At 43.6% G+C, this 57,671-nt stretch carries 55 protein-coding genes (2 of these 55 running past the window's edge); 4 read left to right on the plus strand and 51 right to left on the minus strand.

The genetic code is table 11. From position 1 onward, the window contains the following. A protein-coding gene (locus QM968_RS09345; RefSeq protein WP_414383660.1) for a CynX/NimT family MFS transporter crosses the window boundary here: on the plus strand, positions 1-247 show its final stretch. Its footprint begins 923 nt before the window's first position; the window shows 247 of its 1,170 coding nt (coding positions 924-1,170); the start codon falls outside the window, past its left edge; it ends in the stop codon at positions 245-247. 90 nt (positions 248-337) lie between these two features. Here QM968_RS09345 and QM968_RS09350 read toward each other — a convergent pair whose 3' ends face one another. The 11 genes from QM968_RS09350 to QM968_RS09400 all read right to left on the minus strand — a co-directional run bounded on the left by QM968_RS09350 (position 338) and on the right by QM968_RS09400 (position 11,259). After that, positions 338-1,477 (minus strand): LysM peptidoglycan-binding domain-containing protein, encoded by a 1,140-nt coding sequence (locus QM968_RS09350; RefSeq protein ID WP_414383662.1) that lies wholly within the window; start codon positions 1,475-1,477, stop codon positions 338-340. Between the two features lie 482 nt (positions 1,478-1,959). Next, positions 1,960-2,583, minus strand: coding sequence for a V-type ATP synthase subunit D (locus QM968_RS09355; RefSeq protein ID WP_414327218.1), 624 nt, complete (start codon positions 2,581-2,583; stop codon positions 1,960-1,962). 3 nt (positions 2,584-2,586) lie between these two features. Next, the gene (locus QM968_RS09360) at positions 2,587-3,972 is read right to left on the minus strand and encodes a V-type ATP synthase subunit B (protein ID WP_003002370.1); all 1,386 of its coding nucleotides are present in this window, start codon (positions 3,970-3,972) and stop codon (positions 2,587-2,589) included. Continuing rightward, a complete protein-coding gene (locus tag QM968_RS09365) occupies positions 3,959-5,749 on the minus strand; it encodes a V-type ATP synthase subunit A (protein WP_414383664.1) in 1,791 nt (596 codons plus the stop codon). Before QM968_RS09365 ends, QM968_RS09360 begins: the two co-directional genes overlap by 14 nt. 33 nt (positions 5,750-5,782) lie before the next feature. Then, complete coding sequence (locus tag QM968_RS09370; protein WP_414327220.1) at positions 5,783-6,487, minus strand: GNAT family N-acetyltransferase; 705 nt, start codon at positions 6,485-6,487, stop codon at positions 5,783-5,785. Then, a complete protein-coding gene (locus tag QM968_RS09375; RefSeq protein WP_031572747.1) occupies positions 6,484-6,804 on the minus strand; it encodes a V-type ATP synthase subunit F in 321 nt (106 codons plus the stop codon). The genes QM968_RS09370 and QM968_RS09375 overlap by 4 nt, the downstream gene beginning before the upstream one ends. Then, on the minus strand, positions 6,785-7,804 hold the full coding sequence (locus tag QM968_RS09380; RefSeq protein WP_414383666.1) for a V-type ATPase subunit: 1,020 nt from the start codon (positions 7,802-7,804) through the stop codon (positions 6,785-6,787). The genes QM968_RS09375 and QM968_RS09380 overlap by 20 nt, the downstream gene beginning before the upstream one ends. A 9-nt stretch (positions 7,805-7,813) precedes the next feature. Beyond that, positions 7,814-8,404 (minus strand): hypothetical protein, encoded by a 591-nt coding sequence (locus QM968_RS09385; protein WP_414383668.1) that lies wholly within the window; start codon positions 8,402-8,404, stop codon positions 7,814-7,816. A gap of 70 nt (positions 8,405-8,474) precedes the next feature. Continuing rightward, positions 8,475-8,954 carry a V-type ATP synthase subunit K gene (locus QM968_RS09390; RefSeq protein WP_003009435.1) on the minus strand — a complete coding sequence of 160 codons (480 nt, stop codon included), beginning with the start codon at positions 8,952-8,954 and terminating at the stop codon, positions 8,475-8,477. A gap of 30 nt (positions 8,955-8,984) precedes the next feature. Beyond that, positions 8,985-10,946, minus strand: coding sequence for a V-type ATP synthase subunit I (locus tag QM968_RS09395; RefSeq protein ID WP_414383670.1), 1,962 nt, complete (start codon positions 10,944-10,946; stop codon positions 8,985-8,987). Then, complete coding sequence (locus QM968_RS09400) at positions 10,936-11,259, minus strand: hypothetical protein (RefSeq protein WP_414326777.1); 324 nt, start codon at positions 11,257-11,259, stop codon at positions 10,936-10,938. Before QM968_RS09400 ends, QM968_RS09395 begins: the two co-directional genes overlap by 11 nt. 292 nt (positions 11,260-11,551) lie before the next feature. On the opposite strand from QM968_RS09400, the gene QM968_RS09405 reads away from it, so the two are divergent. Next, positions 11,552-12,391 (plus strand): MurR/RpiR family transcriptional regulator, encoded by an 840-nt coding sequence (locus QM968_RS09405; RefSeq protein ID WP_414326778.1) that lies wholly within the window; start codon positions 11,552-11,554, stop codon positions 12,389-12,391. 98 nt (positions 12,392-12,489) lie between these two features. Here QM968_RS09405 and QM968_RS09410 read toward each other — a convergent pair whose 3' ends face one another. The 26 genes from QM968_RS09410 to QM968_RS09535 form a co-directional block, all read right to left on the minus strand. Then, complete coding sequence (locus QM968_RS09410) at positions 12,490-13,377, minus strand: ROK family protein (protein ID WP_414383672.1); 888 nt, start codon at positions 13,375-13,377, stop codon at positions 12,490-12,492. Between the two features lie 15 nt (positions 13,378-13,392). After that, positions 13,393-14,310, minus strand: coding sequence for a dihydrodipicolinate synthase family protein (locus QM968_RS09415; protein WP_414326781.1), 918 nt, complete (start codon positions 14,308-14,310; stop codon positions 13,393-13,395). A gap of 31 nt (positions 14,311-14,341) precedes the next feature. Next, complete coding sequence (locus tag QM968_RS09420) at positions 14,342-15,448, minus strand: Gfo/Idh/MocA family protein (RefSeq protein WP_201037265.1); 1,107 nt, start codon at positions 15,446-15,448, stop codon at positions 14,342-14,344. Positions 15,449-15,473: 25 nt separating this feature from the next. After that, positions 15,474-16,307 (minus strand): carbohydrate ABC transporter permease, encoded by an 834-nt coding sequence (locus QM968_RS09425; RefSeq protein WP_037599884.1) that lies wholly within the window; start codon positions 16,305-16,307, stop codon positions 15,474-15,476. Then, on the minus strand, positions 16,307-17,191 hold the full coding sequence (locus tag QM968_RS09430) for a carbohydrate ABC transporter permease (protein ID WP_006595263.1): 885 nt from the start codon (positions 17,189-17,191) through the stop codon (positions 16,307-16,309). Before QM968_RS09430 ends, QM968_RS09425 begins: the two co-directional genes overlap by 1 nt. Before the next feature lie 53 nt (positions 17,192-17,244). Further along, complete coding sequence (locus tag QM968_RS09435) at positions 17,245-18,594, minus strand: ABC transporter substrate-binding protein (protein WP_414383674.1); 1,350 nt, start codon at positions 18,592-18,594, stop codon at positions 17,245-17,247. 113 nt (positions 18,595-18,707) lie between these two features. Then, positions 18,708-19,160, minus strand: a complete 453-nt coding sequence (locus tag QM968_RS09440) for a YhcH/YjgK/YiaL family protein (RefSeq protein ID WP_414326784.1) — start codon at positions 19,158-19,160, stop codon at positions 18,708-18,710. A 159-nt stretch (positions 19,161-19,319) separates the two neighbouring features. Next, positions 19,320-20,018, minus strand: coding sequence for an N-acetylmannosamine-6-phosphate 2-epimerase (locus QM968_RS09445; protein ID WP_414326785.1), 699 nt, complete (start codon positions 20,016-20,018; stop codon positions 19,320-19,322). Between the two features lie 169 nt (positions 20,019-20,187). Continuing rightward, positions 20,188-20,574: an ABC transporter permease gene (locus QM968_RS09450; RefSeq protein WP_414326789.1), complete on the minus strand. Its 387-nt coding sequence runs from the start codon at positions 20,572-20,574 to the stop codon at positions 20,188-20,190. A 158-nt stretch (positions 20,575-20,732) separates the two neighbouring features. Further along, complete coding sequence (locus QM968_RS09455) at positions 20,733-21,785, minus strand: zinc-dependent alcohol dehydrogenase family protein (RefSeq protein ID WP_414326791.1); 1,053 nt, start codon at positions 21,783-21,785, stop codon at positions 20,733-20,735. Positions 21,786-21,948: 163 nt separating this feature from the next. After that, a complete protein-coding gene (locus QM968_RS09460; RefSeq protein ID WP_414383676.1) occupies positions 21,949-22,272 on the minus strand; it encodes a hypothetical protein in 324 nt (107 codons plus the stop codon). Continuing rightward, positions 22,272-22,577 (minus strand): hypothetical protein, encoded by a 306-nt coding sequence (locus QM968_RS09465; RefSeq protein WP_009731984.1) that lies wholly within the window; start codon positions 22,575-22,577, stop codon positions 22,272-22,274. The genes QM968_RS09460 and QM968_RS09465 overlap by 1 nt, the downstream gene beginning before the upstream one ends. Positions 22,578-22,590: 13 nt before the next feature. Then, a complete protein-coding gene (locus tag QM968_RS09470; RefSeq protein ID WP_154859231.1) occupies positions 22,591-23,139 on the minus strand; it encodes a hypothetical protein in 549 nt (182 codons plus the stop codon). 314 nt (positions 23,140-23,453) lie between these two features. Continuing rightward, positions 23,454-26,105 (minus strand): bifunctional acetaldehyde-CoA/alcohol dehydrogenase, encoded by a 2,652-nt coding sequence (gene adhE, locus QM968_RS09475; protein ID WP_414383678.1) that lies wholly within the window; start codon positions 26,103-26,105, stop codon positions 23,454-23,456. A gap of 401 nt (positions 26,106-26,506) precedes the next feature. Continuing rightward, positions 26,507-28,309 carry an acyltransferase family protein gene (locus tag QM968_RS09480; RefSeq protein ID WP_414383680.1) on the minus strand — a complete coding sequence of 601 codons (1,803 nt, stop codon included), beginning with the start codon at positions 28,307-28,309 and terminating at the stop codon, positions 26,507-26,509. Further along, complete coding sequence (locus QM968_RS09485) at positions 28,299-28,703, minus strand: hypothetical protein (RefSeq protein WP_414326798.1); 405 nt, start codon at positions 28,701-28,703, stop codon at positions 28,299-28,301. The genes QM968_RS09480 and QM968_RS09485 overlap by 11 nt, the downstream gene beginning before the upstream one ends. 28 nt (positions 28,704-28,731) lie before the next feature. Continuing rightward, a complete protein-coding gene (locus tag QM968_RS09490) occupies positions 28,732-29,157 on the minus strand; it encodes a low molecular weight protein-tyrosine-phosphatase (protein ID WP_414326800.1) in 426 nt (141 codons plus the stop codon). A gap of 173 nt (positions 29,158-29,330) precedes the next feature. Beyond that, entirely contained in the window at positions 29,331-29,897 is a 567-nt protein-coding gene (locus QM968_RS09495; protein ID WP_414383682.1) for a nucleotidyltransferase family protein, read from the minus strand. 6 nt (positions 29,898-29,903) lie between these two features. Continuing rightward, positions 29,904-30,902 carry a Holliday junction branch migration DNA helicase RuvB gene (gene ruvB / locus QM968_RS09500; protein WP_045760104.1) on the minus strand — a complete coding sequence of 333 codons (999 nt, stop codon included), beginning with the start codon at positions 30,900-30,902 and terminating at the stop codon, positions 29,904-29,906. Between the two features lie 409 nt (positions 30,903-31,311). Continuing rightward, positions 31,312-32,352, minus strand: a complete 1,041-nt coding sequence (locus tag QM968_RS09505) for an aldose epimerase family protein (protein ID WP_414383684.1) — start codon at positions 32,350-32,352, stop codon at positions 31,312-31,314. Between the two features lie 27 nt (positions 32,353-32,379). Then, positions 32,380-33,543: an SIS domain-containing protein gene (locus QM968_RS09510; RefSeq protein WP_414383686.1), complete on the minus strand. Its 1,164-nt coding sequence runs from the start codon at positions 33,541-33,543 to the stop codon at positions 32,380-32,382. A gap of 83 nt (positions 33,544-33,626) precedes the next feature. Beyond that, a complete protein-coding gene (locus QM968_RS09515) occupies positions 33,627-34,031 on the minus strand; it encodes a PTS sugar transporter subunit IIA (RefSeq protein ID WP_414326808.1) in 405 nt (134 codons plus the stop codon). Positions 34,032-34,042: 11 nt separating this feature from the next. Then, entirely contained in the window at positions 34,043-34,864 is an 822-nt protein-coding gene (locus QM968_RS09520; RefSeq protein WP_009731973.1) for a PTS system mannose/fructose/sorbose family transporter subunit IID, read from the minus strand. Next, positions 34,851-35,765 (minus strand): PTS mannose/fructose/sorbose/N-acetylgalactosamine transporter subunit IIC, encoded by a 915-nt coding sequence (locus QM968_RS09525; RefSeq protein WP_009731972.1) that lies wholly within the window; start codon positions 35,763-35,765, stop codon positions 34,851-34,853. The genes QM968_RS09520 and QM968_RS09525 overlap by 14 nt, the downstream gene beginning before the upstream one ends. Before the next feature lie 39 nt (positions 35,766-35,804). After that, positions 35,805-36,281 carry a PTS system mannose/fructose/N-acetylgalactosamine-transporter subunit IIB gene (locus tag QM968_RS09530; RefSeq protein ID WP_006595287.1) on the minus strand — a complete coding sequence of 159 codons (477 nt, stop codon included), beginning with the start codon at positions 36,279-36,281 and terminating at the stop codon, positions 35,805-35,807. Then, complete coding sequence (locus QM968_RS09535) at positions 36,278-38,065, minus strand: glycoside hydrolase family 35 protein (RefSeq protein WP_414383688.1); 1,788 nt, start codon at positions 38,063-38,065, stop codon at positions 36,278-36,280. The genes QM968_RS09530 and QM968_RS09535 overlap by 4 nt, the downstream gene beginning before the upstream one ends. A gap of 132 nt (positions 38,066-38,197) precedes the next feature. On the opposite strand from QM968_RS09535, the gene QM968_RS09540 reads away from it, so the two are divergent. Beyond that, positions 38,198-38,914, plus strand: coding sequence for a GntR family transcriptional regulator (locus QM968_RS09540; protein ID WP_009731970.1), 717 nt, complete (start codon positions 38,198-38,200; stop codon positions 38,912-38,914). Positions 38,915-39,254: 340 nt separating this feature from the next. Here QM968_RS09540 and purB read toward each other — a convergent pair whose 3' ends face one another. From purB to purD, 8 genes are all read right to left on the minus strand, one after another. Continuing rightward, positions 39,255-40,553 carry an adenylosuccinate lyase gene (gene purB, locus QM968_RS09545; protein ID WP_414383690.1) on the minus strand — a complete coding sequence of 433 codons (1,299 nt, stop codon included), beginning with the start codon at positions 40,551-40,553 and terminating at the stop codon, positions 39,255-39,257. A 25-nt stretch (positions 40,554-40,578) separates the two neighbouring features. Further along, a complete protein-coding gene (locus tag QM968_RS09550) occupies positions 40,579-41,346 on the minus strand; it encodes a restriction endonuclease (RefSeq protein WP_125444975.1) in 768 nt (255 codons plus the stop codon). 27 nt (positions 41,347-41,373) lie between these two features. Then, on the minus strand, positions 41,374-43,176 hold the full coding sequence (locus QM968_RS09555; RefSeq protein ID WP_154854650.1) for an AAA family ATPase: 1,803 nt from the start codon (positions 43,174-43,176) through the stop codon (positions 41,374-41,376). 7 nt (positions 43,177-43,183) lie between these two features. Further along, entirely contained in the window at positions 43,184-43,414 is a 231-nt protein-coding gene (locus QM968_RS09560) for a phosphoribosylaminoimidazole carboxylase (RefSeq protein WP_154854647.1), read from the minus strand. A gap of 65 nt (positions 43,415-43,479) precedes the next feature. Continuing rightward, a complete protein-coding gene (locus QM968_RS09565) occupies positions 43,480-44,379 on the minus strand; it encodes an NYN domain-containing protein (RefSeq protein ID WP_154854644.1) in 900 nt (299 codons plus the stop codon). A 31-nt stretch (positions 44,380-44,410) separates the two neighbouring features. Further along, positions 44,411-45,502, minus strand: coding sequence for a 5-(carboxyamino)imidazole ribonucleotide synthase (gene purK / locus QM968_RS09570; RefSeq protein WP_414383693.1), 1,092 nt, complete (start codon positions 45,500-45,502; stop codon positions 44,411-44,413). Continuing rightward, on the minus strand, positions 45,489-45,980 hold the full coding sequence (purE, locus tag QM968_RS09575) for a 5-(carboxyamino)imidazole ribonucleotide mutase (RefSeq protein ID WP_314837068.1): 492 nt from the start codon (positions 45,978-45,980) through the stop codon (positions 45,489-45,491). Before purE ends, purK begins: the two co-directional genes overlap by 14 nt. A gap of 184 nt (positions 45,981-46,164) precedes the next feature. Then, the gene (purD, locus tag QM968_RS09580; RefSeq protein ID WP_414383696.1) at positions 46,165-47,427 is read right to left on the minus strand and encodes a phosphoribosylamine--glycine ligase; all 1,263 of its coding nucleotides are present in this window, start codon (positions 47,425-47,427) and stop codon (positions 46,165-46,167) included. 181 nt (positions 47,428-47,608) lie between these two features. On the opposite strand from purD, the gene QM968_RS09585 reads away from it, so the two are divergent. Next, on the plus strand, positions 47,609-48,628 hold the full coding sequence (locus tag QM968_RS09585) for a GBS Bsp-like repeat-containing protein (RefSeq protein WP_414383698.1): 1,020 nt from the start codon (positions 47,609-47,611) through the stop codon (positions 48,626-48,628). Positions 48,629-48,682: 54 nt separating this feature from the next. Here QM968_RS09585 and purH read toward each other — a convergent pair whose 3' ends face one another. The 6 genes in view from purH to QM968_RS09615 are tightly spaced (at most 59 nt apart) and all read right to left on the minus strand, a layout consistent with a single transcriptional unit that may run on beyond the window. Beyond that, entirely contained in the window at positions 48,683-50,230 is a 1,548-nt protein-coding gene (gene purH / locus QM968_RS09590; RefSeq protein WP_414383700.1) for a bifunctional phosphoribosylaminoimidazolecarboxamide formyltransferase/IMP cyclohydrolase, read from the minus strand. Between the two features lie 41 nt (positions 50,231-50,271). Continuing rightward, on the minus strand, positions 50,272-50,979 hold the full coding sequence (locus QM968_RS09595; RefSeq protein WP_414383702.1) for a suppressor of fused domain protein: 708 nt from the start codon (positions 50,977-50,979) through the stop codon (positions 50,272-50,274). A 59-nt stretch (positions 50,980-51,038) separates the two neighbouring features. Further along, the gene (purN, locus tag QM968_RS09600; RefSeq protein WP_414383703.1) at positions 51,039-51,593 is read right to left on the minus strand and encodes a phosphoribosylglycinamide formyltransferase; all 555 of its coding nucleotides are present in this window, start codon (positions 51,591-51,593) and stop codon (positions 51,039-51,041) included. Continuing rightward, on the minus strand, positions 51,593-52,615 hold the full coding sequence (gene purM, locus QM968_RS09605) for a phosphoribosylformylglycinamidine cyclo-ligase (protein ID WP_414383705.1): 1,023 nt from the start codon (positions 52,613-52,615) through the stop codon (positions 51,593-51,595). The genes purN and purM overlap by 1 nt, the downstream gene beginning before the upstream one ends. 28 nt (positions 52,616-52,643) lie before the next feature. After that, positions 52,644-54,083: an amidophosphoribosyltransferase gene (purF, locus tag QM968_RS09610; protein WP_414281774.1), complete on the minus strand. Its 1,440-nt coding sequence runs from the start codon at positions 54,081-54,083 to the stop codon at positions 52,644-52,646. Positions 54,084-54,095: 12 nt separating this feature from the next. Beyond that, positions 54,096-57,671: the 3' portion of a phosphoribosylformylglycinamidine synthase gene (locus QM968_RS09615; protein WP_414383707.1), read on the minus strand. It continues 150 nt past the right edge of the window; 3,576 of the gene's 3,726 nt are visible here — the last part of the coding sequence; its start codon lies off the right edge, out of view; the stop codon is at positions 54,096-54,098.

A 57,671-nucleotide genomic window follows, 5' to 3' on the forward strand; every position in this document is an offset into this window, starting at 1 on the left:
TAGTTCGCTCTTTCCTTACCTCATGGTCGCTTTCTCCATGAAATCCAGTACACCTGAAAAGACAGCTCAACTTTCTGGTCTTGCCCAAACAGGAGGCTACGTCTTTGCTGCTTTTGGTCCCATCCTCTTCGGCTACAGCAAATCTCTCTTCCACTCTTGGACACCAGCTATCCTCATGCTACTGGTTTTAACCATCATCATGGCAATTGCCCTTTATGAGGTTGAAAAGGTCGATCACATTTTATAATTTCATTCTGGTTGGAGCATTCGTGTTCCAGCCTTTCTTTTTTAAAAAATACAAAAAAGAACTAGGCACTAGGCCTAGTTCAATGGTTTATTATCCGTTAAATGAGATATGCACGTGGTCGTTGTGGTTTGCTGTATCATCACCACGGTCTGGCATTTGATTCCAAGTGTTAGCTGGTCCGTAAATATTATTTACTGGCATATAGAATTGTTGTTTCCAGATAATATATGAGATACCTGCACGGTCCATGTTATCAATCGCATATTGCGCAACTTGATCTCCAAGTTCTGAATTTGTAGGAACCATAACGTCTACTGCAAGTCCTTTACCATGATCATCTGGATCTCCTGCACGGTAACCACCGATGTTGGTGATGCCGAATTTCGCTGCAACTTCTTGACGGAAAGCTTCAGCCTGTGGTTGAAGGTTTGGATCAGTTGGAATAGTATTTCCACTTGTTGGAGTTGATGCTAATGGTTGCACTTCAGGTGTGGCTGGAGTTTCTGCTGCTGGTTGTGCTGGCGCTTCTTCTACTGCAGGAGCTGCTGGCGCTTCTGCTGGAGTTTCTGCCACTGGGGCTGCTTGAGGAGCTGCTGGCGCTTCTTGATTTTGAATTTCAACATTCACAGCTGGAGCACCGTAGCTTGGTGTTTCTGGAACAACTGGTTGTGCTGGAGTTTCTGCTGCTGGAACTTCAACAACAGGAGCTTCAGCTGGTTGTGCTGGGGCTTCTTCTACTGCAGGAGCTGCTGCTGGCGCAACTGGTACAGCTTTGTTATCTTCATTCACTGGTTTTGACAGATCGTTTACAGCGACTGTTTGATCAGCAACTGTCACTTGGTTCGTTGTCAAGTCAGCACTTGCAACTGTTGCGTCTGTCGAACCTACTTGAGGAGTTTGGATTTCAACTGAAGTTACTTCTTTTTGATCGTTTACTGTTGTTTTCAAAACAGTACCTGGGTAGATCAAATCCATGTTACTGATATTGTTCAAGTTTGCCAACACATGAACATCGATTCCTAGCGCTTCTGCGATAGAGCTCAATGTATCACCGTATTTAACAGTATAAGTTTGTTGGTTTTCACCACTTTGTTGGATATCATGTTTGATTTCATCTACTGAACGAGCTACCCAATCTTCGAGTGTTTCTGCAGTGGCTTTTGTAAATGGAATCACTGCAAGAGCTACTGTTGAAGCGATCAAGGCTTTCGTATTAACTTTTAATTTCATCTTTTATCCTCTTTTTTCTTTGTTTTTTTGCTCAAGATTATCTTGGACAAATGAACTACTATACTATCTTATCACAATTTAAAAATAATAACAGGCCTTTTTGGCTATTTAACAAAACTGTATTTTTCTTGTAACATTTCGTCTTTCTTGTCATATTGTTACAAACTAGTAACATAATAAGGTGCTGGAAGAAGAGTTCCAGGGTACAAAAAAAGCCTCATCCAGGAGCGGTACCTAGATGAGGTTCTTGTATGTATAAAGCAACTGAACACGCCCTAAATGCCTGTGTGAAAAACGCAAACTGTAATAGTACTGACTTCAAAGGCACAGTAGCTGATTGGATTTTTCTCTCGCTTTAAGAGCTCGGAAAAATCCTAATCAGCCTTGTGGGGGCAGGACAACGAAGCATTCTATACAACAGTGCTTCTGTCCTGCTCCCTATTTTCACTTTGCATTTTACGGGCTTTGTATCTTGATGTATCTTATTTGACCTTCATGATTCTGACGAGGTTGGCGCGTTCGGCTTCCTCGAGTTTCATTTCGATATAGTAGATGGTCTCTTTGAGGTCTGGGATGGTCGCATACTCGAGTCCATTCACTCGACGGCGGGTTTTCTCGATTTCATCTGCCATGAGTTGGCAGCTTTTTTCGATTTCCGCTAACTTGAGCAAATCTGGAAGGAGGTTACCCATTTCTTGGATGGTGCTATCCATTTGACTGTTAGAGGCGAGATAGCTATAGACCACGTCCCCTTCATCATCTCCGTATGGATTATCGATACGGGCATGGAGCTTGGGCACGCGCACACTCATGACATTTTCTTCCTCAATATGCAGCATCACTTCTCGCGTAGGTACAGCAAAGATTTCTTCCACCATGAGGTCGCTCTCTAGTGACTTGGCCATCACGAAATCTTGCATATTGTCCACAAGCGCCGCCTCTACCTTTTGGCGCAGGCGATTATTCTCACGAACAGCTTCAATAAAGCGGCGCATGAGTTCATCCCGCTTGTCCTTGAGCAACTTATGCCCCCGGGTTGCTGTCTTGAGGCGCTCTTTGAGAATATTAAGCTCCATCCGAGTTGGTTTTACATTTAATCGTGCCATAGGCTAGTCCTCTTTGTTTGGCAGATACTTGTCAATCATCTCATCCTTGATCCGTTTGAGCTCTGTTCGTGGAAGGATGGATAAGAGTTCCCAACCGAGATCCAAACTTTCCTCAATCGTCCGATTGGTGGTAAAGCCTTGGTTGATGTATTCTTGCTCAAAGCGGTCGGTAAATTTGACATAAAGCTTGTCGGTATCGGACAAGGCAGACTCCCCAAGCACTACAGCCAGTTCTTTGGCTTGTTTTCCTTGGGCATAGGCCGCAAAGAGCTGGTTCATGGTCGCCGCATGGTCTTCCCGAGTCTTGCCTTCACCAGAACCCTTGTCCTTCAAACGAGAAAGGGATGGAAGAACATTGATCGGTGGGCGGTAACCACTATTGTAGAGATCGCGGGACAAGATAATTTGTCCTTCCGTGATGTAGCCTGTCAAGTCAGGGATGGGGTGGGTGATGTCATCCTCCGGCATGGAGAGGATTGGAATCTGAGTCACAGATCCTTTCTTTCCAACCAAGCGTCCTGCACGTTCGTAGAGGGTTGAGAGGTTGGTATAAAGGTACCCTGGATAGCCCCGACGTCCTGGAACTTCCCGGCGGGCAGCAGATACTTCCCGAAGGGCTTCACAGTAGTTGGTCATGTCGGTCATGATGACCAAGACGTGCATGTCTTTTTCATAGGCCAAATATTCTGCCGCGGTCAAGGCGATCCGAGGGGTCGCAATCCGCTCGATAGCTGGGTCATTGGCTAGGTTGATGAAGAGGACAGAGCGATCAATAGCCCCTGTCTCCCGCAGGTCGTTCATAAAGAACTCGGCTTCTTCAAAGGTAATTCCCATGGCCGCAAAGACCACGGCGAAGTTTTCCTCCGAATTAAGCACGGTTGCTTGACGGGCGATTTGAGCTGCCAACTCCTTGTGAGGGAGACCAGAACCTGAGAACACGGGGAGTTTTTGACCCCGAACCAAGGTATTCAAATGGTCAATGGCTGAGATCCCTGTCTGTATAAATTCATCCGGATAGTCCCGTGAAACAGGGTTGATGGCTTGACCATCAATGTCCAAGTACTTCTCTGGGATAATCTCTGGACCGCCATCGATCGGTTTGCCCATCCCGTTAAAGATCCGTCCCACCATGTCTTCAGATACAGGAAGTTCTAGGGGACGTCCGGTAAAGCGAACCTTGGCTTTTTCCAAGTTGATCCCGCTAGATCCTTCAAAGAGCTGGACCATGGCCTTGTCTTCTTGGACTTCGAGGACTTGTCCCTGACGGGTCGTTCCATCATGAAGCTTGATTTCTACCAGTTCATTGTAGTGAACCCCCTCGACCTGATCGACAATCATCAAGGGGCCAACAACTTCGCTGACAGTACGGTATTCTTTAATCACGCTCATTGTCTACTCCTCCTTTTGCGACGATTTGGTGTAGGGTTTCTACGATTTCTTCTTTCAGGGCTTGAATGGTTGCTAACTGGTCCTCATGGATGAACTTGCTCCGGGCAATACGGTCTCGAAGGGCCACGGTTCCTTCCATGATTTCTGTAAAGTAAGCTCCTAATTCTAGTGCTTTCTGACTTTCTTGGTCAAAGGTCAAAATGTTGGTCAATAAGGCCACCTGCTTGCTGAAAGAGGTATAGGTATCGACCTCATCAAAGGCATTTTGTTGCAGGTAGTCTTCGCGGATCATCTTGGCCGCATTCATGGTCAAGCGGTCTTTCTCAGACAAGGAATCTAGACCAACCAAGCGGACGATTTCTTGCAATTCACTCTCTTTTTGCAACAGGTTCATGGCGCGGGTCACTTTTTCTGCCCAGCTAATCTGCTCATGTTGATCGATATATTGGCCCACTTCATCTTGGTAAAGGGAATAAGAACTCAACCAATTGATGGCTGGGAAGTGGCGGCGTTGCGCCAACTGAGCATCTAGTCCCCAGAAGACCTTGACAATCCGCAGGGTATTTTGGGTCACCGGCTCTGAAATGTCTCCACCTGGAGGAGAAACGGCACCGATCGCCGTAATCGAGCCTTCACGCGCAGTGGTTCCGAGCGTCTTGACTCGACCGGCACGCTCGTAATATTCAGCAATCCGGCTACCAAGGTAGGCCGGGTAGCCTTCATCCCCTGGCATTTCTTCTAGACGACCAGACATTTCACGGAGAGCTTCAGCCCAGCGCGATGTCGAATCGGCCATGATGGCAACAGAATAGCCCATATCACGGAAATATTCCGCAATGGTGATCCCTGTGTAGATGGAAGCTTCCCGCGCTGCTACTGGCATGTTCGAAGTATTGGCGATTAAAACCGTTCGTTGCATGATGGATTGGCCAGTTGTTGGATCGATCAATTCTGGAAATTCATTCAGAACGTCCGTCATTTCATTTCCACGTTCCCCACAACCAACGTAGATCACGATGTCTACGTTGGCAAACTTGGCCACCTGGTGTTGCACGACGGTTTTTCCAGCTCCAAAAGGACCAGGGACAGCTGCAGCTCCACCTTTCGTAACAGGGAAGAAGGTATCAATAACCCGTTGACCTGTGACCAAAGGCTCTACCGGAATCAGTTTTTGTGCAAAGGGACGGCCTCGACGAACTGGCCATTTTTGCATCAAAGTACCAGTAAAGAGGCTACCATCTGCCTGCTCGATCTCATAAACTGGCTCTTCTACTGTGTAAGAACCTGCTGCGATCTTGGTCACACGTCCACTCACACCAAACGGTACCATGATGCGGTGTTCCACCATATTGGTCTCTTGAACGGTACCAACGATGTCTCCAGCAACCACCTCAGTTCCTTCTGCTACACTTGGTTCGAAGGCCCATTTGGTGTCCCGATCGAGATTGGGAACTTGCACCCCACGAACCAAAAAATCACTGGCGGTGACTTCTTGGAAACGTTCCAAGGGGCGTTGGATCCCGTCAAACATCTGGGAGATCAAGCCTGGTCCCAACTCGACAGAAAGGGGAGCTCCCGTTGTTACCACTGGTTCTCCTGGACCGACTCCAGACGTTTCTTCGTATACTTGGATAGAGGCTTCATCCCGCCGCATCTCAATAATTTCGCCAATCAAACCAAGATCGCCAACCCGGCAAATATCTTGAATATTGGCCTCCTGCATCCCTGATGCGACCACCAAGGGACCGGAAACTTTGATAATTTTTCCTTGAGTCATGTATTCCTCCTGGGAATCCTTTGTTTCTTTGTATTACTTTTGCGCTATCTCTCTTAGAGATTGCTTTTGTTGGCCATTGTCATCGAAGTTGCTTGGATCCAACCAAGCTTCGAAACGCTCCTTAATTGCTGGCCATTCTTGGTCAATGATAGATAGCCAGTCTGTATCTCGGGTTCGCCCCTTATAAACAACAACCTGACGGAAACAGCCTTCATAGGTGAACCCTAAGCGCTCAGCTGCTTTGCGAGAAGCTTGGTTTAAGGCATCACATTTCCACTCATAGCGTCGATAACCTAGATCCTCAAACACATAGCGCGCTAATAGATACTGGGCTTCTGTAGCCATGCGAGTCTTTTGGAGCGCTGGTGAGTAGGTCACTGCTCCGACTTCGATCACCCGGTTGGCTTGATCAATCCGCATGAGAGAGAATGTCCCCAAAGCCTTGCCTGAATCTTTGTCTACAATCGCATAGTAAAAGCGACCTTTGGCTGTCATGAGATCATCTAATAAGCGGTCCCACTCCTCTTCATTTCGGGCAGGGCCTTTGAACAGATAGGTCCACATAGCTGCTGGGGAGACCGGCCCGTAGACCTGATAAAGATCCGCCCCGTGTTTTTCTTTTGAGAGGCGCTCAATTACGGTATAGCGACCTTCGATCCGCTCAATAGCTGGCAGACGCCCCGGTGTAAACTCAGACAGTGCATCTCCAATCGCTTGACCAAATTCATTTGTTCTCATAAAATATCCTGTCCTACTGCTTTTTCGACATTATCACGAATCCGCTGTTGGCCCAGTCCTGTAGTCCCTCTATGGGTCGGGATAAGAATCAAGGCTGGTGTCAGCTGCTGGTCGTAAAAAGCCACTGTTTCTGGAATAGCTTGAGCAATATCCTCTGTCAGGTAGATAATCCCGAAGTTTTCCCGACTGAGTTTTCGCAAGGTATTGATCGCTTCTTGCGGCTCTGTGACCGGATAGGTTTGAAAGCCAATCAGACGAAAAGGAAGGATGGCGTCCCGATTGCCCACAACTGCGATCTTATAGGTCTGTTTGTCCATAAATCGGTCTCATCCTTTCTTTGATGTCTGCTAGCGGAAAACCATTATCCAAACCAGAGAGGACCAAACGAAGATTGGTCACTTCTAACTCTTTTCCGTAAAGATAACGAACAAGAGGGAGTGGTCCATCGACTTCAAAACGGCCAGCGTCTAGAAGACTGAATTTCACCAAGCTTTCTAGATACTCCAACTCTACAGTCTTTAGTTGACCGGTGCGCATCTTTTCTTCATAATTCTCTAAGGCGAGATCGTACTCCAGCGGATTGACTTGATAAAACCAGGTCAACCACTGACCCGATTCTAGCAGGTCGATCACCTGATGGGCAATGAGACTCCCTTCATCTGAGAGCAATTGGTGCATGAAACTATGCGGTTTTTGCTGATCCAAGGCCCGTTTGACCGTAATCGCATTGTAAAAGTCAATGGTCACGTCTACCAGCTGCTTCAAAATCGGATGATCTAGGCTGTCTCCTAAGTATCTCAGGTGTTTAAAATAAGCTAAGTCCATCCCTATTTCGAGGACACGCAAGTCCTGATAGTCTTGGAATTCTTGCCAAGTTGCAGCCACTTCTTCCGCCATAAAGGCTGGACAATGCTCCGCAGAAAAGGTCGCCACCAAATGCTCGAGCACATCAAGAGAATAAGGACCGATGGGGATCAATAAATGCCCCAACTTGCGCTCTGTCGCCTTGTGTTTCAGATATACCTTGAGATTGTGATAAGTGTATTTCAAGGTAAAAAGGCTAACCAGGTCTGACTGAGGGCTTACCTCAAAAGCCCATTGGTATTCTGCCAACAAGGCTGCCATCAGGCGGGCTTCAAGGGCTGATAAATCCTTGATCTCCTGGCTATCTAGAGCATAGGACGTTCCTTGCAGCAAGCCTTCTCGACTCTCACTGGAGGGACTTGCAAGCAACTGCTCGAACTGACTGGGACTGACAAAACTGGCCTCACGTACGCTGATTCCTGTATTAACTTGAGAATAGGTCCGTTCGCTCATTGCAACCTCCTAGTTCTCTTCGTCGGTGAAAATGCTGGCTGCCATCTGGTAGCTTTCTTGCTCCCAAATGGAATCCACCAAATCACGGTAGAGATAGTTGTCATCAATCTTCCCGACCGACAAGACAAAGCCTGCTTGAGCTGGAATCGTCGCATCCGCAACTGTCACATTCTGATGAGTCTGCTTCAATCTATCGAGAGCTACTGGATCAAATTTGCTAGCACTCACCGCCCCAAAGGTCAGAGTCACAACTTGCCCTTGATAGCGGTCTAAAATCGCATCTACAAACTGCATTTCCTTTTCAAGGGGCCAAGCCGCCATTGCTTCATAAGCATCTGAAAAGAGATCCTTTAAGACTCGTTGCTTGGTGACAAGGGTTGATTGGCGTTTTTTATTTTCGATTTGTTGGGTTTCACGTTGCAATTGACGTTGAATCCGCTTGAGCTGCTCGGAGCGTTGATTGAGTTTATCTTGGATCAAACGCTCTTCTTGCGCCGTCTCTTCTTTTAGGATGGTTTCCTTGGCCTCTTCTAAGAGTTTACGCCCTTTTTCGTGGGCTTGGGCCAAGATCGAATCCTTTAATTGGGTTTGTTCATCCATATCGTTTTTTCTCCTATTGCATGCGTCTTGTGTTTTTCGCCTCGCGAGGCAAATCCATCAAAGCTAGCTCTTAGCCGACGCGTAGGGTCAATAGGAAGGACACAACGAAGGCCAAGATGGCATAGGTTTCAACCATGGCCGCAAGGATAACCCCTTTCATCATGTCTTCAGGGCGTTTAGCCAAGATTTGCATCCCTGCTGTCGCAACATTTCCTTGGTGTTTGGCTGAGAAATAACCAACGATCGCAACTGGAAGAGCTGTAAAGAAGTAAGCGACCCCAGTTTCAAGTGGCATATCTGGCTTAATTTGCAACCAGATCAAGATCCCGATAACGAAACCGTACAAACCTTGTGTACCTGGCAACAATTGCAAAATCAAGGCTTGGGCAAATTTTTCAGGTTGTTCTTTCAAGAGCGCTGCTGCTGCTTGACCCGTTTTACCAACCCCAAGGGCAGATCCCATTCCACTAAGTGCAACGGCGATCGCCACACCAAATGCTGCAAAGAAGGCGCCCCCATGGGCTGAAAAATATGATGCTAAAGATTCCATGAATATACTCCTATTTATAAAAGATAATACTTATTTTTTTGTTTTAATATAGCGTTCAGAAGGTTTAAGAGGACGAAATGGCTTGCCTCCTCCTTCGTAGAACTTACCGAAGAACTCCACAAAGATCAAACGGGCTCCATGCACATATCCCGACAAGAAGGACAGGAACATGTTAATGGCATGTAGGACGATAAAGAGCACAAGCCCTACCGTAAACCGTCCAAGCGGTGGGAAGAGATTGACAATAAGGTTAAAGGCTGAACCGATACTAGCTCCAGACAAGCCCAGGGCCATCAAACGGGTGAAGCTGACCAAGTCTCCGACGTACCCACTGACATTGTAGAGGTTAAAGAGACCGGATGCTAGACCGGATAACTTCTTGGCACTGACAATGGAAACAATCAAGATCCCAATGGCATTTAAAATGGCTAGCCACTTGCCAATCGGAACTAGGACGCTCATCCCTGGCAAGATATTGCCTACTGCTAGAAGCATCAAGCCAAGTAGGATCAAAACCCAAGCAAAGCCCGCATTATAGGCTTCGGTGTAATCTTTGAGGCGGACATTTTTCATTCCTCCTAGGAACAAGCCCACTAAGACAGTGATGAACCCAAAGACAACCGATAGGATCAGGATGGTCATAGCGTTGCTGGTCGTACTGATCAGGGCAAAGGGCATTTCAAATCCGAAGAAAGAGCCATAGACCACTCCCCAAAGGGCCACTGAAATTCCGAGGAGACTGAAGAATCGAAGATTCTTCGCTGTCCCAGGCTTGAGCTTAAAGGCTTTAAGGGCAAAACCTGTTGCTACCGTTAGCAAGAGTCCATAACCGATATCTGCGACCATCATGCCAAAGAATACAAAGTAGAAGAGCGAAACGATCGGTGTCGGATCTTTCTCGTAATACTTAGGCAGGGCGTACATCTCTGTGACTAATTCAAAGGGCTCTACCAAGGCATTGTTTCGCAACTGAATCGGAACGTCATCCCAATCTTTTTCCGTCACATCGCGCGTCTCTAGTAAGACCCGAGAACCAAAACCTTGTTGCAAGAAGTCTCGTAACGAGGCAACTTGGGATGTTTCAATCCAACCCTCTAGGGCTACCAAACTTTGCGTGCTGGCTAGCAGCGACTTGGCCTCCTCACGAGCTCCCAAGCTCAACAAGTAATCCATCTGGTACTTGAGCTGGTCCAACTCCTTCTGGGAGTTTTGCAACTCTGCTAGGGTTGCTGCAACGACAGCTTCTTGCTCTTTGATTTCCCCTTCTAGGCGATCCAGGTAGACGGCCGGGACCTGCTCTTCTTCATAGTCCAATTCTTTGAACCCATGGTCTTCTAGAAGCTCCTGAACAGCTACACGATCTCCTGAACGATACAAGATGACATAACCGTGTTCAGTCTCAGATGTAAAGACTTCTTCCAACTCCAGCTCAGGATGAGCTTTTAAGGAAGAACGAACAGCGTCTGTATCGCTATTCGGGATGGTCCCAATCAAACCATGCACATAGTGAAAGGTAGCAAGAGCTGTTGGTGTCACCTCTAACGGTCGCCATTTTTCTAAGCGATCTATCTCTCCCTTTGCATCTGCAATCTTCTGCCGAGCCTTGTCTAACACGCGCAATTGGCGTTTCAACTTGGTCAATAGAAGTTCCTCGTCTCGAATCATCCCGTGAGCCTGCAAGTCATCAAAAGACAAACTTAAAGGTTCTTCCTTCAGAGCTTGCAGGGCCTTTTTCTCAGGCATGTAGGGCTCTAGAGTCTGAATCATTTTTTCGACTTGTTCTTGACGTTTTTGTAGCTCTACCAAGGCTTGACGATTGTCCTCTGTCAAGGGTTGAGACAAGGTATTTGCCTCAAAGGCAGCCTGCCATTCTTCATGCTCACTGAGGTCATAAATCTGGATTTTCGCCTCAGACTGTAGCGCTAGTAGGAGACTGTCCAAGTCATCTTTTGGCAAGATAAGGGACAGTTTTTTCATCTGACTAACGGACATAGCTTGCTACCACCTTTTCTACAATGGCTTCAACTAACCCAGCTCGCTTATCGGTCATCGCTTGCTGTACTTTAGCATCATTGCGCGCAACCGTTTCTTCCAGATCTTTCGTTAAACGGACGAGTTTTTCTTGGGCGTTTTTTTCTGCCTCTGTAACCAATTGCTTGGTTTCCTCATCGTAATGCTGTGCCACTGTTGCAAGGCGATCGCGTGAATCCGTTCGGATTTGGTCGACTTGAGCTTCATAGCCTACGATCACGCCTTGAGCAGCTTGCTCGATCTCTTGCATCATCTCGAGTGTTGCATTCGACATCGTCACACCTCCTTATTCAACTATTGTTCTTCCAACAACAGTACAATTATCTTAAATTATACCACAATTCATATCGTTTGTTCAGGCTAAATCTAGAATGTTCAGAAAATTATGGATACGCACTAAGGCCGTCTTTTCAACATTGGTAACGTTCTCTTTATTTGTATATCCTGTTCCTAGTTTCAGTATTTCTTGATTTCTTTTACTTGAATAAAGCGGTTAGCCATGTTATAATGTGTAATATATTATAGGAGAATCCTGTTATTTCATTTTGCGAGGAAGGAGGATTGCTGTGAAACAAGATCAAGATTTACGCTCGATTATTGCCAGTCATGAATCAGAGCTGACAGATATGGAACGTGACATTGCCCAATACTTTTTATCGTCAGAAGCGCGACAGCATTCCCTGTCTTCTTCTCGTGTCACTGAATTACTTCATGTTTCAAAGGCAGCTTTGACGCGTTTCTCTCAAAAATGTGGTTTTACTGGCTATCGGGAGTTTGTTTACCATTTTAATGAAGAAACTAAGAATCAAAAACAAGTGCAAGATCATGACGAACTTACTCTCAGTGTTTTGCAACGCTACCACCATATCAGTAACGTCACTGAAAGCCTAGTAAACGATTCACAATTGGACCGGGTGGCTGAACTGATCGACCAAGCGGACCGGGTCTACTTCTTTGGGATCGGTAGTTCTGGTTTAGTAGCTCGAGAAATGAAATTGCGCTTGATGCGACTGGGCGTCGTTTGTGAGGCTCTGACAGATCAAGATGGCTTTGCTTGGACGACGAGCATTCTCGATTCCTCTTGTCTGGTCATCGGTTTCTCACTATCAGGAAGTACGAGCTCTATTACAGACAGTCTTCTAAAAGCCAAGGAAAAAGGGGCCAAGACGATTCTTATAGCTTCTAACCCTGCGGCTATCCACCAAGGATATACAGAGGTATTGCCTGCTGCACCCCTTCCTAGTAGCACCTACATCGATCGAATCTCTGCCATTTTCCCTCTCCTCATCGTAGTGGATTTAGTCTATGCCCATTTCCTCAATAAAAACCGAGAACAAAAAGAAGTCGTCTTTAATAGCTACTGGGAAAACAAAAAACTCTCTAGTCAACGTTCTCGAAAATCTTAATATGGTCTCCCTATTTAAAAAACCATGAAGGTTGGGGCTTCTCTCATCCTTCATGGTTTTTATGATGAAGCAAAAACAAGTCGCCTGTGCGACTTGTTTTATGTTGCATGTTTTTGTCTAAAGTGATAGTAAGCTCCCAACATACCCGCAGCATTTTGATGATGGGCAAATTCCAAACGGATTTTATCTGCTAGGCTAGGTACAAGTTCGGCACACAGAGCTTGATAGATTTTTGGCTTGAGGATGGCTTCCTGGGCCATAATCCCCCCTCCAAGAACGATGACCTCTGGATTGACCACGTAGGCGATATTGGCTAATCCTTTTCCAAGGTAGGCCACCATCCGGTCAATCCCTGCCATACAGATCTTATCTCCTTCTGTCGCCTGCTTGAAAATACGGCGACCATTCCACTGGTCTGAAGGATCGCCATGGCACGCCGCCACATACTCGACCAAGGCAGTTGTAGAAGCTAAATCTTGAAAGGCGCCATCTGGCAAATGAAGATAGCCAACTTCACAAGCTGAATTGCTAAAGCCATGAAAGACTTGACCATCCAACAGGAGGCAACCGCCAATTCCTGTTCCAATTGTCAGGCAAACAGCATTGTTCGATCCTTTAGCATGCCCTGTGGTAACCTCTGCAAGACCAGCACAATTAACATCATTTTCAATCTCACAAGGGAGCTGAAAGGCCTCCTCAATTTCCTTTTTGAATTGAGTGCCAGCATAGTTGGGAATTTGTGGTCCAGCATAAAAGATTTCTCCCTTATCCGGATCGACCATCCCAGCTGAGGAAATCGCAACTCCTGCCAAGGCATGCTTCTTTAAATAACGGGCTACGATTTCTTTCGTTGTCTTAAGAATGTGAGGTCCTCCTTTTTGGGCCTCTGTTGGCATTTCATGGGTCTCTATGAGTTGCCCTTCTGCATCGGCTAGACCATATTTGATACTCGTTCCGCCGATATCAATTACAACATATGGATTCATCTAGACCTCCTTTGATCAAAGGAATCTGTCTTTTGTGTCCTTAATGAGTTGAGCAGCACGTTGGATCACTTCTTGATCCGCTTCTACTACTGCCGTCAAAGGGGAACGAACAGATCCTAATTCCAACCCTTCGTTGATCCGCAATACTTCCTTGATGACTCCATACATGTTTCCATGAGCAGACGTCAAGACTCCGATAATGTCATTGATGGCAAACTGCAAGTCACGCGCAGTCTCCAAGTCTTTCTCAGCAATCAGCTGATTGAGTTTCAAGAAGAGCTCCGGCATAGCACCATAGGTACCTCCAATACCAGCTCCTGCTCCCATCAGACGGCCACCTAAGAATTGCTCATCCGGACCATTAAAGACGATGTGGTCTTCACCACCTAAAGAAGCAAAGGTTTGAATATCCTGCACAGGCATCGAAGAGTTTTTCACCCCAATGACTCGTGGGTTTTTCAACATTTCTTTATACAGACTCGGTGTCAAAGCCACCCCTGCCAATTGCGGGATATTGTAGATAACAAAGTCTGTGCTTGGCGCTGCTGCGCTGATTTCATTCCAATAGTGGGCTACACTATACTCTGGCAAGCGGAAGTAAATCGGCGGAATGGCCGCAATGGCATCTACTCCTAGTTCTTCTGCATGTCGTGCCAATTCCACGCTATCCTTGGTGTTATTGCAGGCTACGTGAGCGATGATGGTCAATTTTCCTTTAGCCACTGCCATGACTTCTTCCAAGACTAGCTTGCGATCGGCCACGCTCTGGTAAATACATTCGCCGGAGGATCCGTTGATATACAAGCCCTGCACACCTTTCGCGATAAAATATTCTACCAGCGCTCGCACCCGCTCCGGGCTAATTTCTCCTTGGTCATCATAGCAGGCGTAAAAAGCGGGGATGACTCCTTCATATTTTTTTAAATCTGACATTTTTCCTCCTTTTGTCGTATCAGTAATGTTATTAACCCATGATCTCTGATAATTTAACTTTTCGATCCTCATTAATGGAACGAGTACAAGCATCAGCAGATGCAATTGCTTCTAGCGCCGCTTCTCCGGTTAATAGTTTTTCAAATTCTTTTGATACAGGAGCACCATTCATTATGTCATGAAGGTATTTCATTTCTTTATCAATAACAGATGAAAGCCACAATGGAGTTCGTTTCCCTGGTTTACCATAGGCAATGGCACCATCCATCTCCGTGCTATGATAAATTCTTGTACGGTCATCATCTTCTTCCTGAGATTCATGAATTAAGAAATATGATTCTTTTCCATCTACTTTCAGAGTACCTTTACAATTAAATAGGTCTAATTTTATAGCACCCTTCGTCCCCTGAATCAGAACGTAGTGTTCTCCCCAACGATAGGCAGAACCCCATTCAAGCAAGGCAAATCGCTTGCCAGGGAATTCCATATTAACAAAAATCATGTCATCTTCATCACCAAAGTTTTCTCCTTGGTGAGCTACATTTCCACCTGTCATCGTAACTGTTTCAGGAATACCTCCCATTAAAAATTGAACGCAATCCAACTCATGGATATGGTGGTAAAGATGTCCCCCTGATTTTTCACGAATTTTTTTCCATGAAATAGATGGTTGTTGTTCTTCCCAGCCATTTCTCGCTGTATGACAGTACAAAACATCTCCAATAACCCCTTGATTGATCAATTCTTTAGCATGATGAACACCATTAAAGAAATTCATAATGTGACCAGCCATGAAAATCACACCATTTTCTTTACATGTTTCTACCATCTCTTTACAATCTTCATATGATAAAGCAATCGGTTTTTCACAGAAAACATTTTTTCCATTCTGAGCAGCTTTAATAACGGGTTCTTTATGCAGATTATTAGGAGAAGCAACAATCACGCAGTCCACATCATCACTTTGAACCAATTCATCTAGTGACGAAGCCACTCGTGCTCCTAATTCTTCTGCTACAGCTTCTGCATTTTCTGGATCATAAACAACTGTAATTACTGCACCTTCATTTTTTTTCATATATCTTGCCAATTCAGCACCAAAGTATCCTGTGCCAACAACACCATAATTTACAACCATTGTTTTACTCCTGTTTCTATTTTTACTATTTTACGGATCCTTCAGAAAGACCACTTGCGATTTTGTTTTGGATAATTGAGAAGAAGATGATTGAAGGCAATACCACAATTACAGATGCCGCCATCATATCTCCCCAATCCAGTATTTCCGAACCGTTTAACGAACGCAAAGCTACTGCAACCGTCATCTTGCTTGTATCGTTGATCAAGATCAGTGCGTAAAGGAATTCATTCCATGCATTGATAAAGGTATAGATAGCTGTGGCAACAATACCTGGTGCAACAATTGGCAACACCACTTTATAGAAGGTAACAAATTTATTCGCACCATCTATTTTTGCTGCTTCCTCGATTCCAATTGGAACGGTTTGGAAGAATCCTACTAACAACCACACTGCATAAGGGACACTAAATGAAAGATAAACAATCATTAAACCAATTAAACTATTGGTTAATCCAACTTTTGCAATAGCAATAGAATAAGGAATTGCCAACAAGATCGGAGGGAAGATATAGGTAATGACTAGCAACCGAGACATGATCGCCCCTAATTTTGGAAAGAAGCGAACAATACCGTAAGCAGCCATTGCAGAAATAATAATAGCGATGACAGTTGTCGTTAATGCGATTAATAAGCTATTTTTTATATTATTTATAAAATGTAGGTCATTAATAACATGCGTAAAATAATCGAGAGTAAACTGTTTAGGCCAAAATCTTGTTGGAAACTGGGTTAATTCACCTTTTCCTTTTACAGAAGATAGAAGGATCCAAATTAAAGGAAAAATTGCGATAATAGTTGAAATAACTAAAACAACATGTGACCCAATATCAAGGAGTACATTTGTTCTTCTCTTCATCATTTTCTACCCTCCTTCTCCCATTTACTAATTACTCCAAAGTAAATGAAACATACTGCCAATAAGAAAATAAATAGCAAGACTGTTACCGCTGAGGCACGCCCAAGAAGTTTTGTTCCCCAACCGAGATTATATGCAAATATTGGCAATGTTGTTGTTGCGTTTGAAGGGCCACCACCAGTAATCAGATAAATAATATCAAAGTTATTAAAGATCCATACTGTTCTCAGTACAACAAGTAATCCGACTACTACTTTAATGTGAGGTAAAATAACAAATCTAAAAACTTGCCAACTGGAAGCTCCATCAATCCTAGCGGCTTCAAACTGTTCCTCCGGAACCGTTTGTAAGGCAGATAGAACATTGACCATGATCATAGGGGCACCAAACCAAATATTAATAAATACTAAACAGATAAAGGCCCAGGTACTTTCTGTCAAAAATCCAGGAACATGATTCATCAGTCCTAATTTCACAATCAAATTAGGTAGATAACCATATACTCCATTTAAGATCCATTGCCAAGAGAAGGCAATGACAATTGTTGGGAAGGCCCAAGGAACAATCAACAATGTTCTATATAACTTCTTAAAGCGTCTAACTCTGTGCAATGCAAGTGCTAACACAAAACCAACAAGCACTTGTCCCAAAAGAGAAAAGACTGTCCATTTAAGGGAGTTGAAGAAGGCATTGTAGAAATTAGGATCCGATAAAACTGCTTTATAATTTGCTAATCCTACAAATTTATACCGCGGCATGATCAAATGTTTGTTTGTAAAGCTAAAATAAATGCTGGAGAAAAATGGGTAAACAAATAATAGTCCAACAATGATAATAGCAGGTAACACAAACACCCATCGAGTCAAATTTCTATTTTTGACCATATGCTTTTTCCTCTCTAAAAACAGAGGCTACATTATTGTAGCCTCTGCTATTATTATTTAACATCAACTGCTACAGTTTCGAATAAATCGTTCAATTGTTTTTCTGCATCCTTAGCAGCCTCCATTGGATCTTTACCATTTGTAATAATATCTTGGAACATTTGTTCAATGATATGTTGGTTTGTTAACATTCCAGCTTGAACACTTGGACCATTTTCATATCCAATAGCTGTACCTTTTTCTGCTGCTTTTGTAATAACTTCTTCTGCATGTTGGAATTTCTTGCGAACGTCATTATCTTTATAGGCTGGATCATCACTAATTCCTTTGATGGCAGGCAACATTCCAACAGGAGTTGAATCTAAGAAGCTAATATAATCTTTCTTTTCATACAAAGATTCTAAGAATGCTTTCGCTACTTCTGGATGTTTGGAATTCTTCCAAACTACCAATGGAATATTAGAAGTTTCAATACCATAATCTTTATCTGATTCTTTTATTTTTGGAATAGGGTAGGCGTCAATCGCATCAATCAATTGAGGGCTATTTGCTTGAATACCACCTACATGGAAGCCTGAGTTAAAGTCAAATGCTGTCTTTCCTTGATAGAACAAAGTAGCTTGCTGCAAGACATTAAAGTTCAATGAGTCTTTCGGAGAAAATTCTTTGTACATCTTCACCCAGTATTTAATTCCATCTTGGGCCAGTTTGCTTGTCAAGTTAGCTTTCAAATCTTTAGTCAATAGGCTACCACCGCCACTTCGTACATAGAAATTCAAGAAGCGTGTCCCCATCATATCATTTGTCCCGAAAGGTACGGATAATCCATAAACTCCATTTTCTTTTAATTTTTTAGAAGCTTCATACAACTGATCCCATGTTTTTGGAACTTCAATATTATATTGTTTCAATAAATCAGTGCGAACCCACATAACTTGAGCATGTGAGTACAAAGGCACGGAATAAAAATTGCCATCAACCTTCGCTTCATCTAATGCTGTTTTATTAAATTTGTCTTCTCCAATCGTCTTAACAGTATCATTCAATGGAACCAAAGCATCTGAATTCACCATTTCCATAACTTGGTTTGGCAAAGCTGTACTAATATCTGGAACATTGCCATTTGCTAATCCAGTCGTCCATTTTGTATAGAAGTCATTCCATGAAAATGTCTCAATCTTGATTTTAACTTTTGGATGCTTCTTCATGAACTCATCAGCTGATTTTTGAATACTTTCTAACCGAGGCCCTTGAGTAAATGAGTGCCACATTACAATTTCACCAGATAATTCTCCAGTTTTATTACTTCCTTCTGCATCATTTTTTGAAGATGAACATGCAGTGACAAACAATGCGAATAACGCGAGAACCAAAGCGAAAAGAATTTTCTTACTATTTTTCATTATTTTCCTCTTTCTGTTTTAAATACAAAATATGTAATCAGCGCTTTGAAGACTTAACTTCTCCGAAAAAACTAACTATATTGCCTATCTCCTCCATTTTCTATTTAAGACATCTAATCAATCGCAATTTTGAATAAATATTTTCTGACTGTTTCTTCCTGACCTGAATAACCATTTGGTTGGTGAGGTTCCCCAGGGAAGAAGACTGCAAAATTATGATAACCCAAATGAAGTGGATAGAATTTCTCACAATGAACAAAGCCAATATCACTTGCTTCATCAAATGGAATAGCTTCATCTAGGATACGGGAACCGTAGCTAGAGAATTCATGCCCTTCAACTAATAAATGAAGGTCGGCATAACGGCGATGATGTTCAAAGCGACCATTTTCATCTTTGTTAAGGGTGTTTTCTTGAACAACGAGAAAGACCTTGTCACCGTCGATATCATATCTCCCTAGCTCAAAAGAATCTTTCCGGTGTTCATAGAGAAAATCAATCGCTTGATCCAGATTAGGATGAATCCCTTTGTACAATTTTATGTTTGTTAAATCATCAAATATCATCTATTTCTCCTTTTACACTAGATTTATGTTACAGAAAGTTAAGCAAATATGAGTTCCTTCTTGAAATCTTCATCGTTATCCCTTCACTGAAACATTCTCATTAAATGAATTCGACTACTCTCTATTGGGTCTCCTCCTTCAATCTTCTGTTTTGTTTTCTCAATTTAAAGCTGCGACAAAGCGCTCGGTGATCTCTTTTGGTCGGGTAATAGCGCCACCTACGACGATACCGCGCACCCCGAGATCATGTATTTTCTTGGCCTGATCAGGAGAGTGGATCTTGCCTTCTGCAATGACATCCACTCCTGCTTGGCAGAGGCTATGGATCAGTTCAAAATCTGGTCCATCGACCTTTGGACTGTAGTCTGTATAGCCAGATAAGGTCGTTCCGACAAAGTCTACTCCAGCTTCAACAGCCGTCAATCCTTCTTCCAAGGTCGAGATATCGGCCATGAGCAGCTGATCGGGATATTTTTCTTTGACTTGATGGATAAAGTCACTAATCGAAAGACCATCATGACGGGGACGTTTGGTACAATCCAGAGCAATGAGCGCGATATCCAATGCTGCTAATTCATCAACTTCTTTCATGGTAGCCGTGATAAAGGGTTCTTCCGGTGGGTAGTCACGCTTGATAATCCCAATGATCGGTAACTTGGTCACTTCCTTGATTTCCTTGATATCCCGGACACTATTGGCTCGGATCCCGACAGCTCCACCCTGCTCAGCCGCTTTAACCAAGAGAGGAATGACTCCTCCAGTTTCTGTATAGAGCGGTTCGTGAGGGAGAGCCTGACAAGAAACAATGATGCCATCTTTGATTTGCTGGATCAATTCATCTTTTGTAATCTTTGACATAACTCCTTCTCCTTTGATAATAAGGCAACTCGAGTACTTGTAAATTGATTATAATCCATTTTTAAAGCGCTTACAACATTATTCTTGCAATTGGATTATAGTTTCGCATTTTGGGAAAAATAAAAAGATCTCTGAAACTAGTTTCAGAGATCGACATGGTGACAATTCACTAAACCATCTTTTGAGCCGCTTTTTCCTTTACGACAAATACAAAGCCGATAGAGCCAACGACAGCTCCAAGCAAGATCCAATAGGCCATATCCGATGACGCAATTGGGCCTGCCAAGAGACCTGCTAATAAAAAGAGATCGATATAGAGTCTGATATCCCGATAGAAGGTCCAATTGAAATGGTAGCTACCTTCCGTGTACTTCCGTGTCGATACAGGCGGTTGAAAGACCTGCAACAAAATCAAAATCCCAACAAAAGCAAGATAAGCGAGGCTAACTACCGAAAGCGGAGCCCGCATCGTCAAAGCTACAGCCGCTAAAAGCAAGACCAAGATCCAGAAATGAAAGTCCAACCAGAATTCACGATGGTAACGAAAGCCCTTCATAAGTTCACACCTTTCTATCCATATAATCGTTTTCTACACTTATATTATAAGACAAAGAAATTTTTTTGCAAGGAGAAATCGGTTAGCTGGAACTGAAAATAGGACCAGAATATCTCTGGCCCTACTAAAAAAACTATGAACAAAAATTAGCTAACACTTCATTGACTAATGTCATTATCGATAATGACTTTCAAGGCATTGTTTTCTCCAGCATGTTTGAAGATTTCGTATGCCTTCTCCGCCTCTGAAAGTTTAAAGTGGTGAGTCACCAACTTCGTCGCATCAATCTTACCTGACTTCAATACATTAAGAAGCATCTCAGTTGTATTGGCATTAACCAAACCAGTGTTGAGCGTGATGTTCTTAATCCAAAGGTCATCAAGATTGAAGCTAACTGGCTTCCCATGCACTCCGACGTTGGCAATATGACCGCCGACAGAGATAATATTTTGGCAGACATCGAAGGTAGCTGGATAGCCCACACATTCCATCGAGATGTCAACACCACGACCATCGGTCACTTCATTGATAAAGGTCTTGATTTCATCAATATCACTTGAACAAATGGTATGGGTAGCCCCAAACTTCTTAGAAGCTTCCAGACGAGATTCAGACAAGTCCACCATGATAATCGTAGCTGGTGAGAAGAATTGTACGGTTAAGAGAGCTGCTAAACCGATTGGCCCTGCACCAACGATACAAACGTTGTCCCCAGGTTTCACATGAGATGGGAGAACCCCAATTTCATAGGAAGTTGGAAGAATGTCTGAGAGCATAACAAGGGCTTCATCATCAACAGAGGCAGGTGCATGATAGAGACTACCGTCTGCGTGAGGGATATGCACATACTCTGCTTGGGTACCATTGATCAAGTGACCGAGAATCCAACCACCGTCTTCACAGTGAGATGGTAAGCCACGTTTACAGTAGTAGCACGTGTTACAAGTTGTCACACAAGAGATGATAACCTTGTCCCCCACCTTAAAGTTCGTAACCGCATCACCGACTTCTTCGACTATCCCAATTCCTTCGTGACCAAGAATCGTTCCTTCTTTACAAGCTGGAACATCTCCTCCCAAAATATGGAGGTCTGTTCCACAAATGGTCGTTTTGACCAAACGTACAATCGCATCAGTCGGTTTCTTGATGACTGGTTTTGGTTGATCGATCAACTGTAGATTTCCTGCGGATACATAGGTTGCTGCTTTCATAAGCGACTCCTTTTTTGTTGGTTTTATCAAACCATTTTATTGTAGTTTTACTTTGTGAATATTATAACATATAAAGGAAGCGCTTGCAACACTTCGTGAGAACATTTTTAAAAGTTTTTTGAACAAAATAAAACATTCCCCTTATCTCTACCAGAGGAATGTTTTAATCACCTTGTTCTAATCGTTGGCGCTGTCTGTAATACTCTTGCTGCTCGCGTTCTCGCTCTTCCTCTAAGCGCTCTTCATAGCGCTTGAGTTCTGCCTCAAACTCTTCTTGCAAGGCGAACAAGCGCTCCAAGCCACTTTGGGCCTCCGCACTGGGGGCTTGAAAATGCAGAGCACTCAGCCAGTCTACTAAATTTTCTGTATGTTGCCGAACATCCATGCGCATATCCGCATAATCCCACTCCAGCTCACTGATCTTCTGGTTGAAGCGGTGATGTCGATCTTCTAGTTGTTCTAATTCACTATTTCCTGAATGGTACATCACATACCTCCTTTAATCGGACTCAATAGAATGGGCTTCTTCACTGATTTCAGTGCTGCTTCTGCCGCGTCCGCTGCTCCTCCTGTAAATCCATCTTTCAAATCACTAACTAGGGTTGTTGTAGCAAAAGAGCGCATCTTTTCTGATTGCCCGCTCAAAGTTACCTGCAAACTCATCCCTTCCAACATCATCAAGGCTTTTTGCGTAGCAATCAAACTCCGAATTGCAATTCGCTCTTGCTCCTTTTTAATCTCTCGATGGAGCTCCTCAATTCGTTCTCTATCCTCTCCCAGGATCTCTAACATCTTTTTCTCCTACTTATGAAAAATCAATAGCCACGGCTTGTCCCTTGTCCAAGTCGACTAATTGAGCGGATGCAGCCTCTAGCTGGCCTGCCAAATCTGACAAACGTGTCGAGTAGGCCTTTGCTTGGGCAAGGTTTTCCGCCTCTACCGCTTGGTCCCAACAAGCATCCATAGAGAACTCTCCTAATAGTTGCTCCACTTCTGCGTCTGTTAAAAATTGGGCCATCCCGTGGGCTATTTGAGACACCTCGGTGACCTTAGAGAAAACTGCTTCCTTGGCCTCTTCCAGCTTGCCCTTGAGCTCAGTCTCAAACACAGTTGCTTGCGCTAAAGCACTCTGTGCGACTGCCAGCACCAATTCCTCCCGCAATTGAATGGTCTGGGTCCCAGACGCGCCTGCTAGTTGCTGATGGAGACTCGGAATACTTGGCCTTTCCTGCCCATACATGGAGACCACCGAAGCAGATGATGGATGATTTTCTGAAGCGGACGTTGCCCGATCTCTTTGGGGCATTTCAATAATTTTCTGTGCCTGATCTTGCACTTCACCTTCTAACTCCATTTGAGATGGCCTCCTTTCCTGATTTCTTTCGTTTTATTTTTTTGCCTATAACTGAAAAGCTATCCTAGCCCTTCAGCACAAGCAGATTCACACACTATAGGGTAACATAAATTAGCTTGAAATGCTATAAAAATAACACAATTTCGGAAAAAAATCTAATTTTTCACGAAAAAGCGATTCTGAGACCTAAAAAGCAAAAAAGACGAGCAAGCCCTCTGCTCCCTTTCTTCTATTGAAACTTGAAAAGGCCATCAAAAATCCCCCGCTCTTTTGAGCGAGGGATAGCTGATAAACATCAGTTGTTCTCTAGCACCTTATTTACGACGTCCTGGACGTTCTTTGTAACCATAGTATGCATCTTCGATGATTTCTTGCATATGGTCTACCATTGGAAGACGTGGGTTAGCTGGTGAACATTGATCTTCGTAAGCAAGGAAGGCCAATTCGCGAGAATGTTTCTTCCATTCTTTTTCATCGATTCCTTGTGCTTTAAAGTTCATTTGGATTCCTACGTGCTCACCGAGTTCGTAAACAGCTTTTGCGTAAGCTTCAACTGCTTCTTCTGGTGTAGAGCATGGAAGGCCAAGCATACGAGCGATGTCTTGATATTTCTCATCTGCACGGTAGTAATTGTACTTAGGCCATGTCGCTGTCTTAGCCGGACGTGTACCGTTGTAACGGATAACGTATGGAAGCAAGATCGCATTGGTGCGTCCGTGAATGGTGTGGAATTGCGCACCAATCTTGTGGGCCATTGAGTGAGAAATACCGAGGAAGGCATTGGCGAAGGCCATACCTGCGATGGTTGACGCATTGTGCATCTTTTCGCGTGAATGAAAGTCCGCGTTCTTCACTGAGCTTTCCAAGTTTTCGAAGACAAGTTTGATGGCTTGAAGAGCAAGACCATCAGTGTAATCACTTGCCATTTGAGATACATAAGCTTCTGTTGCGTGCGTCAAAACGTCCATACCAGTGTCCGCTGCAACAGATCCTGGAACAGTCAATACCAAGGCAGGATCTACAATGGCAACGGTTGGCGTCAATGAGTAGTCTGCGATTGGGTATTTACGGTTGTTTGCTTTATCAGAGATAACGGCAAATGGTGTTACTTCAGATCCTGTACCAGATGTTGTTGGGATGGCAATGAATTTGGTCTTCTTACCAAGCAATGGGAACTTGAAGGCACGTTTACGGATATCCATGAATTTTTGAACCAAGTCACGGAAGTCCACTTCTGGTTGTTCGTAGAAGAGCCACATTACTTTGGCCGCATCCATTGGAGAGCCACCACCGAGAGCGACGATAGTATCTGGTTTGAAGGCACGCATGATCTCTGTACCACGTTCAACGGTTGTGATATCTGGATCTGGTTCTACGTCTGCAAAGATTTGGTAAACCACCTTGTTGCGACGAAGGTCAAGCTGTTCGATGATGCGATCAAGGAAACCAAGCTCTACCATAGCGTGGTCTGTAACGATCATGACACGTTCAACGTCACGACATTTTTGTAGGTATTCAATTGAATCACGTTCAAAGTATGTTTTTGAAGGTAGTTTCATCCATTGCATGTTATTTCTCCGGCGTCCGACTTTTTTGATATTCAAGAGGTTGATGGCACTAACGTTGTCCCCAACAGAGTTGCGTCCGTAAGAACCACATCCAAGTGTCAATGATGGCAAGAAGGCATTGTAAACATCCCCGATACCACCGAAAGTCGAAGGAGAGTTGCAGATCACACGAATGGCTTTAACTGCTTTACCAAATTCTTTGGTCAATTCTTCGTCAGCTGTATGGATGGCAGCTGAGTGACCAAGACCGTTGAATTCAACCATTTGGCGAGCTTTGTTAATTCCGTCTTCACGGCTTTCAGATTTTAAGACAGCGATGACTGGTGACAATTTTTCACGAGTCAAAGGCTCTTTTTCACCAACTTCTTTACATTCTGCCGCAAGGATATTGGTTCCTTCTGGAACTGAGAAGCCAGCTTGTTCTGCGATCCATGCTGCTGGTTTCCCAACGATGTCCGCATTCAATTTAGCACCCGCACAGTTCTTGCTGTTGGCTTTTACGCCGAAGCAGAACTCTTCAAGAAGGGCTTTTTCTTTTTTGTTAACAAAGTAAGTGTGGTAAGATTTGAATTCTTCAACAAACTCATCGTAGATTTCTTTATCGATGATGACCGCTTGTTCAGACGCACAGACCATACCATTGTCAAATGATTTAGACATGACGATATCGTGTGCAGCTTGGCGGATATTAGCTGATTTTTCAACATAGGCAGGAACGTTTCCGGCACCTACCCCAAGAGCTGGCTTCCCACATGAGTATGCCGCTTTAACCATGGCATTCCCACCTGTTGCAAGGATAGTCGCAATCCCTTCGTGGTTCATAAGGGCACTGGTTGCTTCCATAGATGGTTGCGTAATCCATTGCACACAATTCTCAGGTGCTCCAGCTGCAATTGCTGCATCGCGGACGATTTGTGCCGCATGAGCAGATGATTCTTGAGCAGATGGGTGGAAAGCAAAGACGATTGGGTTCCGTGTCTTCAAGGAAATCAAAGCTTTAAAGATTGCTGTTGAAGTAGGGTTGGTTGTAGGTGTGATCCCGCAGACAACACCGACTGGCTCAGCAATAAGGGTCAAACCAGTGACGTCATCTTCTTGAATGACACCAACTGTCTTGGTGTGACGCATGTTGTTTACAACGTGCTCACAAGCGAACAAGTTCTTAGTCGCCTTGTCTTCAAAGACTCCACGACCAGTTTCTTCATAGGCATGAAGAGCAAGCTCACCGTGTGCGTCAAGAGCCGCTACAGATGCTTTTGCAACGATGTAGTCTACTTGTTCCTGATCCAATTTGCGCATTTCTTCAAGCGCTACAAGCGCTTTTTGCACCAACTCGTCTACGTGTTTTTCAGCAGCGAGTTTCTTTTCTTCAGGTGAGAGAGTTTTTTTATCAGCCATTTGATGCTTTCCTCCAATGTTTGAAACCCTTATCCTTTTCCGGAACTTTTTCTTGTTTTCAGAAACTTTCAAGAATAGTGTAAGAAATTTCGATTTGTTAATTATTTCACAATATCATTGTACTCTATTTTAAGATTTTTGTAAACACTTCCAGGCAACTTTCACAAAGAATTTTTTGTTGTTTGTGAATTTTTTATCAAATTAAACGCAATTACAGGACTTTTCTGATCACATTGTGAAAAAAATATTAAAAAAATTTTTTCTTCACAAAGTAAAATTTTCAACCTGTTTTTGTAAGCGTTTTCTTAATCTTACTAAAAAAAGCAGCTCTTTACAAGTAAAAAGTTGCTTTTGTTCTCTTTTGTTAGCATTTGTTTTATTGCAATTTCAAAAAAGTCTTTCTATTTCTTAACTGGACCTTTTTCCGCTTTATCAAGGGCTTCCTTGACGGTTTGGGCATAGAGTTCGCCACCATTGGTTTCCATATTGAAGTGAACAGAGTCTGTTCCCACCCAAATGTTTGGATTTTCAACAGCTACTTGGTACCAATCTGCAATGGTAATAAAATCATACTTCTTGGCTAATTCCAACTCATAGAGACGAGTTTGGACCGATTCGCTAGACTCGTCGTTGGCATAACGACCATCATATGGTGTCACAAGAATCAAGCGACGACCTTTTGGAAGTTTTTCAACATACTGATCCAGCAACTCTTTGTAATTGCTAACAGTATTAGTTCCTAGGGCAATGACGACATTTTTCAATAAGACCTTATTGGAAATATCAGTCTCAAAGACCTTCATTCCATTTTCCAACTGACGGCTCACCACCGCATCGATCTGGATGCCTGGAATTGCTTTTAATAGGTAATCCTGCGCTCTCAAGTTAACTGAATCACCAATCATGGTCACCCCATTTGAGACGTTGTAATCTGTCGCCGTAGCATTTTCCACTTGTGTCCGTGTGACCTGCATTTTATTGTCTGCTTGATTGAGGCCACTGATAACTAAGCTTTCGTCAAAGGCTCCCACTGTTGGTGCAAAGGCAGAAATCCCAATCATCAACAGGGTCAAGGGAATCATCAGGTAAAAGATTGGCTTGGTTAAAAAACTGAGGTCCATCTTCATGCCAAAGACATGAGGCTCTTTACCTGCAATGGTTGGCTCCAAAATATAGAAAGAAAGAGCTGTTAGAATCAAGGAGACAATTGTCGTCGCAATAGCTCCTACCACATTTCCCAACTGTTGGGAGAAGATAATAAAGAAAGGCCAGTGGAAAAGATAGACACCATAACTGGTATCTGCCAAGAAATTGAGGATGGCGGGTTCTTTTTTATCTGGCGTCTTCTCATGGAGAATGCGGGCCGAAAGAATCATGGCGCAAGCCGCAATGGTCGCTACTAAAAAGCCAAATAGATAGGTCCATAAGCTATCAAATGGCAAGAAAAGACTGAGCAGGAACAAGAAGGCAAAACTGCCAATCAAGACCGCTAGCGTCTTTTTCGTACTCCAAGACTGTACGAGTTTTGTAAAGTTTGGACTGACATTAGAAATCCCTGTCACCGTTGCTAAACACGATCCCGCAAAGAAGGGGAAGATATGGGTAAAACTAGAGAAATAAATCGTGGAGAAATTGGCTGTCAAAAAGGCACGGATGAACATGGACAAGAAGGTGAAGAGAAAGAGCCCACTGGATGCTAAGAAGAGCATGCCTCGGTATTTCCCAACCGTCTTAGACCGCTTAGCCAAGAACCATGCTAGGAGCGCCCACAGCACATAGTAATGCACCTCTAGAGCCAAACTCCAAGTATGAAGGAAGAGGTGAGGAATAAAGTTACTTTCGTAACTACCACCGGTTGCCATCTCAAAGAAATTGGTCACAAAACCAAAGACCGCTGCAATCTGAGTCCCAATACCAGCAACGTAGTCCCGTTGAACCATAAAGGTAAAAGGCATCACAACCAAGACCATGAAAACAAGTGGCGGTACGATTCGATAAAAGCGCCGTTTTAAGAAAGCTAGGTAGTCGATCTCCTGCTTGCGCGCAAATTCATCGATCAAGAGAGCAGTAATTAAAAATCCTGAAAAGGTGAAGAAAATATCTACCCCAATAAAGCCTCCTGGGAAGGCTTTCTGGAAGAAATGGTAGAGCAATACCAATAAGAGTCCAGTGACACGGACGAGTGAAAACCATTTAATGCGCATTCTGATAAATCCCCTGCTTGAATGTTCCTTTGTATACGACGTTGGCTTCTGTGGTTAAGGTGCCTTTGCCCTCGGGCTGACCATTGACAAACTGTCCTTCATAGGTCCAGCCATCCTTAGACTTGAACTTGCCATAACCACTAAAAGAGCCGTTGACGAGGTTGCCCGTATAGGTATCCCCATTTTTGAAAGTGACCGTTCCCTTGCCATTCATCTTGCCACGAACTAAACTTCCCTTGTAGCGGATAGCCCCCTTGTCCAGAGTCAAAGTACCCTGACCTGGAATAGCTGAAAAGAAGACTAGCAAAGCGGATAAAACAATCACGACCAATGCTGCTATTTCTAAATTTTTTCTTGTTAGATAGACCTTGTAAGTCTCCAAAAATTCTTTCATATTCTGTATTCTCTCACATATCAAACTCTTAAGAAGTTGCTAGCCGATCTAACCAAGCCTCACAGCCGGCCAGAACCCTGCGATAGGTTTCCTCAAAATCACCGGTATACCATGGATCCGGCACACTTTCAGCAGCAAAAAGATGGATCTTATGCTCTGTCCCTGCAGGAGCCATTTGTTTTAGATCTGCCACATTGTTTTCGTCCATCCCTAGGATCACATCAAAGGCATAAAAATCCTCTTCCTTGATCTGTAAGGAAGTCTTAGCTGGATCATAAGGGACTTGGTATTGTTGAAAGATTTTCTGGGTCCCCCGATGGATGGGATTGCCATGTTCCCAACTAGAGGTGGCCCGACTTTCAATCTCATACTGATCGGTCAAGTCCTTCATGACGAACTCTGCCATGGGGCTCCGACAAATATTTCCTAAGCAGACAAAGACGATTTTTTTCATGACACCACCTAACTCCTTGTTCAGACTACCAAATCTACATGAGCCCTTCGCTTTCCACTATGGAAAACCAGCATACTATTACTATTATAACAAAAATGTGACAGAAAAATGACAAAGGGGCTCTATCATTTTAAAGAAAAATCAGATTCCTTTTTCAAATCTGATCTTTTTCTCTATTTTGGAAAACGAACCTCTAATTGAGGCCATTTCCTCTGCCAATTTTTCTTTTTCATGCGTTCCGTATAAACCGCCAAACGCTCTGAACTGGCTAAAAAATGTGGAGTCGGCTCAACGATGAAGTCTTCGATATCCCTTGTCCCATAGGGGAGAAAGAGCTCTAGCTGACCATCTTTCCTCAAGCGAACCGCAAGGGCCGTACACTGCTCGGGGTATTTAGAAACCGCGTCACAAGCACTGCGATAAGGAGCCGTCCCTGGACTATGCTGGTGCATGTAGACTTGATTCTTCACTTCCCAAGCGTACTGGGGATAGGTCTTCTTTAATCCCTGCTCGATCTGCAAAGTCTCCTCATAGCTGATCGCAGGGTCATAAAAAACCAGATCCAGATCTGTTGTCGCGTCAAACCCTAGTCTGCCAGAAAGCTGGTTCCAGATGAAATTGCGCACCGCACCTGCTGCTAACCAAGCGTCTGCCAGGTTGAGATCCCGAATAATAGCCAAGACTTTCATCATCTCCGGATCCGCTTGGATTTGTTCTACGATTGCTTCTTCTGTCAGCATCTTCTTCTAGTCTCCATTGTAGGGGTAACCCAGGTGTTCATAAGCCTTGCGGGTTGCCACGCGCCCTGTCCGGGTCCGCATGATAAAGCCTTTCTGAATTAGGTAAGGCTCATACATGTCCTCAACAGTTTCCCTCTCTTCAGCAATATTGACCGATAGGGTCCCAAGGCCAACCGGGCCACCGCCGTACATTTCAATCATGGTACGCAGGATCTTTTGATCGACATAGTCCAGACCTTCATGGTCTACATCCAGCATAGAGAGGGCCTTGTCTGTAATGGTATCGTCAATCAAGCCATCGCCCATAATCTGGGCAAAATCGCGCACTCGTTTGAGCAAACGGTTGGCAATCCGAGGAGTCCCCCGACTACGAAGAGAAAGCTCTTCGGCAGCCTCGTGGGTAATCTCCATCTCAAAGATCTCGGCGGTCCGCTCGACAATCTCTGTCAGATCATCTTGCTCATAGTATTCCATGTGTCCGGTAATCCCAAAGCGAGCACGTAAGGGATTGGACAGCATACCAGCTCGAGTCGTCGCCCCAATCAGAGTGAAGGGAGGAAGATCTAGATGAACACTCCGGCTGGTCTCGCCAGCACCAATCATGATATCGATGTAAAAATCTTCCATGGCACTGTAAAGCACTTCTTCGACGGACATAGGCAAACGGTGGATCTCATCGATAAAGAGGACATCGCCCGGCTCTAGATCATTGAGGATAGCTACCAAATCACCAGCCTTTTCAATGACAGGACCGGAAGTCTGCTTGAGATTAACACCCAGTTCATTGGCAATGACAAAAGCCATGGTGGTTTTCCCCAGTCCTGGAGGGCCAAAAAGAAGGACATGGTCCAGCGCTTCATCCCGAAGCTTAGCCGCCTCAATAAAGATTTTCAGCTGGTCCTTGACCTTATCTTGGCCGATATATTCATGTAAATATTGCGGGCGCAGCGTCCGTTCAACGGCCTCTTCATCGCCCATGATTTCATTGTCTAAAATTCTACTCATACAGTCTATTATAGCAAAAAATGATGTCTTCGGTACCACAAATAGAATGCGTTTTTAAAGATCCTCTGCGTCCCTACTAGACTGCCTTGACCAAAATAGTAAGGAACGTAGTTTTCGCTCCGTTCGAACTGCGTCAACCTACCTAAGTTCGTCTGCGTCCCGATTGGACTTGACTCACTAAGGTACGTAGAAAAAGCCACCGGTTTTGGTGGCTCTTATAGGGAGATTATTATGAAAAAGTTTTAGGAGTTTTATCATTCAAAGTTAGGAGGTCTTTGATGATGGTATTAGTATACGACGGGAAGCTTAAAGTTTCCTTATAGTAAAAATTTTTAAAAAATTTTTTTAAAAAAGAGGAGAGTCCCAAGCAAAGATTTCACATCTTTGTCTGGCCACTCCCCTTTCCTCATTATTTTTTAGCGATGGCATGGTAGCTGGTCTTGCTGGTGAAGACTTGCCCTGCTCTCAGGATGACCTTCTCAGCTTGGTTACTGTGAATAGCATCTGGCACTGTTTGGAATTCTAGCGCCAATCCATTGTGCTGAACCATTGGTTGGCCTTGCAGACGAACGGTTTCATCTACGAAATTGGCTGAATAAACCACCAAGGCGGGAGCCTCTGACTTGAAGGTCAAGAAACGTCCAGACGGCTGATGGTAGAAGAAGCCTGCATTTTCATGCCCTTCTGGTAGAGCAAAAGGATGGTCCAAGCCTTCTACCAGGCGAATTTGCGGATCTGAATCCTTAAAAAGATCCTCTAACAGCATGGCTTGGTAGAGATGCTGAACGATTGGACTTTCTCTATCCACAGTGTGAAGAGGGACGCCGTCGGGATGGATAGGGTAAAGCCCTTGATGGTTGATCTGAAAGACATGGTCATTAATCGGCTGAGTGAAGTTGCCTGATAGATTGAAATAGCTGTGGTTTGTAGGGTTGACCAAGGTGTCTTGATCCGTTTCTACCCGATAAGCAATCTCGAGTTCACCATCTTCCGTTAAACCATAGGTCACCCAGATCTTGAGATTTCCAGGGAAACCGCCTGTCCCATCCGCCCGTTCTGTATAGAGAGTGATTTCTTGGTCCGTTACCGACTCCACGCTAAACAAGGCGCTGTCCCAACCAGTCGACCCACTGTGGTTGCAGTTGGCACCATTATTAGCTTCCAAATTGTAGCTTTGACCATTGAGCTCAAAACTTGCACCTGCAATCCGGCCAGCGACTGGGCCAATACTGGCACCGTATTTAGGGCTATTGCCCACATAGTCCTCAAAGCGATCAAAGCCTAGGATAATATTAGCAAACCGATCTTCTTTATCAGATGTCACATATTCTAAAATCGTCGCACCATAGGTCATGACAGACAATTGGTAGCCCAGGTCATTTTCGAGGCGATAAGCTTCTATGTCTTGGCCATCCAATTGACCAAATAAATATTTTTGATAGTGTTTCACAAGTTGTCTCCTCCAAGATCTTTCATTCTAGTGAAAAGGGTGAATCACCACTCCTTGTACAACACGGTTGACCGTTCCTGTTGGTGATGGCGTGTCAGGGCGATTTTGAACCTTGAGCGATGTCAAGAGAGAAATCAATTGACCATAGATAATGTATGGGAAGGCACGGTAGATATCTAGTGAGTCTGCAGAAGATGCTACGAACACTTCTCGTACATGCTCAATCCCAACAACTTGGTCGGTCAAAAGGACGACCTGACGGGCAATCTGATCTCCGGCTACTTCTCCAACCAAATCTAGATCGTACTGGCGTGTGTAAGGGTCAATTGATCCAAAGACCAAGACCAGAGTCTGGTCATTGATGAGGGATTTTGGACCGTGACGGAAGCCGACAGGACTCTCGTACATAGTCGCGATTTTACCTGCAGTCAATTCTAAAATCTTGAGCTGGGCTTCATGAGCTAGCCCAAAGAAAGGTCCCGCTCCTAGATAGATGACACGTTCGAAATCTAGATCGACAACTTCCTTGACCTCGCGGTCTTTCTCCAAGACCTGCTCTGACAGATTAATCAATTCTTCAACCCGTTTTTCTTTGGTTTTTTCCTCACTTGGATCAAAGACCAAGAGGGCTGTCAGGAGCATAGAGGTAAAGCTAGAAGTCATGGCAAAGCCGGCATCGTTGGTTTCTTTCGGCTGTAAGAGCAAGAGATTGCGCTTATCTCCGTGGGCTTGCTGGGCCAGTTTTCCTTCGGCTGCACAGGTAATGGTAATTTGATAAAGATCCTCCACCAATTGTTGAGCTAACTCAACTGTCGCAACACTTTCAGGCGAGTTGCCACTTCGTGCAAAGGAAACCAAGACCGTCGGCACTTCTTTTTTGAGATAGGTTTGTGGATGCGCCACGATATCAGTCGTCGCAATAGATTGGAAATTCCAATGGCGTTCATCGTGCACTTCCTGCAAATACGGAACCAAGGTGTCCCCCACATAGGCTGAGGTCCCTGCCCCTGTCAGGATGACCTTGATATAGGCATGCTCTTGGCCTATCTTATCTAAGAAAGCTTTTATTTCCGCTTTTCTTTCTTGGTACAAGCAAGCCGTTTCTTTCCAAACACTTGGTTGTTGGTAGATCTCACGTGTGGTGATCTCTGCTCCTAGCTCCTGCAAGTCTTCTTTTGTATAGTCTAACATAGAAAATAGTGTTCCTTTCTACTATCTAGCATTGATAAATGGGAAAGGAGCCTGAGATGATTCTCCCAGACTCCCATACCAACCTACTCATCTTCATCATCATCAAGGTTTGACAAGAGGTCATTGACCTTGACAATACTTTCTTTTGCACGTTCAGGGTAGTCCCCTTCATTGCCAGTCAGACTGCTATTGATGAATTCGATAACCATCGGAAGATTCATCCCTGCGTATAAGTCAATCGCACGTCCTTCAAGGATCAAGCGGCTCACAGTGTTGCAAGGAGTCCCTCCCAATAGATCTGCAAATACAATATAGTCTTCTAGACCTTGAACTGTTGCTTCAAACTTGGCTGTAAACTCCTCAGGACCTTCCTCTGGCAAGAGGGCCACGGTATGAATGTTGTCTTGTGGTCCCATAATCATTTCTGTACTGGCTTTGAGCTCTTCACAGAAGCGACCATGACTGACCAATACTAACTGTGTTACCATACCTTACTCCATTATTCCATTCCAAAGAAGAAATGTCCAAAGGCAGAGAAGGAAATAGCTGCGACGATAATCAACAAGATAGCCTTGGTTGAGTTCATACCTTTACGTCCAAGCAACCAGTAGATCACACCTGTAATGATAGCTGGTACCAAACGTGGGAAGATCAAATTAAGCATGTCTTGGATATCGATGGCCTTATCCCCGATGTGTGGCATCCATGAGACATCTACATTGATCATAGACGCGATCAAGGCACCGACCATGAAGATACCAAGAACAGAAGCTGCTTCGATCAAAGCTGTCAAGGTGCTTTGCATGTTGTTGATTAAGTTGGTACCTTCTTTATAAGCAAACTCCAACTGTTTCCAACGGAAGATATCATAGGCTACTGCCACTGCGATCCAAAGGAAAATACCCCATGGTTGACCTTGTGACGCGATTGTTGCTGCAATAGATCCCATAATGGCTGGAACCAAAGATCCAAAGATAGAGTCTCCAAGAGGAGCAAATGGTCCCATGAGACCTGTCTTGATCCCGTTAACCGCATCTTTCGATTTCACACCATCTTTTTCTTCCAAAGCAAGGTCAAAACCAGTGATAATGGTGTGGAAGAATGGTGAAGTATTGAAGAATTGCGTATGCAATTTCATCATTTCTTTCAATTCAGGTGTGCCGTCTCCATACATTTTCCGCAATTGTGGAAGAAGCATGTAAAGGTAACCAGAAGCCTGCATCCGTTCGTAGTTCCAACCCAATTGGAAGGTGAAGAGGCTACGTTTGTTGATTTGTTTGAAATCCTCTTTAGTGAGTTTGTAGTTCTTAGAATTCGTCATCTTCAATTTCCCCGCTTTCTACATTGCTTGCTGGAGCAGCTACAACCGTACGTTGGCTGTTTTTAAAGTGTTGCACTGCAAGGAAGATACCAATGATGGCAACCCCGATCATAGATACAGATTTGAAGTTGTTTGTGAAGGCAACCATTTGTTCTTTTGGAAGTTTTGCAAAAGCATCTGTTCCAAGCATTGCTGAAACGGCATTACCAACACTTTGGACATTTCCATAAAGTACTGTCAACATTGCTGTCAAGCCAAAACCAAGAGCAAGATAGTGAAGGTGACGTTTCACAGGTAAGTAGTGAAGCAAGATCGCAAATCCAAGACCTGGAAGCATACGTCCTGCAAGTGTCAAACCATTCGCAATCCATTTATATTGTTCAACAAAGTCTACAATAGATTGAACATAAGCCCCACCGAACCTAAGAGCTAAGAAGACTGGAAGGGCACGAGAAAGAGCCCAAGGAAGAGCACCGAGAAGGTAGTTGCGTTCAATTCCTTTGTAGTCAAAGCGTTCAATCGCCGCATCAATACGGTGTGCAAAGGCAGTTGTACTCATCCGACCAAGGATATCTGCATAAGTCAAGAGACCTGCTACCGGAACGGCAATCGTTGCAATCGCAATTTCTGGTTTGATTCCTCCTGCTACTGAGAAGGCAGTTGCAAGAACGGCACCAGAAGTCGCGTCGATACGAGAAGCTCCACCAAAAGTACCAACACCGAGTACTGTCAATTGAAGAGCTGCTCCAATATAAAGACCTGTTCCTAAATCTCCCATGACAAGTCCTGTAATGAAACCAGCAAAGACTGGTGATCCTGCTGATGAAACAATCGTCAACTCATCACAGATTTGATAAGCTGAGTACAAAGTAAGTAGTAAAATTTGCCACCATTGTATCATGACAATTTCCTCCTAAAATTTTTCTTTTTTATTTATAAACTATTTGAGCAACTTCAAGAAGTCTTCAACTGGATCATTGGGAACCATTTGAGCAGTTAGCTTAACTCCTTTTTCAGCTAGCTTGTGGAAAGCTTCCACATCGGCATCCACTACGTTTATCGAACGAGTAACGGGGCGAGTCTCGTCTGACTGAGACATGTTCCCTACGTTTAAGGTTTCAAGTGGCACACCTGCTTCTACCAAGCCTAGGAAGCGGTCTGGTTTGCGAGCTACGATGAAGAGACGTTGGCTGTCATATTTTCCAGCTAAGATATTTTCTGCAGCCTTTGCTACTGGCAAGATACTGAGCTTGACACCAGGTGGTGTCGCTAGTTTCAAGCCGCTTTTTTCGATATCATTTTGAGCGACTTCATCATCGATCACCATGATACGTGAAATATTTAGTTTGGTAGTCCAAAGGTTGGCTACCTGCCCGTGGATCAAACGTCCATCGATACGGCATCCTACAATTGTCATAAGTTTTCCCCCTTTACTTCTTTGAATGTAGGTTGTTGAACAAGTTGAAGTGTCTCTTGGTAACGCCCTTCTGTCTCAAAGACGATCAGGCTATTGGCTCCTTCTTTGAGGAAACCATGAGGCACATAAAGTGAAGTGGTGGGTCCGACCTCCCAGAAGCGACCAAGGTTGTGGCCGTTGACAAAGACGACCCCTTTCCCAAATCCTGTCATATCCAGATAGGTGTCAAGGGTGTGGTCCAGCTGAAAATCATATCGGTAAAATGCTGGAGCACCTGCCTGCCATTCCTTTGAAAAATCGAGCTGGCTGAGATCTTGTAAATCCAGCGGGTACTGCTTCCAATGAAGGTGGAAATGCAAATCCACACAGACACCTGTGCGAATGCCCTTGTGCTGGCTATCCGCTAAGAGCTTGTGCCCGTAGTTGACACGTCCCATATTTTCAAGCAAGATTTTTAAATTCGTAACCGCTTTCTTTTTTCCTTTGATAAAAAGATCTTCACCGATCTCTGTTTGGTATTGCGTTGCTACATGTTGATCATCCAGGTAAATCTGTACCCGATCCCGACCATCAATGATGCGCAGTTTTTCTTCCTCCGCATCCAATTCAAGGTCTGTCTCATACAAGAGATAACCTGTGGTTTGCCCCAACTCTTCCATCTTTTCTGGATAGAGACTAGCCTTAAGCTGAGCCAAATTATCCAGATTAGCGAAGAGACTGGTCTTGGCTGCCAATTGCAAGCTTTGTTCCGGCAAACATTCTTTGATGAGCGGTTCTTGCTGTGGGTATTCCGGATAATAGGTCGCCATCATTTTTTGAATAGCATAATACTTCTTCGTCGGATTGCCCTGCTCATTGAGCAAAGCCCCGTAGTCATAGGACGTCACCTGTGGCAAATCCAGCGTCCCCCGAGCTGAGCAACCATTCATAAAGCCGAAATTGGTTCCACCATGAAACATGTAGAGATTGATGGAGCCGAGCTCCAAGACCTCATGGACAGCTTCTGCCAACTCCTCTGGGTCCCTTTGAATCACGGGCTCCTTCCAGCGGGTAAACCAGCCATCCCAGAATTCCATACACATCAAAGGCCATTTCTTGCCGTATTCGTTAAAGAATTGTTTCATTTGACCAAAGTTATAGGCTGCTTTAGAACCGAAGTTTCCCGTCACAAAGAGGTCCTCTTCGATCAAGGTTCCTGTTCTTAGCGTTGCTCGCCATGGCCCATCTGATGTAAAGAGGGGGCAGGTCACGCCTTTTTCCTTCATAAAATCCCGAATGGCACGAAGATAATCCTTATCCTCTCCATAAGAACCGTACTCATTTTCCACCTGCATCATAAGGATTGGACCACCCCGATCCACTTGGTAGGGTGTCAACAATCCAAGCAAGCGATCATAATAACGATCTACCGCTTCGATAAAGGCTGGGTCTGATGAGCGGATTCGCAGGTCTTCTTCTAAGAGCCAGGCTGGCAATCCACCAAATTCCCACTCTGCACAGATAAAGGGCGATGGCCTTACAATCATGTAAAGTCCTAGGGACTGGGCTGTTTGGATAAAACGCTCTAGATCCAATCGACCACTAAAGTCAAATTCCCCTTTGCGGGGTTCATGCGCATTCCATGGGACATAGGTCTCAACCGTGTTAAAACCCAAAGCCTTGAGATTATACAAGGAATGGTACCAGTCTGTTGGGTCAATTCGGAAATAATGGATCGCACCGGACAAAATCTTGAAGGGTTGACCTTTTAAATAGAAATCATCGCGAATCTCAAAAACCCCCATAAACGCCCCCCTTTCTTATATGTAACCCTTTTCATTTATTAATATAATAAATTTTTTAAAAAATGTCAACACTTTTAAAAAAAATATGTTAAAATAGGGTTAAATAAGAGAAATCTAAAGAGAGGTAGCACTATGGCAATTCCAAAGTACCAACACATCAAAGATGAATTGAAACAGCAAATTATCTCAGGAAAATTTGAAAATGGAGATAAATTTTATACTGAAGCTGAACTCATCAAAATTTATGATGTTAGCTCTATCACCGTTGTCCGTGCTTTGAACGACCTCGCTGCCGATGGCTACATTGTCCGTCAGCAAGGAAAGGGGACCTTCGTTTCTCGTGCTCGAAAACACAAACTGGTTGAATTTTCAGATGTTGAAACCTTCCCCATCCAAAAGGCCAAAGTCAAAGTTCTCTCTATTAAACGTGGAAACACCTTAAGCATCCTAGACAAACTAGGCCTCAACCCAACGCAATTCTACTATAAGATCGAACGAACCCGCCAGACAGGGGATGATACGTATATCTTCCACCAAACCTATATTCCTGAACAATATATCAATCCAAACTATCCAAATTTGGAATACTATAGTTCTATCTATGATCGCTTCAAAGAGGATTACCACATTCATATGAATGATGAGCACTTCGAAGAAATCAATGAAATCGTCTTTCCTACACCGAGCAAGGTGGCTAAAGTTTTGGAGATCGATGAAAATTTCCCAACTGTTAAACAAGTGAAGACGACCAAGTTAGAGGCTACTGGCCAAATCCTTGAATACACGGAAACCTATAAACGCGGTGACTACTACAAGATTAAATTTATCTCCTGTGACCGCGATCACTAAGAAGCAAAAAGACTGAGACAGCTCGGTCTTTTTTATAGGTTCAGTATAACATGTTGAAAACGATTTCTAAAGGCCTCTTTAAAAATATATATAATTAGTGATAGTTTAGCTATAAAAAGTTTAAAAAAGAGAGTGGGACAGAAATTGGTAATTCGTTAGAATTCGATTTCGTCGTCCCACCCCCGCACAGTTGAGTAGGGCTGTAAAAGCTGATGAAATCAGCGTAGTAGAGTCCACTTAACCACTGCGTCTTGCTCGACAATCCAAGAACAATTAAGAGGCTAGGACTTTTGTCCCAGCCTCTTTCATCTATTTTTCAAATTCCCGTTTTTCGTTGCGCCTAGTCTTCCAAACCGATGCGTTCGAAGATTTCATCCACCCGTTTGGTATAGTAAGTTGGGTTGAAGATTTCGTCGATTTCTTCTTGGGTGAGGCGAGAAGTTACTTCTGGATCTGCCTCAAGAAGTGGTTTGAAATCTACTTGGTTATCCCATGATTGGGCAGTCTTTGGTTGAACAAGGTCGTAAGCTTGCTCACGTGTCATGCCTTTTTCGATTAAAGTTAGCATGGCACGTTGGCTGAAGATCAAACCAAATGTAGAGTTCATGTTGCGGATCATGTTTTCAGGGAAGACTGTCAAGTTCTTAACGATGTTTCCGAAACGGTTGAGCATGTAGTCGATCAAGATGGTTGTATCTGGTGCGATGATCCGCTCAGCTGATGAGTGAGAGATATCGCGTTCGTGCCAAAGGGCTACGTTTTCATAAGCTGTGACCATGTGACCACGGATCACACGTGCAAGACCTGTCATGTTTTCAGAACCGATTGGATTGCGTTTGTGAGGCATTGCTGAAGATCCTTTTTGACCTTTGGCAAAGAACTCTTCTACTTCACGTTGTTCAGATTTTTGAAGACCACGGATTTCAGTCGCCATACGCTCGATCGATGTTGCGATGCTAGCGAGAACTGCAAAGTACTCAGCGTGAAGGTCACGAGGAAGGACCTGTGTCGAGATTTCTTGAGCACGGATACCAAGCTTATCACAGACGTATTTTTCAACGAATGGTGGGATGTTGGCAAAGTTACCAACCGCACCCGAAATCTTACCAGCTTCCACACCAGCAGCCGCATGCTCGAAACGTTCGATGTTCCGTTTCATTTCGCTGTACCAAGTTGCCAATTTCAAACCAAAAGTTGTCGGCTCAGCGTGCACCCCGTGGGTACGACCCATCATGATAGTGAACTTGTGTTCTTTCGCTTTGTCAGCGATGATGTTAAGGAAGTTTTCAAGATCCTTACGGATGATATCGTTGGCTTGTTTGTAGAGGTAACCATAGGCCGTATCCACCACGTCGGTAGAAGTCAACCCATAGTGGACCCACTTGCGCTCTTCACCAAGCGTTTCAGAAACCGCACGTGTGAAGGCAACCACATCGTGGCGAGTCTCCTGCTCGATTTCCAAAATACGGTCGATGTCAAAGTCTGCTTTTTCACGAATCAAAGCCACATCTTCCTTAGGGATTTCTCCCAATTCAGCCCAAGCTTCGTCAGCCAAGATTTCCACCTCAAGCCAAGCACGGTATTTATTTTCTTCAGTCCAAATGTTCGCCATCTCTGGGCGAGAGTAACGGTTGATCATGGTTATTTTTCTCCTTAATTTAAGATCATAAGTAATTATTTTTTATAACGTCAGAAGATACAATAATTCCAGGGAATTTATTTGAATCTACACCATCCAAAGAATACGGGAAAGGAAATAATACAAATTGTAAAGATTGTAATTCAGCTAATCTAATAAGGCTCCTCAATTGGAAATTAGAAACTCCGCGTATACAATAATACTCTTTGTCAGGTACATTGTCATAATAATACTGAGCCATCTTTTTTGAATAAAACAACGGTAATGTTACATGTGAACCTTGTACATTTGGAACTTGGTAGAACGACCCTGTAACTTCCCCATTGCATTGTTCCATCAACATCCAAAAGGGTTCCCCCTGTATTTTCTCATCAGGTAAAAATCCTTTTTTAATTGTTCCAGCTACTATATCTACTATTGATGGCAGTTCGTCAACTGTCATCAATTTAATACCGTTTGATTCTGCAAAAATTTTTGTTCCTTCTTGAAAACCAACCTTTGAAATCATTATTCCAATTATATTACCCAATCCAACATCTTGTAGCTTTGTAGAAAAATCACGTATTTCCTTTATTGACACTTTATTTTTCCAATCTTTACATTCTATAGCTACTCTACACTCTATATTTAAATGTGTGAATTGATAGTAAACATCAAATTCATTAGTTGCTCCACTCTGACCTTTAATGGTTACTTTTGTTGATACTAATGTATTTTCATAATCATTTAATTCTAGTAAGCGAGAATATACATACTGGGCATAATCCTCTAATGATTTTCCTGTATTAACCATAAATTTATAAACTTTTTCCCCTTATTACTAAACTAAAGATAAAAACTCTTTGACAATTTCTGTTAATTCAAAATGTTCTATACCGTCTTCATCTATATATTTTTCTTGTTCATGAATTTGGTCTACTGTCATCTTTGGCCAATTATTTTGTAAAACCTTATTTTCATTAGTTTGATTAAAATTCTTAACCTCCTCTTTCACATCGTTATAATCAGTTATATTTACATGCCCATCAAAGATATCTGGATGAAGATAATTTTCAGCCTCACGTTTTCGAGTACAAAATGCAGTTCTTCCATGTTTTCTATTCTTTTCAACGGTAGAAGTATTTTTTGTTTGATTGGTGGGAGAAATTCTATCTGAATCTAAAAATATTCCAAAAGGAAGACCAAACTGATCAACTGTTTTCATTGTAATCCAAGATTTTAAATTATCACAACCACCAGTAGGTACTAGTGCGATATTTGCCTCCTGAAAAGTCCTATCTATTTCTCCACTTTCTTTTAAAACCTTGCATAAATGATTAAAGAAAATTATATCTGTTTTACCTTCTATTAAAATTAATGCCTTTGTTTCTTTTGAAATTGGATCCGGTAAAACACCTAAAGTTTCTGTGATTTTTTGTAAAACCTCATCACCTCCACTACTAACTTGTGACTTATCCGATTTTTCTACTAATCGAAGACTAGCAGTGGGTAATAGTCCACCTAGAGCTGGAGTATGGGTTGTTAAAATTATTTGAGTATTTTCCTTGGATGCTAACTCTAGAAAAGCTTCTATGAGTAATTTTTGATGCGATGGGTGTTGAGAAGTCTCCGGTTCTTCAAAAGCATAAATTATGCTCTTATTCCTCTCTGCTTCTGATAATTTTCTTTCTGCCTCTGCCCGAAAGAAATTTAGGAGAATTAAACGACGAACTCCACTTCCTCTTTTATTGATAGATATATCATCATCCGATTTTATTGATAATTTAAAAAGCGAATCAAACTTAGGTTCTGATTTAAACTCTGGAACTAGCGAGGCAGCCAAGTCCTCATCCATCTCTTGCAACTTAGCTAACGTACGTCCTGCAGTTTCAATTGCTTTCTGTTGAACTTCACTTTTTATTTTATTAATCTCAGTTTGCAAATCTTGTAATGCTTGAGATACCGCAACTGACATAGGATCTGCAATTTCTTTATCAGAATCAGAACTACTTCTATCCGATTGAAATAAAGCATATATTGGTAAAAAAGTCTCAATTACCCCATATACTTTTTTTGCATCCTCTTTCGTAACTTCTAATTCAACCTCTTTAATTGTTAAATCTCTTTTAGAAGATAAAATCGCCTGTCGAATAGAGACATTACTTCTTTTGTCGTATTTATCTTCATCTATCTCTAAATCAACCGCACGCTTTTTTAAATCAGCTTGTTTTAACAATAATAAATCATTGTAGTTTTCATCTATAGGATGATTACAAATAATTTTCGTCTCAGGTTTTGGTTTTGCTGACGAGCATTTGAAAGTTTTTTTAATTTCCAAATCACCATTCGAATTCAAAAGATTTTCATCTTTCAAACTAGTTTTAGAAGAAGCATCAACTACTATCTCGTCAGGTAATTCATCAAAAATACATGTTATAAAAATAGAATCTGAATCAACTCCAACAGATAAATCATCCCTCTCACAAACAACTAATTTGTTATTAAAAAAGATTTCTAATGCTTCTAAAATTGTTGATTTTCCAGCATCATTCTTACCTATAAAAGCTGTCAAATTATCAAAATCAACAATTGTTTCATCTTTATAGCCACGAAAATTTTTGATTTTTAATTGCTTAAGTCTCATAATCAGTTCACTCCTCGAATTCTTCTTTTCCAATAAACACTGATGGATAGTGATCTAGTTTATTCAAATCAGTATCCAATGGCAAATCATAAATCGCTAAATAGTTTTCGGGGTATTGAACAACTAATTCATCATATTTTGCTTGTACCTTGTCATGGTCTGCACTTGCAAACAAAACTTCAACGGCAGCTCCAGTCTTATCCTTCTCAACAAAAGCACTGACAACAATTTGAATCATAGTAACCTTTCTATTCTATATACTTTGTATCTTCTGATAGAATTATATTTGTATATAAAGACATGTTATTTTTTTATGTTTTTAATAGTATAGGCAATAAATCCAGCAACTGTGACAGCTACAGTTGCAATCCAGCCCCGATTTTCTTTTATAATTTCTTTAATTTCTTGTTTTTTAGCTTCTTTATCAAGTTTTTTCTGCTCTTCTTTCTGCCGTCTCTGTTCAGCTTCTTTTTCGATTGCTTCGTTCTTCAGCTTTAAATCTTCCGATTTAGCAGCGGAAACTATACTATTAATTTCTGAAATTTGTTCAAAATTAACTAATCCGTCAATTTGCTCTAAATAGATATTTTTATCTATATAACATAACCTAGAGATTTTATTTTTAGCACACTGCTTAGCCTGATTAAATTCTCGCTCCTGTTTTTCTCTTGCAAGACGTATTTCTCTTTCTCTAAAATATTCTTTTTCATAATATCCATCAATATCTCGATTAAAATAGATTAAATCTTCTGCTACATCATCAAGATATTTAATTGTAATTTCCTTAACATCTAAGTATTCGTTACTTAAACTATCTTTCCAAGACCATAAAACAATTTGCCAATTTTGTTCGATTGCTTTTTTGATTAAAGGAAACATATCAAAATCTCCACTCAAAATATTTAATATTCCAGGGCACTCTTGTTGAGCAATATAAAAGGCTCCTTCAGTAACAATTCCTGTATCTACTGCCTTTTCTCCATTTAGTTTACGTTCATAAGTATGTACCTCAAAACCTTTACTCTTCATAGTCGACCAAAATCCATCACTCTTCGGAGGAGTAGATCCTACTAAAATCTTTTTCTGATTTTTAGAGTTTATATAATTTTTTACAAATTTATCATAATCAAATCTTCCATCTTGACCTACAAGATTTTTTACTTCAATAAAAATATTCGAGTTGTCAATCAATAGTAAATCCATAAACTTCCCCATTGTTCATTATTCTAACTACCTAAAAATCAATCCCTTTCCCAAATTCAACCACACCATCCGGCACATCACTAAACAAAGTCACATGTCCCATTTTGCGGTTGTGCTTTGCTTCTAGTTTACCATATAAGTGGAGGTGTGCGCTTGGATTTTTTGTCACATATGTTTCAGCAGCCTCGACGTGTTGGCCGAGAACGTTGAGCATGACAGCTGGGGCATGCAGGTGGATTGCTGGAAGTGGTACTCCCAGAACACCCAAGATATGCGTGTCGAATTGCGAGAAGTCGCAAGCTTCAATCGAGTAGTGCCCTGAATTGTGGGGTCGTGGGGCGATTTCGTTGACAATAATGTCATCAGCGGTCGCAAACATTTCCACGCAAAGCGTTCCAGATAAGTTAAGTTGTTCTGCAATTCGCACTGCCATGGTTTTTGCTTTTTCTGCTAACTTATCAGAAATGCGAGCAGGCACAATCGTTTTAGAAAGAATGTTGTTACGGTGAATATTTTCCTGCACTGGGAAAACTGTCACGTCCTTGCCATTTCCAGACACGATAATGGAGATTTCAAGGTCGAAGTTGACAAATTCTTCCAAGACACATTCTGCTGAATCAGCTAGCGCATAGGCTTCTTCCAAGTCTGCTTCTGAACGAATAACCTTTTGTCCATGACCATCGTAGCCACCAGTCGCTGTCTTGAGGACATAGTTTTTAGGCAGTTCGATATCTGCCAAGTCTTTGCTAGAAGTTACGACCTTATATGGTGCTACAGTGACTTGGGCCTTATTTGCGAGAAAGTCCTTCTCAAAAATGCGATTTTGGGAGATGCGAAGTAGATCTGTTCCTTGAGGGAGCTGTCCATCCTTGATGACAGCATCCAGACCGTCAGCATCTACATTCTCAAATTCATAGGTCAGAACATCGCAACGCTCCGCCAACTGACGGAGGGCGTCCACATCGTTATAAGGTGCCACGATGATTTCCGCCACACGGGAGGCTGGGCAATCCGCCGCAGGATCCAGCACGATAACCTTGTGCCCCATGTAGATAGCAGAAATGGCCATCATCTGACCCAGCTGACCACCACCGATAATTCCGATTGTTTTAGATGAGCTCATTTGTCGACTCCTCTGCGATTTTTCCTTGTTCTTCTGCAAAATCCGCCAAGGCTGTCGCGATATCCTGGTCCTCTACTGAAAGAAGGCGGAGGGCAAAGAGGGCCGCGTTAGTCGCTCCAGCTTCACCGATCGCCATAGTTGCGACAGGTACCCCACCTGGCATCTGAACGATGGAATAAAGTGAATCCACACCGCTAAGGGCACGTGATTTGACGGGTACCCCAATAACTGGAAGGGTGGTCTTGGCAGCAACCATCCCTGGCAAGTGAGCTGCGCCACCTGCACCCGCGATGATGACCTTGATGCCACGGCTACGTGCTTCTTCCGCATGTTTGAACATGAGGTCCGGTGTACGGTGTGCGGAAACAACTTTCTTTTCGTAAGCGACGTCGAAGTTATCGAGGACTTCGGCAGCTTTTTGCATGGTTGCCCAGTCGGATTTTGAGCCCATGATGATGGAAATTACTGGTTTAGTCATAATTTTTCCTTTTTATTCTTTTTTGATAATGGTCTTAGGTGGTGGGGACGGAAGCAAACCTTCGGTTTCATTCCTAAACTTTGAGCCTAGGGTCTCAAAGTTTCCCCCGACCAGAACATTCACTGTTCTGGTCTTTTCACCATGGTGACCATTATCGGATTGGCGACTTCGTCGCTTTTAAAATTTATTTATTCGCTTTGCTACCGATATCTGTTCGGTAAAAGAGGCCTTCTGTGTTTTGTTTGTTGAGTTCCTTGTAGATAATGTTTTGGCCGTCTTTGACGGTGTCTGCTGTGGTAACCAGCATGTAGACACGTCCGCCATTTGAGAGGAGGTCTTGGCCATTTTCAGCGAACTTAGCACCGGCATAGTAGGTGATGATGTCGCCTTCTGTCTTGGCTGGAAGCTTGACACCTTTTTCATAGTCTAGTGGATAACCGTTGGATGCTACAACCACACCCAGTGTCACACCCTTGTCTGTCCAAGTGATAGCTGGCTCCTTGCCATCGAGGATGTCCGTGATATTTTGGGCAAAATCAGATGTCAAACGAGGCAGGATAATTTGCGTTTCTGGATCTCCGAAGCGAGCATTGAACTCGATGACTTTGGGTCCATCAGCTGTCAAGATAAGACCAGCGTAAAGGACACCAAGGTACGGACGGTCTTCTTTAATCATACCTTCAAGAACTGGCTTGACAATGGTGTCAACCACTGTGTCAACCACACTCTGTGGCAAGTGAGGAACTGGCGCATAAGCCCCCATCCCACCAGTGTTAGGACCCTTGTCGCCATCATAAGCACGTTTGTGGTCCTGAGCCGTTGGCATAATGTAGAACTTGTCCCCATTGACAAAGGCAAAGAGAGAAAACTCTTCCCCGTCAAGGAATTCCTCGATGACTACACGCGCACCTGAATCACCGAATTTATTGTCCAAAAGCATCTCATGAGCCGCTTCAACGGCTTGCTCGACTGTCTCCGCAACGACGACACCTTTCCCAAGGGCCAGCCCATCTGCCTTGACGACGATTGGAGCGCCTTTTTCCTCGATGTAAGCCTTGGCTTCCTCGAAATCTGAAAATGTGCCATAGGCTGCTGTCGGAACGTCGTATTTGACCATGATTTCCTTAGCGAAATCCTTAGACCACTCCAGCTCAGCCGCAGCCTTGGTCGGACCAAATGCCTTGAGACCAGCTGCATTGAAATCATTCACGATTCCAGCCGCAAGGGCATCATCTGGACCGATAAAGGTCCAAGCGATATCATTGACTTTTGCGAAGTCAATCAGCTTAGAATGTTCGGAAATTCCGATATTGATCAAATCCAGACCATCTAATCGCATCCCGTCATTACCAGGAGCCACAAAAACCTGCTCAACGTCTGTAGACTCCAACAACTTCTTGGCAATCGCATGCTCACGACCGCCAGATCCAACAACCAAAAGTTTCATCTCGAACCTCTTTTGCGAATTATTTTATTAAATTATATCATAATCGTTCGTTTTATTCTAATGATTTCAGCAAAAGTCTCCCATTTCCAGTAGAATCCAAAATTTTCCACAATTTCCTCCTCTTTTCCATTTTTTTCCGAATAGTATAAGTGAGACCTACTAATTGATGAAAAGGAGTATTATGCAAACGATTAAAAAATTTGTAGTACTGACTTGTGCGGCATGGGGGATGCAAGCCTCTATTGCTCATGCAGATCAAGCGACCAATGCTATCTATGCCGAAAAAGGGCAGCTGATGATTCATCTTGGAAACGTCTCAGATAGGTACCAAAAGATCCAAGTCCCCGTCTGGTCTGACCAAAATGGCCAAGATGACCTGATTTGGTATCCTGTGGAACGCAGTGACAAGGGATTCGACCTACAAGTGCCTTTGACCAACCATTCTGATCAAGCTGGACTTTATCATGTCCATGTCTATGGGGTGGAGGCAAATGAGCAGCTAACCGGCCTCTACCCTCTCACGACAAGCGTCCAGCAAAAAGACCTGGCTTCCTCCCAGCCCAAGATCACGATCACACCCATCTCCTCACAGGAATTGGAGATAGACCTAAAGTTATTCGAAGACGTTGACGAGATTGTCTTTCCCATCTGGTCGGAAGAGAATGGGCAGGATGATCTGGTCTGGTACCCAGCAAAGAAGGTTTCCCCTGGACACTTCCAACTGCGCTTTCAAGCTCAAAAACATAAAGGAAGCGGGCTATTTCATCTCCACGTCTACCAGAAAAGCCAGGGACAACTAAAAGGACTATTCCCCACTACCTTTCAAGTGGAAAAAGCAAAACCAAGGTTCACTCCACTCGCGACACACTCGGGAAACACCTATCCGATTGGTGAATGTACCTGGGGAGCCAAAGAATTAGCCCCATGGGCCCACAACTGGTGGGGAAACGGTGGCATGTGGGCAGCTAGTGCACGCACCACGGGCTTCCGGACAGGAAACTCCCCAGAGGTTGGCGCCATCGCTTGTTGGGATGATGGGGGATATGGGCATGTCGCCTTAGTTACGGACGTCGAACACGACCAAAAAATTCAGATTCAAGAGGCCAATTACAATGGCCATCGCTTTATCGACAACTTTCGTGGTTGGTTCGATCCAACCAACCCTATCTGGGGAACCGTCACCTATATCTATCCAGATTAAGGTCTTCTTATCCAGCAGAAAAGACACTCATCGTTGAATGTGTGTCTTTTTTGATTAATGTCTAAAATGTCTGACGCCTGTGAAGATCATGGCCAAGCCGTATTTATCAGCCGCTTCGATTGACTCTTGGTCACGGACGGATCCACCCGGTTGGATGATGGCTTTGATCCCTGTTTTGGCGATTTCTTCCACGTTATCTGCAAATGGGAAGAAGGCATCTGAAGCAAGCACAGCGCCGTCAAGACGGTCTTTAGCTTGGTCAATAGCGATGCGGACAGATGCCACACGATTGGTTTGACCTGGGCCAACACCAAGTGTCATGTGGTCGTTGGTTACGATGATCCCATTTGATTTGACGTACTTGATAGCTTTCCAAGCAAACTCAAGAGCTGTCGCTTCTGTTTCAGTTGGTTGGCGTTTGGTCACTACTTGCCAGTCAGCTGGACTTTCTTTCACCACGTCTTGGTTTTGAACGAGGAGTCCACCAACCACGCCTGTGTATTCTGCTTCCACTTCGCTAGCATCTTGAGCGTCAAATGGCAAGGCAAGGATCCGCAAGTTTTTCTTCTTGGTAGTCAAGATTTCAAGCGCTTCGTCTGTGTAGCTTGGTGCAATAATGATTTCAAGGAAAACACCGTGCATTTTTTGAGCTGTCGCAGCGTCCACTTCACGGTTGAGAACGACGATACCACCAAAGATGGATACTGGGTCAGACTCATAAGCGTAATCCCAAGCTGTTTCGATGTCATCTGCTTGACCAATCCCACATGGGTTCATGTGTTTGAGAGCCACAACGGTTGGACGGTCTTTGAAATCACGGATGATCCGGATAGCAGCATCCGCATCACGGATATTATTGAAGGACAATTCTTTCCCGTTCAGCTGTTTTGCGGAAGCGATGGAGTAAGCCGTCGGCAAGGCCTTTTGGTAGAAATCAGCGTCTTGTTGAGGGTTCTCCCCGTAACGCATGGCTTGCTTAAGATCATAAGTCAAGGTGAGTTTTTCAGGTTTTTCTTCACCCACTTGAGCAGTGAAGTATTCTGCGATCAAAGCATCATAGGCCGCTGTGTGACGGAAGACTTTCGCTGCCAACCGTTGACGAGTTTCGTAACTTGTTTCGCCGTTGGCTGCCAATTCGTCAAGCACAACAGCATAGTCAGCCGGATCTACCACAACTGTTACGCTAGCGTGGTTCTTCGCTGCTGAACGAAGCATTGATGGGCCACCGATATCGATATTCTCCACCGCATCAGCATAAGTCACGTCTGGTTTGAGAATGGTTTCCTTGAAAGGATAGAGATTGACCACTACAAGGTCAATGAGCTCGATCTGATTGTCCTTAGCAGCATCAAGGTGACTATCGAGGTCACGACGAGCGAGAAGACCACCGTGGATATTTGGGTGGAGAGTCTTGACACGACCGTCCATCATTTCTGGGAAACCAGTCACATCATCGATCGCAATGGTGTCCACTCCAGCATTATCAAGGACAACTTTGGTGCCCCCTGTTGAGATAATATCCCAACCAAGTTTTTTAAGTTCTTGGGCAAATTCAACAATGCCCGCTTTGTCTGAAACACTAATTAGTGCACGTTTAGTCATTTTTCTTCCTTTCCTTGAATCAAGAAGCTCTTTCTCATCATTTAAACTAGAGACTGACGATGATAATCCGTAAGCTGGTCCCCAAGTTCTTGTAACAATTTTCTGACCTCAAGCTTACTTGTATCACTTCCATAAACACTTCGTAATTCGGCATCTGTTGCACCGATCAGGGTTACAAATTCCACTTTCCCATGCGGAGTATCTATTGTATTAGCTAAATCATCTGTAGCAGTCAAGAATCCTGTCAGATTCGATTTCTGCTGGGCATCAATTCCTACTGTTTGCTTCGTATAGATGTATTCTTCTGGCAAGACCACTTTACCTGTTTGAAATATATATCTTGCTACATACTGCAACAAACCACAGCCATTTTTAATTTCTTCTTCGTCGTTAGTTGATTTCTTTAACTTAAAGGTCAATTCAATCCCATAACCACTATATTCAGGATCTTCACATTCTTTTGTATATAGTTCTGACAAACCATAGCTGACAAAATGCCAAAAATCTCCTGCATCGTAAACACTGATGCCGTCTAGCGGATCTGGACCACCTAACATATACTTGATGACTGTTCCATAATGACGAGGATTTGGCTGATCAGGATATAGACGATTAAATTCTGTATCAATCGCATCCCACCCTGGAGCACTGTCATCTGTTTGATCCGATTTAACAACAATCTTGTCTTCATCTTTAGACGGTTTCTCTTCATTAGAGGATTTCTTCTTAAAAAAATCAAATAAACCCATAAACTTCTCCTTAGCTGATGGCCTTTATTCCTGCCACAAAATCATGTTTGTCTTCCTTATTACCGTCTCTCCACTCCCAAAAGTTCCAATACTTCTGGATAGAGCTTGTACTCTGTTTCGTGGATGCGAGTTTCGAAAGTATCAAGGGTATCTCCTTCAAGGCGTGGCACACGGACTTGTTTGATAACCTTACCAGTGTCCACACCAGAATCCACCCAGTGAATGGTCACGCCGCTCTCAGCAACACCCGCATTCCAAGCATCCTCAATGCCATGAGCACCTGGAAATTCTGGAAGATAGGCTGGGTGAATATTGATGATACGGCCTTCATAGGCCGCTAGCAAGGTTGGGCCAACGATTTTCATATAACCCGCCAAACATACTAGGTCAATTTGGTGCTCACCCAAAAGTTTGACGATAGCTTCTTCGTAAGCTGCTTTATTGTCAAATTCCTTGAGTTCAAAGGCATAGGTTAAAACACCAAGCTTTTCGGCACGTTCTAAGACATAGGCATTCCGGTGATCTGAAAAGACAAATTCTACTGGAAATTGTTCCGCAATCACCTGAAAGTTTGAGCCGTTGCCAGAGGCAAAAACAGCAATCTTTTTAGCCATTATTTAATCACCACACTTGCGCCATCTTTCTTCACAATACGACCGATTTCATAAACAGGTTCGTCAAGAAGTTCTTCGACACGTTCCACATTTTCTGGTTTAACCGCAAGCATGAGACCAATACCCATGTTGAAGATTTCAAACATTTCTTCATGTTTGATTTGGCCATATTTTTCAAGGGCTTTGAAAATTGGAAGAATTGGCACTTTACTTTCGTCAATTTCAGCAGCCAAGTCATCCGAGAACATACGTGGCACATTTTCGATGAAACCACCACCTGTGATGTGGGCTATCCCATTCACCAATTCTTCTTTGATGAGTGGCAAAGCCGCTTTGACGTAGATACGAGTTGGTTCAAGAAGAACGTCTTTGAGTTTCTTCCCTTCCAATTCTGGGAGAACTTCCTCACCTGTGTAATCCGCAAAGACACGACGAACAAGTGAGTAACCATTTGAGTGGATGCCGCTTGAAGCAAGTCCCAGAATTACATCACCTGCTGCTACTTTTGAACCGTCGATGATTTGAGATTTTTCTGCAACACCGACAGCAAATCCAGCCAAGTCATAGTCGTCTTCACCGTACATACCAGGCATTTCAGCCGTTTCCCCACCGATGAGGGCTGCGCCTGCTTGCACACACCCTTCTGCAACACCAGCAACCACTTGTTCTAGCTTAGCTGGTTCATTTTTCCCAGTCGCCACATAGTCTAGGAAGTAGAGGGGCTCTGCACCTGCAGCAATGATATCATTGACACACATAGCTACACAGTCTTGACCAATGGTATCGTGCTTGTCGTACTTGATAGCCAGCATGAGTTTGGTACCAACACCGTCCGTCCCTGAGATCAAAACAGGCTCTTTGACACCTGTTTTTGAAAGGTCAAACATACCACCGAAACCACCAAGAGCTCCCATAACACCTGCACGCTCTGTACGTGCTACGTGTTTTTTGATCCGTTCAACAACTTCATAACCCGCTTCAACATCCACACCCGATTGAGCGTATGCATTCTTATTTGTCATTTTTTAATCCTTTTCTTTTGCACTGTTCTTAATAGAAAGAAGTGTGTTCTTTCAAACTTTCTACATAGCGTTCTTCGTAGTCATATAAAGGCGTTGGGTATTTCCCATCGAAGTAAGCCACACAAAGACCACCGTTTGGTGCATCGGTATCAATGCCAATAGAATCAATCAAGCCATCTATGGACAAGTAAGTCAAGCTATCCGCACCGATAATCTCACAAGTTTCCTCCACTGTATGATTGGCTGCGATCAGCTCCTCACGGCTCTGAATATCAATTCCATAAAAACACGGATAAGCCAAAGCTGGGCTAGCAATTGCCACATGGACTTCTGTAGCCCCTGCTTCTTTCAACAGTTTCACAATCCGACGAGAGGTCGTTCCCCGTACAATGGAATCGTCAATCATGACAACCCGTTTGCCTTTCACGACCCCAGATACGGCAGAGAGCTTCATCCGCACTCCTTGTTCCCGCAATTCCTGAGTCGGTTGGATAAAGGTCCGTTGAACATACTGATTCTTGATCAAGCCCATTTCATTTGGCAGACCGGATTCTTCCGCAAAGCCCATGGCCGCACTAAGAGAGGAGTTGGGAACCCCCACTACAATATCTGCCTGGTTCTTAAATTCTCTAGCCAACTGAGCTCCCATCCGCTTACGAGCTGTATGGACGTTGACCCCTTGGATATTGGAATCAGGACGAGCAAAATAGATATACTCCATAGAACAAATTGCTAGTTGAGTATCATCCGTATAGCGATCATAGGTAATACCGTTTTCATCAAAAATCACGAGCTCACCAGGATGCACATCTCGGATCCATTCTGCCCCAATCACCTCAAAGGCACAGGTTTCCGAAGAAACAACCAAGGCACCATTTGCCATTTTCCCGATGGAAAGAGGACGGAAGCCATTTGGGTCTAGAGCTGCAATCAGCTTATCTTCAAACAGCATCAGATAAGCAAACCCACCTTTGACCGTATTGAGCGCTTCCTTGATTTTCCCCATAAAGGAAGGGTTGTGGCTCCGACGAATCAAGTGAGCCAGAATTTCTGAGTCAGAAGTCGAGCTAAAGATGGCTCCATTTTTTTCTAATTCCGATTTGAGCGATTGGGCATTGGTCAAATTCCCATTATGGGCCAGACCAAACTGCGTATCGTGAAAGCGGAAGAGGAAGGGTTGGATGTTATCCACAGACGCTTCCCCCGCTGTCGCATAGCGAACATGTCCAATAGCAGAAGATCCTGTCAATTTTTCTAGATTTAAAGGATTCCGAAAGACTTCTGAAAGAAGGCCTGTATCCCGATGGCGTCTCAAGGTCCCTTGGTCATTAGCCAGGATTCCTGCACCCTCTTGTCCCCGGTGTTGGAGACTGTGAAGCCCAAAATAAGTGAGTTTCGCAGCATCTGGATGTCCCCAAATCCCAAAGACTCCACACTCTTCATTAAGAGATTTTACTTCGTATGTCATGTTGTATACCTTTTATTTTCCAGTAAAATATTGAACCGCTGATGCAAAGAGATGCTGGTCTTTATTTCCTGGAATATTTTGGAAGAGACCGTCTTCGAAACGTTCTGAGTGTCCCATCTTCCCAATAATTTGACCATTCTTGCTAGTGATTCCTTCAATCGCATGAACAGATCCATTAGGATTGTATTTCGAATCCATGCTTGGTTTGCCTTCGAAGTCAACGTATTGGCTAAAGATTTGACCATTATCACGGAGTTCCTCAAATTCTTCAGCTGTCACGACAAACTTCCCTTCACCGTGTGATACTGGGATGGCATGGATGTCACCAACTTCTACTCCGGCAAGCCATGGTGAGTTGGTATTGGAAATCCTTGTTTCCACCATCTTAGCCACGTGTTGGTTGGCATCATTGTAGAAGAGGGTTGGACTTGTGCTGTTTGCATCTTCAAAGTTACCATATGGAAGAAGACCTGATTTGACAAGAGCTTGGAATCCGTTACAGATACCAATGATCAAACCACCACGTTCGATGAAGTGATCAATGGTTGCACGTACTTTTTCATTGAGCAAGATGTTCACGATAAATTTAGCTGATCCATCTGGTTCATCCGCTGCTGAGAATCCACCTGCAAAGAAGATAATGTTGGCTTTTCCAATGTTGTCAACCATGGTGTCAACAGACTTGACAATCGCTTCTTCGTTGAGTGTGACAAATGGTACCAAGTTGACTTTGGCCCCTTCTTTTTCAAAGGCCTTAGCGGAGTCATATTCTGAGTTGGTACCTGGGAATACTGGGATGTAAACCACTGGTTTTTCAAATGTTTCTTTTGCTTTGATCACAGCATCTGATGCTACAGCAGGTACTTCTTCCAACTCAGTTGCCTGTGCAAATTCTGTTGGGTAAACCTCTTCCAATTTACCTTGGAAGGCACTGTCAAGTTTGTGTCCATCAAGCCTTACACCGTTTACAACTACTGTAAAGTCTCCAACTGTTTGACCGATCTTCTCTGCACCTGCAATCTCTTCAGGTGAAGTGAAGATGAATCCACCCAATTGGGCTGTCAAACTGCTGTCAAGCTCAGCTAATTGAACAGTGGCACCGATATGGTTCCCAAATGTTGCAAGTGCAAGAGCTTCAAGGACACCTCCATATTTGACAGCTGATGCTGCTGTCACTTTGTGGGTTGCTTGAATAGCTTCAAACTGAGCAAAGTTAGACTTGATAAGGTCAAAATCAATTTCTTGGGCCAAAGCTTGACCTGGGATGTAATAGATATTTTCACCAGCAGCTTTAAATTCTGGAGAAAGGACCTTACGACTATCTGCAGTTGTGACACCAAAAGCAACCAAGGTTGGTGGTACTGTCAATTCTTCAAAGGTACCAGACATAGAGTCTTTCCCACCGATAGATGGCAACCCAAGTTGAATCTGCGCTTCAATGGATCCAAGAAGAGCTGCTACTGGTTGACCAAAACGCTCTGCTTGTTTATCCATCCGCTCGAAGTATTCTTGGTAAGAGAAGCGAGCCTTAGACCAGTTTGCACCAGCAGCAACCAAACGAGCAGTTGCTTCGATAACTGCATAAGCCGCACCATGATATGGAGACCATTCTGCTACATAAGGGTTGAACCCTTGCGCCATAACAGAAGCAGTTGTTGTCACACCATGTTGGACTGGCAATTTCTGTATTGAAGCCTCCGTTGGTGTAATTTGGTAGCGACCACCAAGTGGGTGATTGACTGTTGAACGACCAACTGAGCTATCAAAGATCGTTTGTAACCCTTTTTGGCTAGCATGGTTCAGGTCAGCCAAGACTTCAAGAGTATCCACTTCGAGAGTTTCGGCAGATGTTTGGCGTTCTTCTGGAAGCTTGACATCCTTGTCAACCACCTTAGCATCTACTACCACACGTACACCGTTTGTATCAAGGAAACGACGTTCCAAATCAACGATTGTTTCACCATTCCAGTGCATGACAAGATTTGGTTTCTCCGTCACTGTCGCAACGACAACAGCATCAATGTTTTCTTTGTTACATGCTGCAACGAAGGCATCTACATCTTCTGGACGAACCACTACAGCCATCCGTTCTTGAGATTCTGAGATAGCAATTTCTGTACCGTTCAAGCCTTGGTATTTCAATGGCACTTTGTCTAGATCAATTTCAAGACCATCTGCCAATTCACCGATAGCTACACAGACACCGCCAGCACCAAAGTCATTTGATTTCTTGATCAGACGTGTCACTTCCCCATTACGGAAAAGACGTTGAATCTTCCGTTCTTCGATAGCGTTCCCTTTTTGAACCTCAGCACCAGCTGTTTCGACAGATTCAACCGTTTGAACTTTAGAAGAACCTGTCGCACCACCGACACCATCACGTCCAGTCTTCCCACCGAGCAAGATAATCACATCACCAGCTTCAGGTTTTTCACGGACCACATTTTCCTTAGGAGCCGCACCGACCACGGCACCTAGCTCCATACGCTTAGCAACGAAACCTGGGTGGAAGTATTCACGAACATAGGTTGTTGCAAGACCAATTTGGTTACCGTATGAAGAATAACCATGAGCCGCTGTTTTAGAAATCACTTGTTGTGGCAATTTACCAGCGCGAGTTTCTGAAATTGGAGCTGTAATATCGCCAGCACCTGAGATACGCATAGCTTGGTAAACATATGAACGCCCTGATAATGGGTCACGAATGGCACCACCGATACAAGTAGCCGCTCCACCAAATGGTTCAATCTCCGTTGGGTGGTTATGAGTTTCGTTTTTGAACATGAGAAGCCATGGTTCTTTGACATCATTGACATCCACCTCAATTTCAACTGAGCAGGCATTGATTTCATCAGACACTTCCATGTCGTCCAAACGACCATTGGCACGCTCATAACGACCAAAAATAGTCGCCATATCCATCAAGGTTTGAGGTTTTTCTGTACGTCCCAACTCATCACGCATGGCAATATACTTGTCATAAGTCGCTTGCAATTGTTTTTGGAATTTAGAAGCTGAGAAGTCGATATTCTTCAACTCAGTCTCGAAAGTTGTGTGACGGCAGTGGTCAGACCAGTAAGTATCCAACACCTTAAGCTCAGTCTCAGTTGGCACACGACCATTAGACTTGAAGTAATCTTGAATGAATAGAAGGTCATCCACTTCCATTGCCAATCCTTGCTCTGCCTTATACTGTGCAAAATCTTCTGCCGTATAAGTTTCAAAGAAATCCAAACTTGGAATGGTCTTGTCAGACTCAGAGAAATCCTGTTTCGCAATGCTAACAGTGATATCTTTGAAACGAGAATCCACTGGGTTCAAGAGATAGTTTTTAACAGCTTCCAACTCATTCGCATCAATATCCTTATTGACCAAGTAAAGTTGTGCTGTATTCACTGTTACATCATTTGAGCTACCAAGCAACAGCAAAGCTTCTTGCGAAGATACTGCACGTTGGTCAAATTGACCAGGCAAGCTTTCAATGGCAAAGAAAGCATGTTTCTCAAGATCTGCCTTGATTGTAGCTTCATCCAAAACAGTATCGGTCACTTGCTCAGAAAAGATATATTTTTCCGCACGCGCAAACAA

Origin of the sequence: Streptococcus sp. OMI870, from assembly GCF_047460295.1 — a bacterium.
Lineage (GTDB): Bacteria > Bacillota > Bacilli > Lactobacillales > Streptococcaceae > Streptococcus.

Excerpts from the sequence above, each read along its gene's own strand:
- QM968_RS09390 (WP_003009435.1), bottom strand. The coding sequence starts at position 8,954 with ATGGAATCTTTAGCATCATATTTTTCAGCCCATGGGGGCGCCTTCTTT.
- purH (WP_414383700.1), bottom strand. The coding sequence starts at position 50,230 with ATGACTAAACGTGCACTAATTAGTGTTTCAGACAAAGCGGGCATTGTT.
- QM968_RS09525 (WP_009731972.1), bottom strand. The coding sequence starts at position 35,765 with ATGATACAATGGTGGCAAATTTTACTACTTACTTTGTACTCAGCTTAT.
- QM968_RS09375 (WP_031572747.1), bottom strand. The coding sequence starts at position 6,804 with ATGGACAAACAGACCTATAAGATCGCAGTTGTGGGCAATCGGGACGCC.
- QM968_RS09450 (WP_414326789.1), bottom strand. The coding sequence starts at position 20,574 with ATGAAGGGCTTTCGTTACCATCGTGAATTCTGGTTGGACTTTCATTTC.
- QM968_RS09520 (WP_009731973.1), bottom strand. The coding sequence starts at position 34,864 with ATGACGAATTCTAAGAACTACAAACTCACTAAAGAGGATTTCAAACAA.
- QM968_RS09540 (WP_009731970.1), top strand. The coding sequence starts at position 38,198 with ATGGCAATTCCAAAGTACCAACACATCAAAGATGAATTGAAACAGCAA.
- QM968_RS09370 (WP_414327220.1), bottom strand. The coding sequence starts at position 6,487 with ATGAGAACAAATGAATTTGGTCAAGCGATTGGAGATGCACTGTCTGAG.
- QM968_RS09470 (WP_154859231.1), bottom strand. The coding sequence starts at position 23,139 with ATGGAGTTAGAAGGTGAAGTGCAAGATCAGGCACAGAAAATTATTGAA.
- QM968_RS09530 (WP_006595287.1), bottom strand. The coding sequence starts at position 36,281 with ATGACAATTGTAGGATGCCGTATCGATGGACGTTTGATCCACGGGCAG.
- QM968_RS09385 (WP_414383668.1), bottom strand. The coding sequence starts at position 8,404 with ATGGATGAACAAACCCAATTAAAGGATTCGATCTTGGCCCAAGCCCAC.
- QM968_RS09415 (WP_414326781.1), bottom strand. The coding sequence starts at position 14,310 with ATGTCAGATTTAAAAAAATATGAAGGAGTCATCCCCGCTTTTTACGCC.
- QM968_RS09585 (WP_414383698.1), top strand. The coding sequence starts at position 47,609 with ATGCAAACGATTAAAAAATTTGTAGTACTGACTTGTGCGGCATGGGGG.
- QM968_RS09465 (WP_009731984.1), bottom strand. The coding sequence starts at position 22,577 with ATGTTAGAGATCCTGGGAGAGGATAGAGAACGAATTGAGGAGCTCCAT.
- QM968_RS09565 (WP_154854644.1), bottom strand. The coding sequence starts at position 44,379 with ATGGATTTACTATTGATTGACAACTCGAATATTTTTATTGAAGTAAAA.
- ruvB (WP_045760104.1), bottom strand. The coding sequence starts at position 30,902 with ATGAGTAGAATTTTAGACAATGAAATCATGGGCGATGAAGAGGCCGTT.
- QM968_RS09410 (WP_414383672.1), bottom strand. The coding sequence starts at position 13,377 with ATGAATCCATATGTTGTAATTGATATCGGCGGAACGAGTATCAAATAT.
- QM968_RS09510 (WP_414383686.1), bottom strand. The coding sequence starts at position 33,543 with ATGTTAGACTATACAAAAGAAGACTTGCAGGAGCTAGGAGCAGAGATC.
- purK (WP_414383693.1), bottom strand. The coding sequence starts at position 45,502 with ATGAGCTCATCTAAAACAATCGGAATTATCGGTGGTGGTCAGCTGGGT.
- QM968_RS09485 (WP_414326798.1), bottom strand. The coding sequence starts at position 28,703 with ATGAAAGAATTTTTGGAGACTTACAAGGTCTATCTAACAAGAAAAAAT.
- QM968_RS09490 (WP_414326800.1), bottom strand. The coding sequence starts at position 29,157 with ATGAAAAAAATCGTCTTTGTCTGCTTAGGAAATATTTGTCGGAGCCCC.
- QM968_RS09440 (WP_414326784.1), bottom strand. The coding sequence starts at position 19,160 with ATGATATTTGATGATTTAACAAACATAAAATTGTACAAAGGGATTCAT.
- QM968_RS09480 (WP_414383680.1), bottom strand. The coding sequence starts at position 28,309 with ATGCGCATTAAATGGTTTTCACTCGTCCGTGTCACTGGACTCTTATTG.
- QM968_RS09560 (WP_154854647.1), bottom strand. The coding sequence starts at position 43,414 with ATGATTCAAATTGTTGTCAGTGCTTTTGTTGAGAAGGATAAGACTGGA.
- QM968_RS09595 (WP_414383702.1), bottom strand. The coding sequence starts at position 50,979 with ATGGGTTTATTTGATTTTTTTAAGAAGAAATCCTCTAATGAAGAGAAA.
- purD (WP_414383696.1), bottom strand. The coding sequence starts at position 47,427 with ATGAAACTTTTGGTTGTTGGATCTGGCGGTCGTGAGCATGCGATTGCC.
- QM968_RS09555 (WP_154854650.1), bottom strand. The coding sequence starts at position 43,176 with ATGAGACTTAAGCAATTAAAAATCAAAAATTTTCGTGGCTATAAAGAT.
- QM968_RS09495 (WP_414383682.1), bottom strand. The coding sequence starts at position 29,897 with ATGCTGACAGAAGAAGCAATCGTAGAACAAATCCAAGCGGATCCGGAG.
- QM968_RS09535 (WP_414383688.1), bottom strand. The coding sequence starts at position 38,065 with ATGGGGGTTTTTGAGATTCGCGATGATTTCTATTTAAAAGGTCAACCC.
- QM968_RS09355 (WP_414327218.1), bottom strand. The coding sequence starts at position 2,583 with ATGGCACGATTAAATGTAAAACCAACTCGGATGGAGCTTAATATTCTC.
- QM968_RS09365 (WP_414383664.1), bottom strand. The coding sequence starts at position 5,749 with ATGACTCAAGGAAAAATTATCAAAGTTTCCGGTCCCTTGGTGGTCGCA.
- QM968_RS09515 (WP_414326808.1), bottom strand. The coding sequence starts at position 34,031 with ATGGTAACACAGTTAGTATTGGTCAGTCATGGTCGCTTCTGTGAAGAG.
- QM968_RS09425 (WP_037599884.1), bottom strand. The coding sequence starts at position 16,307 with ATGAAGAGAAGAACAAATGTACTCCTTGATATTGGGTCACATGTTGTT.
- QM968_RS09445 (WP_414326785.1), bottom strand. The coding sequence starts at position 20,018 with ATGTCAAAGATTACAAAAGATGAATTGATCCAGCAAATCAAAGATGGC.
- purE (WP_314837068.1), bottom strand. The coding sequence starts at position 45,980 with ATGACTAAACCAGTAATTTCCATCATCATGGGCTCAAAATCCGACTGG.
- purM (WP_414383705.1), bottom strand. The coding sequence starts at position 52,615 with ATGACAAATAAGAATGCATACGCTCAATCGGGTGTGGATGTTGAAGCG.
- purN (WP_414383703.1), bottom strand. The coding sequence starts at position 51,593 with ATGGCTAAAAAGATTGCTGTTTTTGCCTCTGGCAACGGCTCAAACTTT.
- QM968_RS09550 (WP_125444975.1), bottom strand. The coding sequence starts at position 41,346 with ATGGTTAATACAGGAAAATCATTAGAGGATTATGCCCAGTATGTATAT.
- QM968_RS09380 (WP_414383666.1), bottom strand. The coding sequence starts at position 7,804 with ATGAGCGAACGGACCTATTCTCAAGTTAATACAGGAATCAGCGTACGT.
- adhE (WP_414383678.1), bottom strand. The coding sequence starts at position 26,105 with ATGGCTGATAAAAAAACTCTCTCACCTGAAGAAAAGAAACTCGCTGCT.
- QM968_RS09460 (WP_414383676.1), bottom strand. The coding sequence starts at position 22,272 with ATGTACCATTCAGGAAATAGTGAATTAGAACAACTAGAAGATCGACAT.
- QM968_RS09435 (WP_414383674.1), bottom strand. The coding sequence starts at position 18,594 with ATGAAAAATAGTAAGAAAATTCTTTTCGCTTTGGTTCTCGCGTTATTC.
- QM968_RS09360 (WP_003002370.1), bottom strand. The coding sequence starts at position 3,972 with ATGAGCGTGATTAAAGAATACCGTACTGTCAGCGAAGTTGTTGGCCCC.
- purF (WP_414281774.1), bottom strand. The coding sequence starts at position 54,083 with ATGACATACGAAGTAAAATCTCTTAATGAAGAGTGTGGAGTCTTTGGG.
- QM968_RS09350 (WP_414383662.1), bottom strand. The coding sequence starts at position 1,477 with ATGAAATTAAAAGTTAATACGAAAGCCTTGATCGCTTCAACAGTAGCT.
- QM968_RS09430 (WP_006595263.1), bottom strand. The coding sequence starts at position 17,191 with ATGGTCAAAAATAGAAATTTGACTCGATGGGTGTTTGTGTTACCTGCT.
- QM968_RS09420 (WP_201037265.1), bottom strand. The coding sequence starts at position 15,448 with ATGGTTGTAAATTATGGTGTTGTTGGCACAGGATACTTTGGTGCTGAA.
- QM968_RS09455 (WP_414326791.1), bottom strand. The coding sequence starts at position 21,785 with ATGAAAGCAGCAACCTATGTATCCGCAGGAAATCTACAGTTGATCGAT.
- QM968_RS09400 (WP_414326777.1), bottom strand. The coding sequence starts at position 11,259 with ATGTCGAATGCAACACTCGAGATGATGCAAGAGATCGAGCAAGCTGCT.
- QM968_RS09395 (WP_414383670.1), bottom strand. The coding sequence starts at position 10,946 with ATGTCCGTTAGTCAGATGAAAAAACTGTCCCTTATCTTGCCAAAAGAT.
- purB (WP_414383690.1), bottom strand. The coding sequence starts at position 40,553 with ATGATCAACCGTTACTCTCGCCCAGAGATGGCGAACATTTGGACTGAA.